Source organism: Cohnella terricola (genome assembly GCF_007786475.1).
In the GTDB taxonomy this organism is placed as follows: Bacteria; Bacillota; Bacilli; order Paenibacillales; family Paenibacillaceae; genus Cohnella; species Cohnella terricola.
Genome location: NZ_VNJJ01000003.1, coordinates 1 through 57,420, shown reverse-complemented (window position 1 = coordinate 57,420; position 57,420 = coordinate 1). Strand labels below are relative to the sequence as shown.

The following is a 57,420-nucleotide window of genomic DNA, read 5'->3' as shown; positions in this document are numbered from 1 at the left end:
GTAGAATTGTCCGGCAATCGCGTCTTCCTGTTCAAGCACGGCGGAAGGCCCCATTTTCCCCCCGCATATTGCGGTTCTGGCGATCGGATAGATGACTTTGCGTTCCTTCACGAGATGGTTCCGCCAATCCTTCATAAAATCGACGAACATGCCATGAACTTTGCGGAAATGGGAATCCCAGCAAGGTTGGTCGTAATTGCCGGGATTCCATCTCATCAGATTGCAAAGCTCGCGTAATCTGAGGTGAAGCGCGTCGTGCTCTTCTTTCCATTGATCGTAGCTTAAATAGAGATCGAGCAATGGAGACCCGGATTGCGGCATTGCAGTTTCCCTCCTTCGCGTTGTCGTTAGTGAGGCACGATTTTGCCGCCGATGCCACGGTGGTCGGTGTTATCCGTTTTGCCATGGCCGGCTCTTATCTTCGTCCAGCCTTTGCGAATCAGAGGCATCAAGTAGTAGTCAAGTCCGAAGCGCCCTGCATTCGCGCCTGCCATGAAAACGAGGAAGCCTAGCGTCAGTAGCCAAGGGTTCGTGCTTACGGTGCCGGCAAAGACGAACATCAGGTTCAGCATAATTCCGAAGAATGCGGCCGTGGCAACCAATCCGCCTACGATGAGCCCGATACCGATCAACGTCTCTCCGACTGGGATCAGAAAATTAATGAGTTTAACGTTCGGTAATGCGAAGTGTTCGATGAAGTACGTGTAGTTCGGGAACAGCACCGCTTGGGTGGCATGGTCCGCAACTGGTTTGGCAATCGCGCCTTTCAGGAACCCCGTAGCGTCGAATCCGCCCGTCAGCTTGTGCCAACCGGCATCCAGCCACAACCAGCCCAAGTACACTCTGACAAAAGTGATTGCGGCTGCCGCCCATACATTTTCTCTAAACCATTTCGTGACCATGATGGTCATCTCCTTCCAGATTTTAGAGCTATTTAGTAATATTTCACTAAAAACCGTAAGCATTGGAACGATCCGTCAGCTCCAACATGATCTCTTCCTCTTCGCGGAATCGGTTGCTGAGTACCGCGTACGCTTGGATGAGATAGGTCGTCATCTTTCGTGCTTCTTCCTGATCGATTGGAGCTGCGGCTTTCTCGAGCAATTGCGTGAAAGCTTGGATGTATTGCTCTGCCAGCTCGTATTCGTGTTCCATTAAGGAGAATAGATCGGGCTCCGCGCCTAGAACGGATGCGGCGCTAGGGAACAGTTCATCGTCTTCCCATTGCGTGTGCGCTGTCCAGTGTTTCAAGAAGTGTTTGACGCTGTCGCCTAATTGGCGGATTTCCCGGTTCAACCGTTTCGCGTCCTGCCCTCTTCGGATGGTGCACGCTTGTTCGTAAATCTCTCTGAGCTCTTCGCTCAGCAGTTCGTGTTCTTGCTTGGCTCTTGCGACGGTGGAGTCGATGATCAACTCGCGAAGGTCACCGCCGGATATGACGCTATCGATTGGGACGTGGGATTTCATCGGGGGTTTCACATCCTCTCTTCTTTTATGGCTCAAGTATAACTCCGAATATGGAGGGATATTGTGAAATAAATCACATTTTAACAAAGTGTTCTAATCTTTATGGCTTGCGGGTGTCTATAGAAGATTGGATGGTCATCAACACTTGAGATTGGATGGTTACAGCGTGCGGAGGATCATTTACATTGGTCTCAACCCAACAAAAGCCGCTCGCTGTATCGAAATACCTAAGCGGTCGGCCATGACATCAGGAGGTGTTCTGTTTGTTTTATATTATTTTCTTATTAGCGATGTTGTTTGGCGGCATGTTCGCGATCTACTTGATGGGCAGAAATCTCATCGCGTTTGAAGGACGCGATTAAGACCGAACGCATTTAACGCTAAACAAGGCTGCCATGCATTTGCATGAGCAGCCTTGTTTAACAATTCTAACGATAGGTTTAACAACTCCGTATTCCGTTGACGACGAATTTGACGATCGCATCGGCTTCAACCTCATCGGGGACGTCCGGTTCCTTGGCGGAGAGTACGAAACGAATCACGAATTGACTGAAAATATACGGAAAGATCAGCTTCAACAGATAACCGTTCGGCCGATCGGGCAGTTCACCCTTCCCTTTGGAGTAATCTAAAGCTTGGTTCAAATATCCGACGATTTCCTTGTTCACGTGCGTGAGCAGCTCCGTCCGCAGTTCTTCCCGATACACAAATTCTTTGACGACGACGCGGAAAATGTCCTTGTTCTCCCGAAAAAATCGCATACGGTTCAAGAATAAGGCGCGTATGAAATCCTCGAAACGGGCGTGTTTGCTCGGATTGATCTCCTCGAAAACCTCCTTCGCCATCATCGGGAGCGATTGTTTCAAAAATGGAACGATAACCGCGATGAGCAAATTCTCTTTCGTCCCGTAATGACGAAATATCGTACCTTCCGCTACGCCTGAGTTTTTGGCGATCTCGCTCGTGGACGTATTGGCGAACCCTTTTTCTGCGAACAAAGCGATGGCGGCATGTAGGATTCGCTGCTGTTTGGCTGTATCTTTTTTCGATAATTTGGCTTCGGACAACATCTGGTCGAGAATATTGTGAGTCGACATTTCCATTTCTTCTCCGTTTCTTTATTTGCGATATCTCTTCAAGGCAAGTACGTTTAACGTGATAAAAATCGCGGCGAAACCGACGAGAACGAGCAGATCGACGAAGATACCGCCAAAGCCCTCTCCTCTGTACATGATTCCCTTCAGAGCATCCGCCGCATAATAGAGCGGCATGATCCGTCCAAGCGCCTGAAGCCAGTCCGCCATGCCATCAAGCGGCAAAATTCCGGCAAAGAACACCTGGGGAACCACGACGATCGGAATGAATTGGACCATCTGGAACTCGGAGGCCGCGAACGTGGACAATAAAATACCGAGCGACAGCGCGACGAGCGCAAGCAACAGGTTGACGAGCAACACGTTCCAGATTGATCCCGCGAGCGTAAGATCCAGCACGTTGATCGCGTAGAGGACGACGATCACAGTCTGAATGACGGCAAAAATGCCGTAACCAGTCAAATACCCGGTCAATACTTCCCTTCGGCGGATCGGCGTCGACATGAGACGTTCCAACGTGCCCGTCGTTCTTTCGCGCAGCAAACCGATCCCCGAAATGAGAAACACAAAGAAAAATACAAAAAAACCGACGAGAATCGGGCTGAGTACATCGAAAAAGGTAGAGTCTACGCTGCCGTACACATAATGTGTCTCCATACCAATCTCGCCTGCGTCCGTAAGCGGAACGTTCATAGCGAGCAGTGATCTCGCGACTGCGGCCTGGCCGATCTTCATCTGCAATGCTTTCGCTTTCGAAGGATCGCCGTTCTCCAGCGCTAACGTTAGCTTCCCGTTCGCGTTCGTCAGAATGCCATCCAGATCGTGCTCCGCGATTGTGTCGGCAGCATCTCCTGCTGATTCGACATTTACGACATCGATGTTTGCTTTTTCTAGCAGTTGCGCAAGCTGTAAGTCGACGTTCACGGCGCCTAAACGAGGATTGCCTGCTTCTCCACCGTTAAAAACATAGTACATCAACGTTAATATGAGCAATGGCGCGACAAATAGAAGAGCAAGCGTTCTTTTGTCCCGGGACATCTGGCGGCAAATTCTTACGATTAACGCTCCCGTCCTCATACTTGGATCCCCCCTGCTTGCAGGAATACTTCTTCCAGATTGCTGGCCCCGTAATGCGCCATCAGTTCCTGTGGCGTTCCGCTCGTGAGTATCCTGCCGTCCCGCACCATGGCGAGAACATCGCATCTTCCCGCTTCGTCCATGACGTGCGTCGTCACGATAATCGTTTTGCCCTCGACTTCCTTTAATCGCTGCAATTCGCTCCAGATGGACAACCGCAGCTGCGGATCGATGCCAACGGTCGGTTCGTCGAGAATAAGAATACGCGGATCTTGGATGAGCGCGATTGCCAGGGATAGACGCCGCTTCATGCCCCCCGAGTACGCAGACACTCTCTTATTCAATACGCCGGACAGATTGACCAGATCGGCCGCGTAGGCGATTCTCCGCTTGCGCTCCGTCTTCCCTAGCTTGAATAGCGCGGCGAAGAAAGACAAGTTCTCCTCACCCGTCAATTCCGCGTATAACGCGTCGGATTGGGCCATGTACCCGATCTCCTGGAGCAGCTCCAGATTCGGCATCGTCTCGTTCAGCACCGTAACGTTACCGCGATCCGCCCGCTCCATGCCCACCAACATTTTCACCAGCGTCGTCTTGCCCGCCCCCGAAGGGCCGATCAAACCGTAGATTTGTCCTTCTCGTATCTGCAGCGACACGTTGTCGAGTACGGCTTTGTGGCCGTAGCTTTTGCTGACCTGGTCGACTTGTACGGCATAATCCATTAGGATAACCTCCGCATAAAAAAGTGAGTGATTACTCATATTTTAAGAAGTAAACAAGCTCTCTGTCAATGACAAAAAAACGGCCCTGCTCTATAGCAGATGCCGTCCTTCGCCTAACTAAAGCTACTTGACTTCGATTGACGTCTTCTCGCCCATTAATTCAATTTGCCATCGCCCAGGTCGGTCGAAGCGCAGCGTCCCGGAATACTCCGTAACCGGTTCCAATGTCGACGACTGAATGAAATCTCCCGTCTTACGGAAAGTTGATCGGCTCGCCTGGCCGGAAGAATCTTTGAGTTGAGCAATCACGTCGAGCGTGTCAGGCTGGTCGTGTCCCGGGACAATCAGCGTCGTTTCGTTATTTCCGGTTAGCGCATCGTCTTCCGATATCATAAAACGGTAGCGCTCCGTATGGATGTATTCCGCCTTAACGGGAACGACGATTGTGCCGTACAGCTTCCCGTTCAGTTCAACGTCGATCCGCCATTTGCCTTTGCTCGGGAACGAGTTAAACGCAGTCACGACGCTAGCGTCGTATCCGTAGTACGGCCCGCCTAGCTTGCTTTCGTTCACCGTGAATGTTTCTCCCGTATCGAGGTTCGTTCCTTTGGCCACCAAAGATGCGCCTCTCAGTTCCGCAGGATCTCCCCAAACGACCCAAAAGATTTTCGATACTGTATCTGTGGACTTAGCGATAAAACCTCTTTGATCAAATGTAAAAGCGATCTTACTTTTGATCCCGATAAGACGGTCGGGATATACGATTCGGCCTTCCTTATCCACAAGATCAAAAATCGGGCTAATCTCGGCGTCCTCTCCCGAATATAGAGGCGGGGTCGCTGCTGAGAACCATCGGCTTATCCCCTCGGTATTCGAGATAACAGGCAACAATAACACCAAGCAAAGAAAAACGGCGCCGACAGCGAGTATGCCTCCCACGATTTTGGCTAGAAGTATTCCATTCCGCCGTTCGGATGACGTGGACATATGACGAAGGGTATACAGAATGTCTTCCTCTTTCCCCGGATCGAGCGGCCTTCGCGGCATGGCCTCAAGCAGATCAAGCACTTCATTTCCTCGTTGTTCTCGATTCACTCCCCTACACCTCCATTCAATTCCTCATAGACGAATCGCGCCTTTCGAATCGCCCGGTGTAAAGTCACGTTAACCCTCGTTACCGACCAACCGAGCACCTCCGCGGCTTCGGCGGCGGACAATTTCTCCATCACCCGCAAAAATAATACGTCCCGGTAAGACCTTTTAAGTTTCATCACGCAGCTATGCGCGTCGGCCAAATCTTGCCGAAGAAATATGATTTCTTCGGGTGTCCGATCCGGAGGACAGTTCTCGCTCCTATAGCGGGATGCATGCAAGCTTCTCCGTTTTCTCTTTCTTTGCTCGTCGATCGCCACTCTGCGAGCAATCGAGAAAAGCCAAGTTTTCGGGCTCGATCTGCCTTCGTACCGACGTATGCCTATAAGCGCTTTCACGAAAACGTCCTGAACGAGATCGTCCACATGGTCCCAACCTGTATAATAGACAAGAAAATGATGTACATCCGAGCCGTACTCCATAAACCACTGCTCGATTCTCGCATGGCCGTCCATCGCTTCACCTCCTTGCGCTTCTAACATTTCTCTATTGATTAGACGCTCAAAGCTGTTTTTCCTTACACTGAATTTCCCAAAATCGCATTTAATAGAAAAATAGCGGCCTCTCGGCCGCTGTACAATTACGATGTTTTCTCGATCGGTTCGGCAAAGCCGGGCTCGTTAAACAATTCCACGAACGCGTCAACGACTCTCGGATCGAAATGGGCGCCGCGCTGTCTCCGGATTTCTTCTAGCGTTTCTTCAGGCGTCCACGCTCTTTTGTAAGGTCGTTCGTGCGTGAGTGCGTCATAGAAATCGGCAAGCGCTACGATTCTGGCTTCGATGGGAATTCCTTCGCCGGATAAGCCGTCGGGATAGCCGGTTCCGTCCCATTTCTCATGATGGGATTGGGCAATGACGCCTGCCAGCCGCAAAATATTGAAGAAACTCCCTCCGAGAATATTCGCTCCGATTGTCGTATGGGTTTTCATCCGTTCGAATTCATGAGGTTCGAAACGTCCGGGTTTTAACAAAATGTCGTCCGGAATGCCGATCTTGCCGATATCGTGAAGAGGTGCTGCCTTGCGAATCGCATCGACTTGTTCCTCGGAGAAGCCCAACTTGCCCGCAATCATTCCCGAAAGCCTGCCAACCCTTTGCGTATGCTGGCCGGTCATATCGTCCCGATACTCCGCGGCGCGCCCGAGCAGGAGCAACATTTCCAACTTAGCTTGCTGCAGTTCCTTCGTACGTTCCCGGACTCTTTCTTCCAACGTGCTGTTATGATGTTGCAACTGCCGGTGCAGCTCCCTCGTTTTCAACAAGTTACGGATACGAAGCACAACTTCAGTCCGGTCGTACGGTTTCGTCAAGAAGTCGTTCACGCCGGCAAGCAATCCTTGTTGCTTCATTTCAGGCGTCGTATCGGCGGTAAGCATCAGCACAGGAAGATAGTGGTCCTTTTCCGTTTGTTCCCGAATCTGCCGAAGCACTTGCAGGCCGTCCATTCCCGGCATATGCAGGTCGAGCAGAACAATGTCCGGGTCAAGCCTCGCAACAAGATCTTTAACTTCCAGCGGATCCAAGGTGTTGTGAACATGGCTGAACCCCGCTCGCCTAAGAATGCGCTCCAACAGACTGACGTTGTACTCTTGGTCGTCTACTATCAATATTTTCGCTTGGGTGTCGTCCATTGAAATTCTCCATTCTATTCGCAATTGGCAAGAGCCGCTTCGATTTTCCCGAGCAATCTGGCCCAGTCTATTGGTTTCGTATCGAAATCGTCGCATCCGGCTTGGTAAGCTTTCCGCTCGTCTTCGGCCATAGCATGCGCCGTCAGCGCGATGATCGGGATGCTCCGGGTTTCAGATGAGGCTTTGAGCAAACGAGTCGCTTCCCATCCATCCAGGACGGGCAAGCTCATATCCATCAGAATCAGATCGGGCATCTCGCTCCCGGCGAGATCGATTCCTTGCCGGCCATCTTCGGCCGTAATGACTTGATACCCCTTGCGCGCAAGCCTCCGAGAGAGCATGTCGCGATTTAATTCGTTATCCTCGACAAGTAGAATTGTCCGCATCAGCCCACCTCCTGCTGTCCGTTCATAAATTGGCGAATTTCCCCGAGCAATTGCTTCGGATCGAACGCCCCTTTCTGCATCACGCTCTTCACGTATCCATGCAGCCTTAAACGGTCCTCGGAATTGATCGTTTTGGCCGTGACGACGACGATCGGGATCGAGCTCCACTCCTCGCGCTTGCGAAGCTCCAATACGAATTCGAATCCGTCCATCTCCGGCATCATCAAATCAAGCAAGATGACTCCGGGCAACTCTCTCTCCAGGCATTCCAAAGCTAATCTTCCGTTAGCCGCTTGGGTCACGGAATATCCCTCTCTATGAAGCAGCTTTGTCATCAGTTCGCTAGTCGTCGCGTCATCCTCAATGACAAGAACACCCGAACCGCTGGTAGCCGGGACGAACTTGTCGATAATGCCGACCAGACGATCCCTTTCCACAGGTTTCTCCAGGAACTCAGAGGCTCCAAGCGTATATCCCAGTTGCTTGTCATTGGTCATCGAGAGGATAACGACCGGAATATCCCGCAGTTCCGGATCTCTCTTCAATGCCGAAAGCACACTCCATCCGTCCATTCCGGGCATCAGAATGTCCAAGCAGATCACCTTGGGCCGCAGCTTCTTCGACAGGAGAAGCCCCTCCTCGCCACTCTCGGCGAAAGCCAGCGTCCACCCTTCATTGGCGAGGTAATCGCTCATCAATTGCCTGTTCAACGGTTCGTCGTCGATGAGCAATATGCTGACCTGGCTAGATCCCTCGGCTTCCTTCGAGAAAGTTGCCTCTACCGGTATATCGGACAACCGATTCATATCGGCGGTTTCCTCGGGGAGCCAGCAGATGAAGCAGCTGCCTACGCCAGGTTCGCTCTCCGCATAAATTTCGCCTCCGAGCAACTCGCAAAAGCGCTGGCTAATCGCCAGTCCGAGTCCAGTTCCTCCATATTTGCGCGTCGTAGACGAGTCGGCTTGGGTGAAAGGCTGGAACAGCTTGCCGACCTGCTCGGGCGTCATACCGATTCCCGAATCCGTGACGCGAAAACCGTAACCGCTCCGCCCTTCTTTCTCCTCCGGATAGGCTTCAAAGCGAATAACCCCGTCTTTCGTGAATTTACCGGCGTTGCTCAGCAGGTTAATTAGAATCTGGCGCAGCTTAGTGACGTCGGTAACCATTTCCCCTTTGCCCCATTCTATCTCTATCCTGTTGCCGTTACTTTCGATTATAGGCTTGACCGTCATGACTACGTCTTGAAGAACACCTTGCAAGTCGCATCTTTCCGGATAAATTTCCATTTTTCCGGCTTCGATCTTGGAGATGTCCAATATGTCATTGATGAGCGAGAGCAAGTGCTTGCCGGATTTGCTGATTTTCTGAAGATCAGCCGCGAAAGTCGGTTCACCGAGCTCTTCGGCTTCCTCCACAAGCATTTCGCTATAGCCGATAATCGCATTAAGAGGCGTCCTTAGTTCATGACTCATGTTCGCAAGAAATTGGCTTTTGACCCTGTTCGCCTTGATTGCTTCGTCGTGAGCCTTTTCCAATTGTGCCGTGCGTTCCTTGACCAGTTGCTCCAGATTATCGTTCAGTAGTTGAAGCTGTTGGTTTTTCAGTTGAATCTCTCTTGATTGCTGCTGAATTTCCGAATCCTTGGACGAGAACCGACGTGAAATGTATATGCCCAGCAGAGACAATCCCAGCGTGAATAATGTTCCTCCCGAGATGAGATAAGCTAGCCAATCCTGATCGAGTCGAAGACCCGTTGCCAGCTCCGACCGCGCTCCAAGATGAAAATGAGCGGCCATCATTCCCGTATAATGCATACCGACGATCGCCGCGCCCATAATGAACCCGCTTCCAAGTTTCTTCCATGTATCGCTCTTGACGTCGCCTTTCTTGAAATAAAAAGCCAGCCATAGCGCTGCAATCGAAGCGGCCAGCGCGATTGCGATGGACAATACGAAAATCGCGGGATCATAGGTGATATCGATTAGCATGGCGGCCATGCCGATATAGTGCATGGAGGAAATACCAAGCGCCAAGAGCAAAGCTCCGCCAATAAGCCTGCCGGGCGTCAATTTGTCCCGCGCGACGATTCTCAGCGCCGCGAATGAAGCCAGAATCGCAGCAAGCACGGATAGGAAGACCAGCGTAAGATCATATGAGACCGGCACGGGCAACCGAAGCGCAAGCATGCCGACGAAATGCATTGACCAAATACCCATTCCCATTGCCGCTGCGCCGAAGACGAGCCATAGCAAACGGCTTTTTCCCGAAGTTTCACTCACCTTACCGGCCAGATCGAGTACCGTGTAAGAAGCGACGACCGCGACGATATAAGAAAAAACGACCAGCATGGAATCGTACGATCCATGGACATGCTCCAACTGCAACCACTTCTTTCCAAATATTATCGAAGAACGCAACTCATCCATACGGATCATTACGCTCCTTCCTTCATTTGTCGGCATTGAGGCATTCCGAATGAAGAGCCGGACGAATGCAGAAAGGCGATGCAGGAAATTTTCCCTGCATCGCCTATTCATGCTTCTGCGCCTATGAAGTTCGCATTGATGGACTAATCTTTCGCTTTGTCGATCTCGATAACCGTCGCTTTATCCGGCAATTCTTCGTCGACGATGCCTTTCGTCGAATTGCGGAATTCCCGCAGCGTGTCCCCGAAAGCCCTGCCAAGCTGCGGCAGCTTCGTCGGTCCGAACACGATGAGCGCGATCGCCAGGATGATGATCAGCCCGGATATGCCGATGTTGTTTAACATCACGTCACCTCCTTTATAATGAAGACATTTTCAAACCTGTCCGGCCGGAACGAGCGTCCTTCTGCGATAATATCGGGTAGAGATCCATGCGCTAATCTCGAATAGTACGATTAAAGGAATCGTCACCGACAGATGGGAAACGAAATCCGGCGGAGAGATCAAAGAGCCAATAACGGCGAGCCCGACGTAAGCGTACTTCCTGACCGGTTTTAACTGCCCCGGTGTCAATAGTCCGATACGTGTCATGAACATCATCGCTAGCGGCATCTCGAACGCGATCCCCATCGGCAGAAGGAAGCTGACGAGGAACGAGACGTAGTGATGAATCCCGTACACTTCCATCGCGCCGATGCCTTGATTCAGTTTGATCATGAACCGGATCATCATCGGAATCGCGACCGTATAGCCGAAGCTGACCCCCAATACGAACAGAAGAAACGACATCGGCACGTATAGCAGCGTGTTTTTCGCTTCCGAGTCGGTCATTCCGGGACGGGCGAACGCCCAGAGATGATAGAGCAGTATCGGCAGCGTGAGAACGAAGCCGATGAGCATGGCGCATTTCATATAGACGACGAGCCCGTCTGAAAGCGAGAAAACACTCCATTCGATCTTGGTCGAACTTGCGTGATCTTTAATATAACCGAGAATTCGAGGCGCGGAGTAAAGCCCCAAGACCAGCGTGGCGATAAACCATGCGGCAACATAGATCAACCGTTTGCGAAGCTCTGTCAAGTGTGCGACCCATTCTCCCTCATTCTCTTCCCTGTTCGTCCCGACGCCGCTCAAACGAGCGATCCGCCTTTCTTCATATATTTCTCTATGCCTTCGGCCGCACGGTAAGCGAGTGCGCCGACTGTAGCCGTCGGGTTATATCCGCTGTTGTGGCAGAAGTTCGATGCTCCGCATATAAACACGTTTTCCGCGTCCCACATTTGCAAATAATTGTTCACGACCGACGTATTCGGATCGCTGCCCATGATCGTGCCTCCCGTGTTATGCGTCGATTGGTAAGGGACGATGTTGTACTGTCTGATCGTATCGTGTATTTCCGTTTTCGTCGCCCCCATCTGATCGGCGATTTCTTTCGTTTTCTGAGCGATGAATTTCACGAGCTCGCGATCCTGATCGAGGAAATCGAACGTCATCCGAATGAGCGGCAATCCAAGCGAATCCTTGTACTCGGGATCCAGATCCAAATAGTGATACCGGTTCGGCATGCTGGCCCCTTGCCCGGATACCGCCAGAATCCGATTCGCGTTATGGATCGTGGCTTGCTTGAAATCTTTGCCCCATTTCGGCGTTCCCGCGAGTACCGGCTGATATTGGATCGGACGCAACCCCGTTTGGGTAAATCGGATATTCGCTCCGTGAATGAACTTGAGGTCGCTGTGATCGAAGTTGTCGCCGTTAAAGTCATCCAGACTGCTTCCAAGCGCGCCCGCGCCCATCGCGAGATTAAACTCCCGGTCTTCGTAGACAGCGACCGAGCTCGCTCCGTTCACTTGATAGGCATAGTTCCGGCCTACCGCCCCCGTATCGGTCGTCGGGTCGTACGGCTTGCCAAGCTTGGAGAGCAGCAACAGCCGTACGTTGGTAAACACGTAACCCGCCAGTATGACGATGTCTGCCGGCTGCACGGATTCTTGTCCCGTCAACGTGTTGACGTATTTGACTCCGGTCGCTTTTTTCCCGTCGTGAAGAATGCCCGTCACGTTCGCATGGGTACGAAGCTCGAATTTGCCCGACTTCTGTGCGACCGGAAGCACCGTCACGACAGGATCAGCCTTGGCGCCATATTCGCAGCCGAAGCGTTCGCAATACCCGCAATACTGGCAGGAGGCCCGTTCGATGCCGTCCGGATTCGTGTAATCCTGGGACAGGTTCGCCGAAGGGATAATATACGGATGGTAGCCGAGCTTGGACGAGGCATCCGTGAACAGCTTCATTCCGGGTGACATCTTCATCGGCGGCGTCGCGTACGGGATCGACATTTTGCCGATATTGTCCGGCAGTTCGGAAGGTCCCGATATTCCGGACATTTGTTCGTATTTCACGAAGTAAGACTCAAGCTCGTCATACGTAATGCCCCAATCGCGAATCGACATCTCCTTCGGTATTTTATTTTTCCCGTATCGCTCGATCGTTTTGCTGTGTATCTCGAAGTCGTAAGGCAAAAACCGGTAATATTGCCCGTTCCAGTGAACGCCCGCGCCCCCGAGGCCATCTCCAAGCAGGAACGAACCGTACGAGCGCATCGGCAGCGCTCGAACCTTCTCCGTATTGCGGAACGTTACCGTCTCTTTGGATAGGTCCTGCATCAGTTCGTAACGGGACGCGTAGCGCAATTCGTCATGAACGTGATAATAATCCTGGGTGCTGCGGCTTTTGCCGCGTTCAAGCCCGACTACGTTGTGGCCGGCCTTAGTTAATTCGGCGGCGATGATGCCGCCGACCCATCCCATCCCAACGATGACGATGGGCACTTTGGGAAGCGTGTTCGCCATAACTCTGCCCTCCTTAACCTAATTGAAGATGGTCGTGCAAGCTGAGAGGCTCCATTTTGATGAACTCTTCCTTATCGATTTGATCGGTATAGCTCATCTGGTTGCCCGGGTAATTTCGCATGCGCCATCCCTCCATGTTTTTATTCCCGCCATAGAGGGGGTCCGAATAGACGCCTTCCATGGTCAAATTCTGCAGCATCGTGAAGAAAGTCGATGCAGGAACGCCTTTCAGGTTCACTTCGTCTTTCTCGAATGCAGTCAGCACCGAATCCTGCTCCTCCGGCGTCATCTTCGCGTAAGTCTTCTTGTACTTTTCGTTGCTGTATTCGTTCAGGGCGTCCAAACCGAGCGCTAGAAGTTCTCTTCGCTTGAACGTAAGCTGATACCCTTGCGACGCTTCCGCTTTGTAGAAAGGCGGCGACATATAATCCCTCGAGTTGAAGCCGTATCCGCCCGCCATCTGATGATCGATAAAGAAAGCGACGCCAAGCTCCTTCGCTCCTGGCCCGAGATCGTCCTGGGGAAAAATCCGCTCCGTCGCTGCCTCCGTCGTCAGAAATTGATCTTGAGAGAAAAACATTAACGCCTGATTGTAATCCCGATCTGCCGGAACGGCCGGAGTGTTCGTCTCGCTCGGCGGCGCGGCAGGCTCCTTCTGCCCGCCCTTCATGTTCGAGCCGATAATTCCACCGATTACGCCGCCTACGACAACGCCGCCGATCGCGGTTCCCGAGTATTTGAGAAATTTTCTGCGCGATTCGTCCTGAGGCTGCTGAGATGGTTGTTTGGCCATTGAACTCTTCCTTTCTTCTTCTCGCATCGGAATGAATCTACGCGAATTATTCCCTGAATCAGGAATTTCATCCATTCACCCTCCAAAGTGGGCATACGGATTCTTTAGTCATGAACATGACGCGCCAACATAAATTTAGAGCAATATCACATCAGGTAAGGAGAGATCCAATGGACCAAGAAGCGATGTTCGAGCATCGGTTTTGGTTGCAAATTCTAGGGGACCATTCACGCTTTATTTTTAACGTGTTGTCTCCGACAGAAAGAACGGACATCGATCATGCCGCGCAATTCATCCATTTATTCGATGGATTGCTCGCCCAATCGCGCGGATTCATGGACGGGGCGATGTTTAGGGAATTGACCGAATCGGCCCAGCAAGCAACTTTGGCTCTGCGCGAGTTCAAGCTGAATCTGTTGGACCGAAAATTGACCGGCAAAGTCGTCATCGGCATGTCGCCGACATTCCTCAACCATATGGTCAATGAATTGGAGGAATATGCCCGAATTCTGGATGCTCTTGCGCTAGGATATCCGGTGCCCCAATACGGTTCCCTGCACCATGATCTGTTGTGGCTATCCGACGCCGTCGGGCATGCAGGCAGTCTGGCCGGCGACTTGGACTTGTCGGAGAGACGTCTCATTAAGAAAAGCAGAAAGTTCGAAGCCCATTTTCAGGCGTTATATTTGAAGGCAATCGAGTTGACCGGTTATTTGCGCACGCTTCGCGAACATTATCCGTCCATCGGCAGATTTCACGAAGACGTCAACTTGGAAATGCGCATTTTCATGGCATTCCTTCAAGAACTCGAAGAGATGGATCTAAGCGATCAGTTGCTTAGCAGACTAAGCCCGCTCGTACCCGATCATATGTACCGCGAAGAATGCTACTACTTGACCAAGCTTGCGAAATGCGGAGAGATCGCGTCGCCCGATTGCGATCCCGCTAAGCCCAGAGTCGTGATCCACACCGAATAGTCATGATCATTAGCAAAAAGAGCCCTTGGGAAGTCTTTCTCCCAAAGGCTCTTCTTCTGTTCGCCACACGTAGTCAATTTACATGAAAACGGTAACCGACCCATTCATGATAACGATAAGGAACGAATTCGGCTTTGAACTCGGAATCCGATCTTTCAAAATGCTCTTTGACGACCTTGTCGACGATCACGAAACCGCTTGTCATGTTCGCGTATTCTACAGCGCTTGCCATCGCGTCTCCGTAATACAAGCTATCGACGGGCATCGTCAAGCCGGTCTGGAAGCCGTAAACCTGGCCCATGCTGATCCCAACGCCGCCTTGAAACCGAAGATGGATGCCTTCCTCTATGAGAGAAGGGTTTACGACATCGTCGATCGCGCGAATGATCTGCAGTCCGCAGATGCAACTGCGGCTTGCCGCATCCGGTTCGGACATCGGAAAGATCGCCGTATAAAATTGATGATTCGCTTCGATGAGCGTTCCTCCCCATCCGGAGACGATCTGCGCGATGACGGCAAGGAGACGGGTGACACCGATTTGCGCGCTGGACAGATCTTTCGCTCCATCACGCCCACCTTCGGCTTCGACTTTCAAATGCAGTACGGCGTACTGCTCCTCCGTAGGATTCGGATCGGACTTCCCGGTTTTCTGCTGAACGATTTGCTTTGTTTTCTCCATGAGGTTCTCGTAAGTGGTTCTGACGGAATCCGACTGTTGCATCGATCGCACCTCCCTGGAATGATAATCAATGAATACGAAAAAGACCCTTAAGATGTCGGAATGGCTCACATCGACAATTCAAGGGCCTTTATTAAACGCAAAAGACCCTTGGTTAGGGTCCGATAGTCAGAAATTAGAATCGCTTATGCTCAGACCCATCTCTGCTGACGAGGTTAGCTGACGGACTCGGGTAGATGGTACCCTACGTTCTATCGAACGATTCGCCCCACATGAACGGTTCCCCCGCTTTCCGTCCTCAAGAGGCGGAAACTAAGCGTATTAATAATAGTATGCCGATAACGCCCTAATGTCAAACGGTTATTCGCGATTCGCCAACATAATAAACATATATGTTGACTATGTTAAAGGGAACGGATACGATTAGAAGATCACCCGCATTGCAAGCGGCGCTAGAAAGGTGTTTTCCGATGAAAAACGATTACCGCATTCTACTCTTCTATAAATATGTTCCGATCCCGGACCCGGAAGCTCTAACCGCGGAGCATTTGCAATTCTGCAAAGAGTTGGGCATTCTCGGACGTATTCTGATCGCCGAGGAAGGAATCAACGGCACGCTATCCGGAACGATCGAACAAACCGATGCCTACATGGCGGCCATGCATGCCCATCCTCTCTTCTCCGATCTGCTGTTCAAGATCGAAGAATCCGATAGCCACGCGTTCAAGAAAATATTTGTGCGGCACAAGAAAGAGCTTGTTACACTTCGTTACGACAAGAAGCTGAATCCGAACGTAGACGGGGGCGCCAGATTAACGCCAGCTCAGTTCTACGAGAAAATGCAGTGGGACGACGTGCTCATTCTTGACGGAAGAAGCAATTACGAATACGATCTAGGCCATTTCCGTGGCGCGATCAAACCTGATCTAGAGACGTTCCGCGAATTTCCCGAGTGGATTCGCGAGAACTTGGCCGAGCATAAAGATAAGCCGATTCTCACCTACTGTACAGGCGGCATCCGCTGCGAGATGCTGACCGCCGTGCTGAAAAACGAAGGATTCGATGACGTCTACCAGCTAGACGGCGGGATCGTCACCTATGGACAAGATCCAGAGGTGCAAGGCCGGGGCTTCGACGGCAATTGTTACGTGTTCGATGAACGGGTCTCGGTGAGGATCAACCGGACCGACGAGCATGTGCTTGTCGGGGAATGCCATCATTGCGGCCAAAAAACCGACCGATACATCAATTGCACGGACGATACGTGCCACCTTCAGTATTTATGCTGCGAAGAGTGCGAGCAAGAACATCACGGATACTGTTCGGAAGAATGTGCGACCCATGATATGGCCGCTGCCGGATCGTCCACATAAAAATACCAGGGAAGTGATGTCATGAAAGACGATCTGGATTTGTCGACCCGTAACAGGATTATGCAATTGCTGAAAACCTCTGGGCAACTGACGGCCAAAGAACTCACCGACCAACTCGGGATAACGGGAATGGCCGTCAGAAGGCATATTGCCAACCTGGAACGGGACAATCTGATCGAATCGACAACGGTTCGTCTTCCGATGGGGCGTCCCGCCGCGGTCTACCGGCTAACGGACACGGCCGATGACTTCTTCCCGAAGAACTATCACGCCGTCGCGCTCGATCTGTTAGCCGAGTTAGAAAGCGAATCCGGAGAAGAGATGGTAAATCATCTATTCGATCTTCGCAGATCGACGCTCGAGAACCGGTACGTCGGCAAGATGACCGGCAATAACCTGGAGCACAAAGTCGCCGCGCTTTCCGAAATTCAGAACGAGAACGGTTATATGGCGAGTTGGGAAAAATCCGGCGACGACGGCTTCATTCTTACCGAATACAACTGCCCGATCTCCCAAGTAGCCAATAAGTACAATCACGCCTGCTCCTGCGAGCTCCAATTGTTCGAATCTTTGCTGAATGCGGAAGTCAGCCGAACGGACTGTTTAGCCAATGGAGACAATAAATGCGTCTATCGGATTCATCCGCTATAATACAATGCACCTTGCTCCCTTCTAGCGGGAACAAGGTGCATTTGCTTATATGTTCAGACTTATCAGCTGTGAGCGCTTCGTTTCGAGCGCCTTGCGCATCGCAAGCTTGCCGAAGCTAGCTCTCAACACGCTGTCCGATTTTCCGGCCAACTCCCGATCCCGCCCCGCCTCAAGTAACGCGGCTTTCGCCGCATGAACGGCGAGCTCTTCGTCTTGCAAAATAAAGTAAGCGATGGAATACCCGTACTCTTCATACCTTCTCAAGGTTTGTACGACATGCTTCAATCGCTCGCTCCCATTAGGTTTGCTATTGAACATAAAGACCACGTACCCACAGGTTTTTTTTGCGCTCATTGGCAGTCGCTTCCGGGCCTTCCGAGATGACCTTCCCCTTATAAAGAACGTTGCCGTTAGTGGCGTCGACGACAACTGCCATGCTTTCTCCGTCACGAAAACCGTTATTGTTCCGAGCGAGCAGATGGATTTTATTTTGCGCGAGCATGGCAATATCACCGATTAATTCTCCGCCCAATTGTTCGGCGCTCAAATCCTCTATCAGCGTCATGGTTTCTCCGGATACCAGATCGTACTCGTATACCGACAATGAAACGCCTTTATTGACCAAGTAGGTCAATGTTTCTCCGTTTAATATAAAGTTGGTAGGAGCTAGTATCCCGTTTTGGTTCTCGACGATTTCCGGAATCGGAATCAGCTTGCCCGTACGGTACGAATACGCCGCCAGTTCGGCGGACAGGGCCTCTGAAGTGTAGCCGCCATTGCTTCTTTTCAGCACCTTCTCTTTTCGGGTATAAAGCACGGCATATTCGGACGGCGCCGATCGAATTTGGTTGGATAGGACATAAAGTTTGAATTCGATATCTTTACCGTTTTTCGTCTCGGACTCTAGCTTTACGGTTCTAACGATTTCTCCGTCCGTGATGTTGACGACGAGATCAAGGAAGTTGTCGTTTTGTCTTCCTAAGATATGCAGCTCATTATCGATCCGCTGCACGTCCTCTACGCTGATCCATACTCCATTTTCGTTCTCAATTACTTTCTCGTAATGAGTGATTTTACCCGTCGATTCTTCCAGAAGATCCAGCTTTAATCTCCATTCGTTTTTGGAATCCTCCGTACGATATACGTAAATATCGGCGTAGATTAGCCATTCCGCATCTTTATAAAAGCTGTTTACGTTGCCTTTGGCTCTCATGAAATTGCGATGTTCTTTCTTCAAAGCGACCATATCCTCGAATCGACTTGTGAAATAACGGGAGGAGTTGAAATTCCGCTCATAGAACGATTTTTCAAACCCGTATTTCGTACCCTTCGCGGTTATCGTTAACGATTTCGAGCCAATTCCGCCTACGTAACTGCCGTCCAACGAGATCTTCTCGCCAAGAGCTGGATCCCCTTCGATCGTCGCTAACTTGTATTCGGGCAGCCCGTTTGACGAACCGAACATATAATAGAATGCGATTGCGACAACGGCGAAAACGCCCAGAACAATAGATAATAGATAACGTTTCACTCCCGCTTTCCCCCTTTACACCGTTATTTTTTTCGCGAGCAATCGGAACCCGAGCCATACCGATACGGAGATCACTAAGATGCATATGAGACATTCGATTCCGAATACTTCCTCGGGATACAAATAAGCATTCGAACGGTCGATGCCAAACGTGTAGATCGGGAAAACGACCGCCAGCAAACAAGCTGCGACATAAAAGGCTGCGTATACGATTCCTATTAATCGGAAGCTTCTCTCGATCAGGATCGCCGTAAAAGCGACGATAACCGCCATTATTCCGATCCCGTAAGCATACATAAATTGTTCGAATGATCGAGGCAGCAGTGTTGCGAGTACTCTGTTTGCTTCGATGGCTTCGGCGATATAGGAATGTTCCGTCAGCTCGGCTGGCACCGTAAACGCGAAGATCCATTTCTCCAAAGAAAGGAGCACTAGCTGAAAGCCCACGAGAGCGAATATAAACGTAATCAGAGCGGTCAGCTTCGCCAGGTAAATGTGTCTTCTGGCTGTCGGCAGCATCAGTAGACGATAAATGAAGGTGCTGCGTCCGAACCAATCCCTGTACCAGATCAAGAACGCGTATAAGATCAGTGCCGCTATGCAAAGAACCACCGGTATGGCAAACCATCCTTGGGTTCCGAACAACGCTCTGGCGAACGACATGGCATTCGAATCGGGCCATTGGCCGAACTTGTCGAAGTGGGAATAGCGGTATTGGACTTCGCTGTTCAGGTACAAGACCAACCCGACGATCTGGCAGACGGCCGTCAATCCCATAAGGATGGCGAGCATATATCGAAAACGGTAAATTTCCATATGTACGAGCTTCAAATACCTGTTCAAGGCAAATACACCTCTCTCATGACGTCGATAACCGACTTGCCTTCTTCGCTTCGAACCTGCTCGCAGTCGAAATCCATGCCGATCTTTCCGTCCCTCATAATGACCGCTCTATCGATCAAATGTTCCATCTCCCCGATCTCATGCGTAGTCAGCAGAACGCCGCGCTCTTCGATCAATTCGCTGGAGAAGACTTCGGCGATCATCTCCCGGCTGAACATGTCGATCCCGGAGAACGGCTCGTCCATCAACACGTATTCCGAATTGGGCGCCAATCCGAGCACGAGATTAAATTTCGCCGCGGTTCCTTTCGATAAGTTACCGATTCTCTCTTTGGTGTCCAGCTTGAAAAATCGTATGAGTTCCTCCGCCCTCTGCGGGTTCCAACTGTCATAGAAATCCGCCATGAACCGCAGTCCCTCGGACAGCTTCATGCCGAGCGGCATTGTAAGATGATCCGGCACGAATGCGACTTTCTCGTAAACTGACTTGCCGAGTGGTTGTCCGTCAATCAGAATCTGCCCGCTCTTGACGGGAGTAAGCCCCATGATCGCTTTCAGAATCGTCGATTTGCCGGCTCCGTTCATGCCGATCAGGCAAGTGATTTGCCCTTTCTCCGCCGTGAACGATACGTCTTGTAGAACGTAGCGCATGCGATAACGCTTGCGTATGTTGCGCACTTCAATCATGCTTGTCTCCCCCTCCCTCAGAAACGGTGCGTCCTGATACGTCGTCCTGCGCTTCAATGTATTTGATCTTCACTAACTCGACCAGTTCTTCCACGGGTACGTTTATTTTACTGACCGATGCGACGAATGCTTCGACCGCTTCTCCAAGCAGCTCCGAACGGATCGTCCGCAATACGTTATCGTCCATCGTAATTCGACTTGGCGAGTTTCCTTCCGTTACGATCAATTTCCGTTCCTCCATCTCCTTGTAAGCTCTCTGCGCCGTATTCGGATTTATTTTCAGTTTGGCGCCTAGTTCCCTTCGCGATGGAATGACCTGTCCCGCGTCCAGACGGCCGGTGACGATCAGCTCCTTGAAATGCCGTACCACCTGCAGATAAACCGGATCGCGGCTATTGAAAACGATATCCTCCCAGCCTGCACCTGTGTTCATTCCGCTACCTCGCAATCATTCAAGTGTATGTATTAAGTGGTTCATACACCACATGTGTATTATGGGCTTCATACGCTTGTCGTGTCAAGTCGTTTTATTTAAAGGATATTTGGGCTCCGTTTCTTCGCCACTAACGCGGAATTACTTGTTTTTTCCAGTAACTCCCCCGGTTTCCTGCCACTGTCGCACAATTGTTCGATTTTTTCGAGTATTGCTTCCCATCTACAGGGATAGATTTGATCGATTTCTCCTGGATAAGCAAACAAGCCGCGGCGACGCGGCTTGTTTTTCAGCACTATGAATCGTTCCCTGCATAGATCAGCACCGCATCCCGCAGAAATTCCGCCGTTCCAGGCTGGTCCTTGTCATAATACGCTCTAAATCGCTCGTCAGCCACATACATCTGAGCGAGTCCCGCGTGCGCCTCTTTGCTGTAACTGTCCCAGTAAAAACTGAGCCAGCGGCGATGAAGTTCAACCGCCTTACGAGCAATCTCGCCTGCCGGATCGCCCGTTGCGAATGCTTCCGCTAACGCGACGTGAATATCCGCGGTCAACCGCTCAAGCTCGGCGTGCTGCTCCTCCGTCATATTCCGGACTTTCGCGTTCGTCGCTTCAACCTCTTCGTCCCCGTACTTCTCGCGAATTTCCTTTCCGTACTTTTCCTCATTGTCGTCAATCAGCTTTTGCTTGAAACCTTCAAATTTCTGCTTGTCGCTCATTTCGGCTATCCCCTCTCTTTGCGCTAAGGTGAGATCGATATTGGCGATGAGCGCGTCCAATTGTTTTCTTCGCTCCAGCAGGTTATCGCGGTGATCTCGGAGCGCCCGGTCCGCATCAAAAGATGGCGACGTGATGATGCTCTTAATGTCATCCAAACTTACGCCCAGCTCGCGATAGAACAAAATTTGCTGCAATTGATTGACTTCTCGCGTACCGTAAATCCGATAACCAGATGAATTAATTCTTGCCGGCTTAAGAATGCCGATCTCATCATAGTATCTAAGTGTACGCGTGCTTACGCCCGCCAGCTGACCCAGCTTCTGAACCGTGTACTCCATGATCGATCCCCTCGCAAACCAAGCGTACTCCTTTACGCAACGTGAATGTCAAGCATTTGCATAAAGTGTTATCCATTTCCATAAAACGGATGAATTGCAATTAAAGAGATAAAACATAATTTTCGGGTATAAAAATAATTTTAATTTGCTAAGCACTCGTGTATAATCTACAATCAATAAGTATAAAAATGCATGGTTTCTTAGGAATAATGCAAATATTATAAAGGAGTGTTATGAGAGAGTGACTACTATTACGCCAGAACAAACATCGGCCGCTCAACAATACGTTCAATCGGTATACGAGGCCGTTATAAAACGCAACCCGCACGAGAACGAATTCCATCAAGCAATCAAAGAGATTTTGGACTCCCTCACTCCTGTATTCGCGAAACATCCTAAGTATATGAAACAAAGCATCCTGGAACGCATCGTAGAACCTGAACGCGTCGTGTACTTCCGGGTGCCTTGGGTGGACGACAGTGGCAAGACGCATGTGAACCGCGGTTACCGCGTACAATTCAACAGCGCCATCGGTCCTTACAAAGGCGGTCTTCGCTTCCACCCTTCGGTTAATGCCAGCATCATCAAATTCCTCGGTTTTGAGCAAATCTTCAAAAACTCCTTGACCGGCCTTCCCATCGGCGGCGGTAAAGGCGGTTCCGACTTCGATCCCAAAGGCAAATCGGACAACGAGATTATGCGTTTTACGCAAAGCTTCATGACCGAGCTCTACAAATATATCGGACCGGACGAAGACGTTCCAGCGGGAGATATCGGCGTTGGCGCCCGTGAAATCGGCTACATGTTCGGACAATACAAACGTATTAGAGGCGGACACGAAGCCGGCGTTCTTACGGGCAAAGGCATCATCTACGGCGGAAGCCTTACGCGCACGGAAGCAACGGGATACGGCTGCGTCTATTTCGTAAACGAAATGCTGGAATCTAAAGGCTTGAGCTTCAAAGACAGCACGGTCGTCGTCTCGGGATCCGGCAACGTCTCGATCTACGCGATCGACAAAGCGACTCAACTCGGCGCCAAAGTCGTTGCCTGCAGCGATTCCAACGGGTATGTATACGATCCTAAAGGCATCAACCTGCAAACGGTGAAACGCCTGAAAGAAGTTGAACGCAAACGCATCAGCGAGTATGTGAACGAGCACCCGCACGCTGAATATTTCGAAGGCTGCTCCGGCATCTGGTCGATCCCTTGCGATATCGCTCTTCCTTGCGCAACGCAAAACGAGATCGACGAAGAATCCGCGAAACTTCTCGTTGCTAACGGTGTTAAAGCGGTTGGCGAAGGCGCGAACATGCCGTCCACGCTCGAAGCGATCGAAGTGTTCCTGAACAACGGCGTTCTGTTCGGACCTGCGAAAGCAGCCAACGCCGGCGGAGTAGCGGTATCTGCACTCGAAATGAGCCAGAACAGCATGAGACTGTCCTGGACGTTCGAAGAGGTAGACGCGAAGCTCCACAGCATCATGAAAAATATCTACCAAAACAGCGTAAGAGCTGCCGAAGCTTATGGCCATTCCGGCAACCTTGTCGTCGGCGCCAACATCGCGGGCTTCCTCCGCGTAGCCGATGCCATGCTGGCTCAAGGCGTTGTATAATAGGTTTGTTAAAGGAAAAAGCCCGTCGACGACGGGCTTTTTTCTATACGATCTTAATCTTCGAAGGATTGTTCACCTTGTACAAGATCTCTTTGTTGAATTTCTTGTCCACGACTTTCCCCTCGAACTCAAGAGCTTGGCCAACCTCAAACCCGAAGCCTTTCAGCGTGTTGCTATAGCCGCACCAAGCCTCCCCGATCGCAAGCGGAGAATCGCCGACGATCGCGACCTCTTCCAACAGCAATATTTCGTCGTCCCGATCGGAGAACGGATTAGGCTTCGTCGTGAATTCTTTCACTTTAGCCGTAAATTTCACTTTATCGGCCGGCAGCTCCAGCTTTTCCTTCTTCTCTTTCGGCTTTTTCGCTGCTTTTACGGCTTTCGCTGGTTTTTCTTCCGCCGCATCTTCCGCAACGCCTTTAGTTTCCTGCTCATCCGCGCCTTCTGTCTCGTCTATGACGGCTTCTCTGCCGAACGTGCCGCTTTGCATTTCTTTCAAATACGAAGGGTGAATGCACGTTAGCTGACCGTTATCGAATTCAACGACCAGAACGCTCATGTTCCTGTACTCCTGGTACCCCTTAATCGTAACCGGATATTGCACCGCCGAATTTTTGTACCAGAATTGCGTCTTGGGAACTTTGCCGAACAAGCCCCAACCTCTGCCCTTTTCCGCGTAATCTTCATCGTTGTCGAAGGCGATGTAATCTTCTTGCGGAGGGTAATATTTAATTTTAACGGCTTCCATCGTGGACTCGCTTCCTTTCCGCGTATGGCGGGAAAATGATCTATACAACATCCAAAAACTTGCGGATTCTCTCCAGCGCTTCCTCTAATTGTAACTGCGACGAAGCGTAAGAGCAACGAATAAATCCTTCTCCCCCCGTACCGAAAACGTGCCCGGGAACTGTGACGACTTTCGACTCTTGAAGCAGGCGGTGCGCGAACTGTTCGGAGCTGAGTCCCGTATGCGCGATAGACGGGAACGCGTAGAAAGCGCCCTGCGGCTCATGGCAAGGCAGCCCGATCTGTCTCAACCCTTGAACGAAAGCCCTGCGTCTTTGATTGTAAGACTCTATCATTCGGTCCTTCTCCTCCATTCCGACCTGCAGGGAAGCGAGACCGGCAATCTGTCCCATGATCGGGGCGCACATGACGGTATATTGGTGAATTTTCAGCATCGCGGAGATCAGTTCACGATGACCGCATACGAATCCAACGCGCCATCCCGTCATGGCGAAAGCCTTGGAAAATCCATTGACGAGCAGCGTCCGGTCTCTCATCCCGGGAAGCGATGCAAAGCTCGTATGTTTGTCTCCGTAAGTCAGTTCCGAATAGATTTCATCCGCGATAACGACGAGATTGCGCTCCTCGACCAGCTTCGCGATCGGCAGCCAATCCTCGTAGGTCATAATTCCGCCCGTCGGATTGTTCGGATAACATAACACGAGCACCTTGGATCTATCGGTGAGTTTGGCTTCCAGTGCATCAGCCGTAAGTTTGAATTGGTTTTCTGCGGTCGTTTCCACGCCGACCGGTTTACCGCCGCCGAGGAATACGATCGGTGAATACGAGATATAACACGGTTCGGGAATCAGAATTTCATCGCCTTCCGTGATCAGCGCGCGCAGCGCGAGATCGATCGCTTCGCTGCTTCCGACGGTAACCATGATTTCATTAGCGGGTTCATAAGTGACTCCGTAATTCCCGTCTATATATTCCGCGATCGCTTCTCTAAGCTCGGGCAAGCCAGCGTTGGAGGTATAAGAGGTTCGTCCCTTGTCAAGCGACGAGACGCAAGCGTCGCGGACAATTTGCGGCGTGACGAAATCCGGTTCCCCAACCCCTAGCGAGATGACGTCCTTCATTCCCGACGTATAATCGAAAAACTTGCGGATCCCAGACGGCGGCATAGCACGGACTTGCGGAGACAACAATTCGCTAAGCGACTTTGGAGCTCGGGCAGGCTGCGGCGTCACGGCTTCAGTTTGAACTTGCGGTTCAGGTTGGCTTTTCGGTTGCGGTTGTGTTGGCGTTGGATAAAGACTCATATGATATCCTCCTCATTGTCTTGAAATGCGGACAGTCAAAACTGCGGCTGTTTGATTGATTTTTTAAAACAAAAAAACCCGTCCGCAAGGGACGAGTTTATACCCGTGTTACCACCCTAGTTCCGCTTCAAGCATAGAAACGGCACTCTACAACGTATCCATCAATACGTGTTCCCGTTAACGCTGGAAATGCGGCAGAGCTTACTAAAATTTCAGTCTGCGTCTCGGAGACGGCTTTCCGTTATCGCCCGAACGTTGGCTTTCACCTACCCCAACTCTCTGCGGAACTGACGAGTAACGTACTCTTTCTCTTCATCGACTTTGGCTTGCCTATCAAGTTGAGGTTATTATACTCACAACAAAGCCAGATTGCAACAACATATTTTTCACGACAGTTCACAATCCCGCGCAAGTAGTCTCCCTCCAAGGCACTTTTTTGGCCTTCGCGCCGGCAGATCTTACTCCTCATCCCCTTCATTCTCCGCCACCTATCCCCGACACCCGCCTAACATGCGGATGAACAAAGGCTTACAAGGCAATACTGCACTTATTCCTATCGTAAACGGAGGGTTCGGTCTTTGAGCACGGAGGAGAACGCGCTGTCGATCGTCGCCCTAGGCGGCGCTAATGAAATCGGCAAAAATATGTATGTCATTCAATACGCGGACGATATCGTCGTTATCGATTGCGGTTCCAAATTTCCCGACGAGAGCTTGCTGGGCATCGACGTGATCGTCCCTGAAATTACATATTTGCTTGAAAACAGGAATAAGGTCAGAGCCCTGATCATCACGCACGGACATGAAGATCACATCGGCGGCATTCCGTACATTCTCAAACAGCTAAATATGCCCATCTATGCAACACGCCTGACCTTAGGCTTGATCGAGGTCAAACTGCGGGAGCATAACTTGCTCGGCCAAACGCACCTCAAGACGATAACTCCTGAATCGCTTCTCAGGCTTGGGAAGTTCAAGGTAAGCTTCTTTCGAACGAACCATAGCATCCCCGACTGTCTCGGCATCGCTTTTCATACGCCGGAAGGCACGGTCGTGCATACCGGCGATTTCAAATTCGATCTGACCCCGGTGAACGAGCATTATCCCGACATTCACAAAATGGCAGCGATCGGCCAGAAGGGCGTGCTTGCCCTCCTATCCGAGAGTACCAACGCCGAACGGCCCGGCTTCACCCCGTCCGAACGGCTGGTGGGCGAGCATATCGAGGAAGCTTTCGCCAAAGCGACGCAGAAAATATTCATCTCGACGTTCGCCTCCAACGTGCATCGGCTGCAACAAATCGTCGATGCCGCCCGGAAAGTGAATCGCAAGCTTGCTCTGCTAGGCAGAAGTATGGTCAACGTCGTCGATGTTTCTTCCGAGCTTGGTTATCTTCAACTGCCGGACGATATGCTTATCGATCCTGCCGACGTTCACCGGTTTCCGCCGCACGAGATCGTCGTGCTGTGTACGGGTTCGCAAGGCGAGCCGATGGCTGCCCTCTCCCGGCTTGCCGCTTCCAGCCATCGCCAGGTAGAGGTGCTTCGAGGAGACACCGTAATCCTTGCTGCCACGCCGATTCCCGGCAACGAAAGGAACGTTGCTCGCATCGTCGATAACTTGTACGAACTGGGAGCCAACGTCATCTACGGCTCGGGATCGGTCACGGGAATGCACGTCTCCGGGCATGCCAGTCAGGACGAATTAAAGCTGATGCTTACGCTGATGAAGCCGAAATATTTCATCCCGATCCACGGCGAATACCGCATGTTAAGCCAACATCGTTCGCTCGCGGAATCCGTTGGCGTCGACTTCGACGACATCTTTATCGTTAAGAACGGCGATGTCGTCGACATAAGCGACGGGGTTGCTCGCCAAACCCGAAAAATTCCGACCGGCAATACGCTTGTTGACGGTCTTGGAATCGGCGACGTCGGTAATGTCGTGCTGCGCGACCGCAAGCATATGTCCGAAGACGGCATATTAATCGTTGTCATCACGCTCAGCCGGACGGAAAACAAAATCATTTCCGGTCCCGATACGATCTCGCGAGGGTTCGTCTACGTGCGGGAGTCGGAAGGATTGCTCGAGGAAGTCAACCGGATCGCGACGGCGTCCACGATAAAGCTGCTGGAAGAAAAGGCGAATCAATGGAGCCAATACAAGCAGTCGATCAAAGACGAGGTCGGCAAATTCCTCTGGATGAAGACGAAGCGAAGACCGATGATTCTCCCGATTATTATCCAAATTTAAAGCCGCCGTCCGACTCAATTCGAGTCGGAAACGGCGGCTTGCTCTTGACGAAGGCGCAGAACGCCAGAAAGCTTTCTCCGTGCGATCAGTTCGGGTAACGCGACCCCGATCAGAACGACAAGCACCCCTGTCCATTGAAGCGCGCTGACATGTTCATGAAGCACGGCCGAGGAAAGCAGCACTGCGACGGGCAGCTCCGCCGCTCCCAATATGCCGGCAATGCCTTCGCCGATATGCGGTACTCCGATCGCGAACAATACCGGGGGCAGGAACGCACCGAACAAGCCAAGCGCGAATCCGAACGGCAGCAATCCGCCGAATAGCGTTCCATCGAACAGAAACGTCGGCGGGAACAAGACGAATACAAGAATCATTCCCCCCGTGATCATCCATCCGCTCCGTTTGGCCGGATGGACGCCAGGCACCGCTTTGCCGCTGAGCAAAATAAACAACGAATAACTAATCGCCGAGAGCAAACCGAAGACGACGCCTCTCCAGTCGAATTCAGACATCCCTTGTTCGAGTATACCCGCAGCCATCACCGTTCCGATGAGCAAGACGACCAGCGTGCCTAGCATAATACCGTTTGGCCGCCGGCGCTGGCCGATCGCATGGATCAGTACGCCGATCCAAGTAAATTGGAAAAGCAATAAAATGGCCAGCGAATTCGGAATGTATTTCAGTGATTGATAATACAACAAACCCGTTATGGCGGTCGGCATGCCTGCAAGCATCAAAATAACGCGATGCTTCCATGTCGGTTGTTTATATACCGCCGCTTTGTAACCTTTACGTCCGGCTCTCCATTTTATGAAATAGACGAGCGCCCAAGCCAACACAAAACCCGTCAACATTTGGCTGCCTACGACTTCGCCGAGCGTATATCCTTGGCCGTACGCTTTCTTCACGATTGTCGACAAAATGCCATAGCAGACAGCGCCTAGAAACACCGTAACTCTGTATTTCATTCTCTTTGATGTCCTCCTTCGATTGCTTCCATCCGTCCGAAAAAATAAAAAACTTCCTTGCTGCGAATATGGAACCGTTGACCGACAACAGATCCGATATCCGTAGCAAGGAAGTTAAGGCTTCCCGTAGAAACCCTCGCCCTGATCGCGAGGTTATACGAATGAGTAAGATATTTCGGGTTAAAACATGCAACAGGTTGAATCATACAGCGATTGCCGACGGTTGTCAATGGGCCAACTTGGACCAGCTATTTTCGGACACCCAGTTCTTTCTTGAGCAATTTGGCGTAATAATCCGCTCCGCTTGGTTTCAAATGAACGCCATCCTTGTAGAAAAAGGAAATCTTGCCTTTGCTTGCGGAGAACCAGTCGATCAGCTTAACGTTATCGTAATCTCCGGCAGCCTTCTCGAGCGCCGCGTTTACGGTATCCTGCCATTTGCGCGGGACTCTCGTATTAACGAGCCATATTTCTTTGGCATCGGATAGCGAATCGAGCAATTTGCGCAATTGCTTGGAATTAAACGAACCGTTCGTGCCCAACTCGATAATAATGCAATCGCCAAGCTTGCCGCCGGCTTTGAGCGACTCGACGACATCCGTCGCTTGCGACATTTGCCTGCCGATTTTGCCGTCGACGACGATACCTGGAAGCAATTTCTCCAAAAAGGGCTGCGCATCGAGAATAACGGAATCGCCGATTGCCGTAATCCCCTTCCCCGCCTCGTCTTCAGGTTTAGCTTCTTTCGGAGGTATGGTCCCCTTCTGCCCATTGCCAACGGACGTCTCTTTAATGGGCTTATCTTTTATCGGATCCATTGTACCCTGTGTGTTCGGACGGTTGTGACCCGCTGCATTCTTGGCACCGTCCGACTTGCCGGTCTGCGTTAGTCCGCTGCTAGAACCCGGACGCAACACGCTGTCCTGGACAGCCGTGCCCGTCGAGGCTTTGGCTGTCGTCACGGAATGGCCTGCGCCGTTATTGCAGGATATCGCGAGCAGAACGATCGGACATATGGCTGCAAGCCACACCACCCGTCTCTTTCCCGCAGGGATTGTACGTACTCGTTGCCACACGCGGCTTAACGCGCCCCGGCGAATCGGCTCTTCGATATATTTCCAAGAGAGCGCGGCCAGTATGAAGCTAACAGCCAATTGTATAACAATTCGAAGCACGCTCACGCCTTCGGTGTCGACGGATGGCGTCGATAACGCGATAACAGGATAATGCCAAATGTACAGTCCATACGATCTTACGCCGATCCATCTCAGTGGCTTAACGCCAAGCCATGCGGATAGGCGCGTTCCCGGATGCGCGAGAACGGCGATCACCGCAGCGGAAAGAACGGACAACAGAACTAAACCTCCATAATAGAGAAAACTACCGTATTCATCTACCTGCGCGATCATCCATAAAATCGCGATTAAACAGACCGTTCCGATCAGATCCATCATCGCACGCGATCCGCGCTTTACGCCATCCGCAAGCTTCCGACTCGGCCAGGCAACGGCCAGCGCCGCCCCGATGAGCAGCGCGAACACTCGCGTATCTGTGCCGTAATATACGCGGCTTGGATCAAGCCCCGGCACGTAGAGCAGTCCCATCGCCAATGCCGATAACGCAGCGCCGCCTAGCATGAACAAGATTAACTTCCCTCTGCGAGCGGCAAAACGCATCCCGATCGCGAGGAGCAAAGGCCATAACAAGTAAAACTGTTCTTCGATGGCGAGCGACCACAGATGGCCGATCGGTGACGGCGGTCCGAAGCTCTCGAAATAGGACACCTTGTGAAAAATTAGCCACCAATTGTTAAAGTACAGCACGGCCGAAGCGAAATCGCCCCTGATTGAAGCCAATCGGGACGGATCGAACAGAAGCAACCAAACGGCTGTAAGAGCAAGCATGGAGAACATGGCGGGCAGCAGCCTGCGCGCGCGCCTCGTCCAGAAATGGGCAAGATCGATTTTGCGATTGTCTTGCCACTCCGACATCAACTGATCCGTAATCAAATAACCGGATAGGACGAAAAAGATCCCGACGCCAAGCAGACCTCCCGGCGCCAATTGCAGATTAAAGTGGTACGCGATTACGGCCAACACGGAAATGGCTCTCAAACCGTCAAGACCAGGCATGTAACGCCTGTCGAGGAGCTTGCGTTCGGGCATCGGAGCAGCCTCCTTGATCGTGTTGGAGAGAGTTCTCTGGATGTTTTTCATGCTGTTCATTCCTTCTTCTGTTCAGGTCTGTTTGCCTTGCTTAAGGCTAGACGGATGAACCTGAAGAAAAGTTAGTTGTCCCCTAAAATCCTTTTCAATTCATTTCGTTAAACTTCGATAATTAACCTTATTAATTAACACGCGCAACTAGAACCGGGGAAATGAAAAAATCCGCGTCCAGCGCGGATTTTTCTTCATTACAACTCATCAAACACCTCATTTGGCGCTTAATCGCGCCGTCCATTCTTCCATCATTTGGCGATCGGTTTGACGGCTCTCGGGATACTCGCCATGCCCTTTTTATCGCTTTTAGTTTCCCAGTTCACGAGGAAAATTCCGATACAAACGATGGCTCCCCCGATATAAACGGCCTGGTTCACTTGCTCTCCCAAGAGCGCCCAGCTCGTCAGCACGCCGAAGATCGGCATGAGAAACAAATAGGAGCTCGTTTTGCCGGGGTCCCCTTGACTTAGAAGTTTATACCACAGCGAGAACTGCACGATCGAACATAAGATGATCAAACATAGCAACGCCGTTACCGATTCGAAGTTCACTTGGAACGACGGATGCTCAGTTATCGCGCTTAATGCAAGCAGGACGATACCGCCAGCCAACATCTGGTAAGCTGCCAGCGTGAGCTTGTCGAATCCGCCGCCCCAACGCTTCGTAAGCAGAGTAGCCAAAGCGAAGAACACAGCCCCGGCAAATCCGATCAACGTGCCCGCTTGCATGCCTAACCGAAATCCGAACGCGACCATGACGCCGATGAATCCGACTGCCACGCCAATCCATTGCCGCCCGCGGTAGCGCGTTCCGTTCATCACCGCACCGAATAGAATGACGAGTAGCGGATTGATGGAAATGAGGATCGACGACTCACCGGAGCTGATCCATTGCATGCTGAAATACGCACAGCCCATCACGCCTGCAGTTTGACAAACCCCTATTGCGGCTGCTTGAACCCATTGTTTCTTCCCTTGCGGCCTTGACCGCTGTTTCCGAGAAATCGCCAACGCGAGCAAACCGCCCGCCAGCACGAATCGAATGCCCATCAGCAGAAACGGTGGTGCATAAGCCAATCCCAGCTTTCCGATGGGAAAAGCGATCCCCATCAAAAAAGTCGTAATCAGAACAAGAAAGGCATACCTAAGCAATTTCATCCCTATCCCTCGCTTTGAATCTATGGAATGTTCCCAGTGTACCGAAAGCTTGATTTTATGTATAATGATTGTTATCGATATCAGAAATCACATAAAGTGATACCAAATTTAGAATAGGATGATCTGTCCATGGAAAGCCAGGACATGCGTATATTTCGCGCGGTAGCACGCGAAGGCACGATCACGAAAGCTGCAGAACGGCTCGGTTATGTGCAATCGAACGTGACGGCCCGAATTCGGCAATTGGAGGCGGATCTCGAAACAGCGCTATTCTATCGCCACAATCGGGGAATGACGCTGACATCGAGCGGAAAGATGCTGCTTGGGTACGCGGACAAAATCGTGGGGCTGTTGGAGGAAGCGACGACCGCCCTCTCCTCGGCGACGGAACCGAGCGGACCGCTCGCGATCGGATCTACGCAGACGGCCGCGGCTGTGCGACTTCCCAAGCTGCTTGCGGCCTATCATGAGCGCTTTCCTAACGTTAGATTATCTGTAACGGCAGGCCATACGCAGGCGATGATTGAGAAAGTACTGCGCCACGAACTAGACGGCGCATTTATCGGTTTTACTAATACGCATCCAGAGCTCCGTTCCGTGCCGGCATTCGAAGAGGAATTGACTATCGTAACCCCTCCAGCAGTCGCCGATCTGTCCGAAGCTTTAACGAAACCGATCCTAGTCTTCACCAAAGGCTGTTCCTACCGGGTTATCTTAGAAGAATGGCTAGCTGCATCAGGCAATTCCGATGCGCTGACGATGGAGTTCGGAACGCTCGAAGCGATCGTCGGGGGCGTCTCCGCAGGTCTTGGCATCACGCTAATGCCCGTTTCCGTAGTCAATAAACAATTAATCGAGGGCTCCCTTAAGTCATTTTTTCTTCCCGAGCCATATCGGAAGATGAAGACGGAATTCGTTATGCGAAAGGACTCGTTCGTCGGCAAACCGCTGCTCGCATTTCTGGAACTGCTTCAGAAACGATAAAAAACCGGTCGGGCATACACCCGACCGGTCTTTTCGTTCGCTCAATTAGAAGCCCGCTGCAACTTTGCTTGCGTTCTCCAAACCTTGAGAGATAATGTCTTGAGCTTTATCTTGCATTTGATTATGGCCTTCGACGATGATCGTTTCGACTTGGGTCACGCCGAAGAACGACATCATGTTACGGATATAGTTGTAGGCCATTTCCGCAGCTGCCGCAGGACCTTCGGAATAGACGCCGCCGCGCGCGTTAAGCAGGGCGACTTTCTTCTCGCCGGCGAGGCCGACAGGACCTTGCGCCGTATATTTGAACGTTTTGCCGGCTTCGGCAAGATAGTCCATATACGTATGAAGAACCGCAGGAACCGTAAAGTTCCAAAGCGGGAAACCGAACACGACTTTGTCCGCTTCAAGGAATTGGTTCAAATATTTGTGCTTTGTTGCCACAGCAGCTTGTTCCACCGGAGTCAATTCGATTCCATTAGCCGCTTTGTAGCCGCCATTGATCATATCGGCGTTCAGATAAGGCAGGTTTTCTTGGAACAGATCAAGTTCGACGATCGTGTCTTCCGGATGGCTTTTCTTGTAGCTTTCCAGGAAAGCTTCATACAACTTAACGCTAACCGCTTGATCGCCGCGGTCGTTGGCTTTGACGAATAGTACTTTGCTCATATGTGTTTCCCTCCGCACTTTTTGTATAGTTTATAACTAAAAGTAAGAACACGAACAACTATACTCGGAATTATGAAAGGACACATCGGTAATTAGGCTGAAATCCGCGCAAGAAAAAATCCTCCCAAGACGGAGGACCGGTCTTACGACTGTGGACCTATGTGAAGACACGCCTTGCGCTCACTCAGCGGACTGAAACAGTTGAACGGCAAACAAAGCGGCTTGGGTTCGATCGGAAAGATTAAGCTTGCTCAAAATGCTGCTCACGTGCGTCTTCACCGTCTTCTCGGCAACGACGAGCGTCTGCGCGATTTCCTTGTTGCTGAGCCCTTTGGTCAACTGTTCGAGCACTTCCAATTCTCTTCGCGTCAGCGCCTTAGCCACCTCGATATCCGGAAGCTTCTTAGCCTCGCTGCCGTTCGGTGACAACTGCGATAGGATCGCGTTCGAAATCTCGGGGTGCAATTGGACATTGCCCTTATAAGCGCTCCTGATCGCTTCCACCAATTGGTCCGGCTCAACCTCTTTCAGCATATAACCGATCGCTCCCGTCTGTAAGGCGGGGACGATGTGACTGCTGTCGGAAAAGCTTGTCAGCACGAGCACTTTGACTTCCGGGTGACGCTCCGTGATCAGCTTGCTTGCTTCGATGCCGTCCATGACAGGCATATTCAAATCCATCAATACAATATCCGGCTTCAGGCTGGTTGCCATCTCCACCGCTTCTTGCCCGTTGTGGGCTTCTCCGACGATCTCGAAATCGGGCTGTAAACCAAGGAAAAAAGATATTCCTTTAAGCACGATTTGATGATCGTCCGCCAGCAACAATCTGATCTTCACGTTCCGTTATTCTCCCCTGCTCGCTTTTCTTCGTTGCACTTCTCTTCGATGACGTGAATCGGAATCGTCACTTTGACCGTCGAAGGAATTCCTTTGCCACTTGATATCGTAATCTGTCCGCCGAGAGCTTCCGCTCTTTCGCGCATCGACATCATGCCCATCGTCAGCTTTCCCTTTTTTTTCTCGCTGTTAAACCCATTTCCACGATCCGATATTTCCAGGCTGGCTTCTGTTTCCGTCTTCGTCAGCCGGACATAAGCCGCATTCGTGCCTGCATGCTTTTTCACGTTATTCAGCGCTTCCTGGCCGATCCTCCATAATGCTTCCTCGATCGCCCTGGGCAGCTCCATAACTCCTCGGGCCTGCTCATAGACGGTCAGATTGATCCTTTGGCCGTATTCCTTCAAAGCTGGCAGCAGGCCGTTTTCCAGTCCCGCCGGACGAAGCTGCCAGATGAGCGCCCTCATCTCCTTCAGCACTTCCTGGGACAACGACCCGATCTCTTGCAAGGATTTCCCGACCGCGGCATCCTTGTCCGACAGCATCGCTTCGGCTCCTTTGGCGAGGAAAGAAAGCGAGAATACCTTTTGGATGACCGAATCGTGCATATCGCGCGCCATCCGGTTTCTTTCTTCGACTAAAGCCAGTTCTCTGCGCTGCTCGTATAACCGCAAGTTCTCAAAACTCAGCGTGAAATGATCACCTAACGAATACATAAACTCTTCCGGGTATCCTTCGAACTGCTTGTGACCCGGACTGCTAATCAGTAACACGCCGAACGGACGCCCTCTTGCCCGCAGCGGTATGGCCGCCGCCGAACCGTCCGGGGGCAATCCGAGCGAGACCAATACCACCGCGCACGCCGCCCCGGCATGAGCTTCGATGACGAGTCGATTATCCCGGTAAGCGGCCTGAACAATACCGGCTTCCTCCATCGCGATGTCCTGCCATTTCTCATCCACGCGGTTGTTCTTGTATTGTGCCCGAAGCGACAACTTGTCGTTCTTCATGATGAATAACGATACGTTCGGCCAATTAAAGGTATCTCCGATGATGCGGACCGCTTTGACCGGAAGTTGGCCGATATCCAGAATGGAATTGATTCGCTGAATCGCGTCCCCGAGTTTGGCGTACAGAATCGCATTTCTTTCTTGTGCCTGATAAAAACGGATGCGTTTGATCGCCGTTCCGATCTGCAAGGCGACCGCCTGGAGCAGCGCAAGCTCGTCCTCATTGAACCGCTCCTTGCCGGCTTCGGCGACGTTCAGCAGACCGAACCTTTCATTTCCAGCGTATAGCGGAACGGTCGCATGGTGCGATATATTTGCCGTATCTCCAATCTTATGTTCAACCGCATAGTTGATCCGTTTGCATTCGAGGATGTTAACCGCGTTGTCCAGCTTATCCTGGCGGTAGCTCTCGATGCACGCGCAATCTTCGCCGCAGACTAATGCGTAATTGCCGGCCATGAGCGCGGAAGGCAGATTCTGCGAAGCGGTGCATACGTTGCCTTGCCGGTTGTCCACGAGAAAAATCCAGCCCGTCGTGAACCCGGTTACCTGCAGAAGCTTCTTCAGAACGTCGTTCAGCATCTGATCCATTTCGTTAGCCGAATTCAACATTTCCGCGATTTCCTTAAGCGCTCGCAACTCGTTCGCGCGTATTTCCCTAGTCATTGGCCGCCTCCCGCACGGGATCTATCTTCTTCCGCCGTTCAAGCGAAGTCGTATTCCTGAGTATAACGAAAGAAAAAACCGCTGACAACATTCGAGCATTTTCGAACGAAAAAAGAAGGCGCTCCTCGGTTTTCTGAAGGAGTCCCTTCTTGATTCTGCATTCAGGGCACGATCTGGTGGACGTTACGGTCAGCAATCACTTCTTCCGGCAGTTTTTTCGAAGCGCTCGGCACCTCGCGGGGTTTGTTGTGAATCTCGTCCGAGGAATAGATCATAATCGACGTTTGTCCCGCACCGGAGTATGAACGAATCAGCACCGGGTGATCGTATTGATTTTGAAAAATAAAATCGGGGCCGCCCCAACTAACCGTCGCGTCGCGACCGGGCGGAACGTAAGGAACGTTGCGACTATGGGAATATCGCTCGACAATTTTCAATCCCGCGCGGTCTACTGCATTATACAGCGTCGAAGATATCTGGCAGATCCCTCCACCAATACCTTCCGACACTTCGCCTCTTACGATAACTTTGGCCATTTGGTAACCTTTTCGGACCGTACGTTCGCCTACGATTGCATTAAAAGAGAAGGTTTCTCCCGGAAATACATAGTGGTTATTGATCGCTTTCGAAGCCAGATCGATATTGTGCGAGCGATTCTTATTGCTTGAATTGTAATATGTTGTATAGTGCCCGATCACTTTTTCCTTAATAATGGTCAGCAATTCGCTATCGACCCTCGGATATAAGACACGCCTAGGCACTTCGATCAAAGTAGGTCCGCCCTCGACCATAAAGCCATAAAACTGATCAGCGAAAGCTCGCGAATCGAGCTTGTACCCTGCCGATTCGGGAACGATAGAACCCCAACCGTCAAGCGTGGCGTCGACCGGAGCGCGATAGACCTGTTTCTCCAAACGCTGAATCATTTCTTTTAATCTAACGTCATTAACTACTGGGGTCCCCGGTAACGGAAACTCGTAATCGGTCCGTTTCGCATCGACGATTGTTTGGCCTTCCAACGTTACCGTCAAGTTTCCGGGCCATACATCGAGTGAATTGTCCGGCGTTACAGCCTGCTTCGCGAGCAGAATGACCCCCGCCATCCATTTCCAAATCATGTCGACGCCTCCTATTCGGCGCTTTTCATAGAGTCTGCTCCCCGGATTCGTTCGACGTCGGGCAAACATAAATCGCCTCTTGCGATTCGATATCCGAACGTTGCTCGACGAGCATGCCTAGAGGCACGCTAAATTCTTGGTCTGGCCGGTCAAGCGCGTATATTCTGGCGGTTTCGTTAGCTTCATCAACGTGTTGGATATATACGTTTGCATTTTGATAGGTGACATTGGCCATAACTGGCGAATTGGCGATTTCGGCGGCCCTCTGTGTATTCATCATTTTACCTCCGTCTTTCGGATCGAATATTTCAGGATGCGCCTTCAGACGCACGCTTAATTTACGTTGCGCCAAAAGCTGGACCCTTATCCTACATAAAAATCGGTTTGTCCGTTGAGAATAGATGAAGACTGAATCGGGGAAATACGGGGGATTGGATCATGGATCGATTGTCGCGAAAAATCGGAATAGCCCTGGTCGTATTGGCGCTTGCGAGCGTTTATTCGCTCTGTGCTTTTACCGATTCCGTTACGGCTGCCGGACAATCCGAGTCACCCGCGCTCCTGTTCACCGTTCGTTCGAGTCAATCATCCTCCATGGTTAGCACGCTGCTCATCGAAAGTCCAAGTCTGATTCGACAGTTGCTGCGCGCCAAAGAAGAGCCTTCCGAGGACGGGGTATTGATTCCCGACCTTGAAGTCTCCCTGCGGCATGGCAAACGGGAATCATCCTATCGTTTAGAACGCTCAGGCAAACTATGGAACCCGTTGACCTCGGCAAAGCTCGTGCTCTCCAAACAAACGTCGCGACGGCTGCTGAAATACGCCGATGCGCTACGAAACAAGCATTACGGACAATTGATTCCCTGGGAGCAAGCAAGAAACATCGTAACTCGCAAAAGCGCCTTCACCATCACCGATCTGGAAAGCGGACTTTCTTTTCGCGTTCAACGACGTGCCGGGAGCAGCCATGCGGACGTACAACCGCTTACCAAAGTGGACTCAGCGATCATGAAACGGATTTACGACGGCAAATGGAGCTGGGATCGCAAAGCAATTGTCGTGCAGAAAGACAGCTTACGCATCGCCGCTTCCATGAACGGCATGCCTCACGGCGGAGACGGCATTCCAGACAACGGATTTTCGGGGCACTTCTGCGTCCATTTCCTCGACAGCACTTCGCATCGCTCCGTTATCCCCGATCCGGATCACCAATTGATGGTCTACAAAGCCGCCGGCAATCTGCGCGCGTATTTCGAATCTTCTCCTCCTCTTGCGCTCGCCGAAAGGTTCATCGAAGCGCTAAATCGGAAAGATGAAATCCTGATTCGGCAAATATGGGATGATCCTCCCAACAATAAGTTCAAGGCGTTCATCCAAGCGCTAGGCCCTTATCAATCGATTTCCGTCCCGCAGAAATGGAAGAAGAAGTTCGCTCGCACGCTCCAAGAGGAGTCGAAGACAAGGTTAACGACCGACATCGGTTTACCTATCCGAATTCTTGCCAACGGACGTACTTCTCGCAACGATGAACTCCATCTGGTCTTCAAACGTAATAGCTTCAACGCCGCTTGGAAAATCGAAGATGTTTTCATAATCCCTGCTAAAGAAGATCACTCCAGCTTGATGCCGTAGATTTTGCCTCCTCGCGAAGCGACGACCATATAGTCGTCGTAAACGGCTGGAGAGGCTTCGATATTCGATCCAATATTCAAACTGCCCAGCTTCCGGCCATCTTTCCCCGAAATGACGGAGATCCGGCCAGCGAAGTCCGCTTGAATCAAGTAAGATTTGCCTGTCTCGTTATAGACATCGACTGGTGACGACCAAGCATAATTGTTCATGGGCAAGCGCCAGACTTCTTTCCCCGTCTTTTTGTCCAAAGCTGCCATCACCCCCCCGCTGAACGTGCCGTATCTGGCGATCGTGAAAATCACAAGTCCCGCAATGTCACGTTTACCGATGACCGGTGTAGCCAGCACGCCGCCGTTGACAGGATGGTCACCGAGCAGTGAGAAGCAGGGGTAACTGCTTTGCCAAACAACCTGGCCCGTTAAACCGTTGATCTTCCGAATGATGGCGTCGCCTTTGCTCCCCTGTTTGTCGACTTCAGTTCCCGTATAGAGATAAGGAACTCCTTCCTCCGCTTCGATCACGATCGAAGCGTCCGTATCGTCGAGCGGGGAAAGCGCCCATTGCGTGTCAAACGTAGTCAAATTCAAGGCTTGGACGCTGCCGCCGTTATCCGCGAAAAAAGCCAAATCGCGATAGACGGCTACCGAATTCTCGATACCTTGATAAGCGTTGTCTTTGATTTTATATCGATACTTGCCGATGACTGGCTTAATCGAGATCGTCTTGCGTTCCGGATCGAACTTGGTGTTCAGCTTGACGTGGTAGAATAGTCCGTTCTCCCCGCCGACGAGCAGCGTATCGTCCATTCGGTTAAAAATCGCGGAACTGTCGAACGCCCCCCAGCTCCGATAAGCGAACGGGTCCTTCCCGTTTACGCGCAAGAGCCTCTTCTGGTCGATCAGGCTATATAAGTTAAAGCCGATTGTCCCGTTCTCCGGAATGCCCTCGCCCACATAAAGCAACGGATAACCTCTGGCGTCAACGGACACGCTCCCTTTCACGGGATTGCCGACCTTAATCGGACTACGTGTCTCCTCGCCCGTCTCCAAGTCCATGAAATAGACGTATCCGTCGAGAGACGCATAGATCACTTCCTTGAAATCCGGTTTGGAAAGAAATTTATTATTGACGTTCATTGTCTTGAGTACCTCCGGCGCCCACTTCACAATGGCGGGCTGGCCCGTCCAACCGGCTCCGCCGCCCCAGGAGCTACTCTTCGTCCGCTTCTCCCACGCGATCTTTGGTTGATGCCGTACCATATGAACCAAGCCGTATGACGGGGCGTCGCGTTCGTTCGAGCCGCGGAAAGTCAGTATCCCTTCCACATTCGTATACACTTCAGGAAACATTTGCGGGAGCGAAGGTTTGTTTCTCCACTGATGCGATAGAAGACTGCTGGCATGGACGATCCCTTGAGAAATGAAAACGATTGCCAAAACAAGAATGAATGCTTTGAGTCCCTTGCGCATCTCTATTTATTCCCCCACTGCTTTGAATAAATAGATTGTACATTCGGGGCTTCGAGAAACTTGTCAAACGATCAGTGAGAATTGGGGGATGATTTGTCGTTATCGGGGATATGCGATCGGATTATGATTTGGAAGGATTGCGCGAGGGGCGACTTGGCACGAATACCGCCCGTAGGCGGTATTGGCCAAATCGCAGCCGAAGGCCCATTGAAGCAAGTCTGCTTATGAGCTGTGAGCTTCGGCTTTCCTCTCTCTTCTGCGGGGAAGATCGGGCATTTCGTTGACGGAGATGACCTCGTTCGTTTTCTTCTTCGGTTTATCCCAGTAGCGTTCGCTTCCGGGGAGATCGTCAAACCAAGCCGCATTGTCCGGACAATCGAGCACCATGAATTGTCCGTAGTGTCCATCGCGGGATTGATGGTATTTCAAATAAGCTTTCCCGTTGTCGATGGCGAGGATTTCGATTTTGCCGGACGTATGGCTCATTGAAAGGCGGACCCGCTTGCCAAGCCCGGAAGTGCGCGCTTTGGCCTTCTCCACGATATCGTATACTTTGGCCAGTGGCAGAACGAACTCGCTATTTCCTGCAACCGGACGGTTGACGAAGAAATAATATGGCGTAACGCCCGCCCACGATAGCTTATCGAGCAGTTCTCCTAGCACCTCAGGATCGTCGTTGATTCCTTTAAGCACGGGCGTTTGATTGACGACGATCGCTCCAGCGTCGTGCAACGCTTGAAATCCGCGGATCGCCTCCGGGGTTATTTCCCGTGGATGGTTAATATGGGCCATCACGTAGATTCTTTTATTCGCGTCCGAGAACTCCCGGATCGTGTCCAACAATTCTTCGTCTTCGTAGATTCGCATCGGATTAAAGACAGGTATTTTCGAGCCTAGACGAATGATCTGGACATGCTCGATTTCCCTTAATCTATGCAAAATCGCACGCAGTTTAGGGGTGGCGAGAATGAGGCTGTCGCCTCCGGTAAGCAGCACGTTACTGATTTCCGGGTGATTCGCGATATATTGCAAGCCCGGTTCGACATCGGCAGTGGCTTCATTCACGTCGTTGCGGAATAACCGCTTGCGGAAACAATACCGACAATAGGCTCCGCACACTTCCGAGACGATCAGCAGCGCGGTCGACTTGTATTTATGCTGACAGCCTTTAACGACGTAGTTCGTATCTTCGTCCGAAGCGTCCCATCGCCCGTATTCTGCCAGCTCCCCTTCATTCGGGATAACCAGCTTGCGGATCGGATCGTTGGGATCGTTCCAGTCGATCAGATTCAGGTAGTAGTCGTTAACGCGAAAGACGAACTTGTCAGTGATCTTCTTCAGTTGCTCGCGTTGTTGCTCGGGGATGTGAGCGATTTTTCCGATATCGGTGATATACTTGGGTTGTGGCACTTCGCATTCCTCCTCAAGATATAATCATTCGAATTCGAGAACGAATCCGTTCCAAACCCCTTTCTCCCTCCTTTCCGAAAATAAAATAAAAAGCCCGAGCGCGCAGCAGACCATCCCTGCCGCGAACAAGGGCCTTAGAAAGCAAAAAAGACCCTCAACGGGTCAAAGAATGAGCAGTTTATCTGCACAAGACAATCCGACCCATCCATACGCTGACGAGGTTAGCTGTCGGACTCGGGATAGATGGTTCCCTACATTCGTGTAGAATGATTCGCCCCTGAAGAGTGGTTCCCCCGCTTTCCGGACGTTTCCGGAAACTAAGCTTATTTTTACTATAATTTAATCGATTTCCCGTGTCAACCTTGTGCGGCTCAAATCGCAACTTGGCATGTAGGCATTTTCCTTCGCTTTTCAAGTCGGTTAAAATAGAAAGACGAAGGAGGAAAATCCATGCAAAGCGCTCGCAATTTGTCGGACCGCATCCAGTGGCTGCTCGACCGAAAAGTGTTCCTGATCCTTGCCATCTTTTTGCTCATTAGTCTGAATATCTTCGTCTTGGACAAGATATCGTACGTTTTCCACCCATTTGTCGTCATTCTGGAAACGGTTTTCCTTCCTTTTCTGCTTACGGGAGTCGCCTTCTATTTGCTGAACCCGCTCGTGGATTACATGGAAAGCCGCAACGTGAAGCGAGTCTATTCCATCGTCGCTTTATATTTGCTTATTATTACGATTCTGACGCTAATCTTTATGAAGGTCATTCCGCTACTTAGCGAGCAGATCACGAGCCTGATCGTCCAGTTTCCCGTTTATAGCCAAGATGCGCAGACCAAGTTCGAAGAACTCGTCGGCAACGAGTACTTCAATCAAGTGCAGGACTTGCTCGGGATCGACACGTCCAAACTCGTCGACGATTTCTCGTCGCGCGCGTCCGCGCTATTGAGCAACGCCTGGTCTGGTATCGGCGGCATCGTCGGCCGAATTACGGAAACGGTGCTGGCAATCATTACGGTTCCCTTTATCTTGTTCTATCTGCTCAAGGACCGTAAAAAACTGACTCCCTTCGTGCTCGGCTTCGTTCCGACCAAGCTAAGGGACCGCTCGTTCCGCGTGATGATGGAAATGAACCATCAGATCAGCTCCTACATCCGCGGACAGATCGTCATCAGTTGCTGCATCGGAGTTCTTCTCTATATCGGATATCTCATTATTGGGCTCGATTACTCTCTCGTTCTTGCGGTAATCGCAGCTTGCACGAGCATCGTTCCTTACCTCGGACCGGCGATTGCTATCACGCCCGCGTTGATCGTCGCCATGATGACGTCTCCGGTTATGCTGGTCAAAATGATCATCATCTGGACGATCGTGCAGTTGATCGAGGGAAAATTCATCTCGCCGCAAATTATGGGCAAGACGATGCGCGTTCACCCGATTACGATCATCTTCGTCATCATCACCGCCGGCAACTTGTTCGGATTGATCGGCATTATTCTGGCCGTGCCCGGATATGCCATTCTGAAGGTCATCACGACGCATCTATTCCGTTGGTTCAAGCAGCGGACAGGCTTATATGATGAACCTGTGGCCGAATCCGCGGCTACGGAATAGTGCTCTAGGAGACCGTTAGAGTGCCCGTGGTCGGGGTTTTGGCGGCTGTTACGGTCTGCTAGACCGTTAGAGTGTCTGTGATCGGGGTTTTGGCGGCTGTTACGTTCTGCTAGACCGTTAGAGTACCCGTGGTAGGGGATTTGGCGGCTGTTACGGTCTGCTAGACCGTTAGAGTACCCGTGGTAGGGGTTTTGGCGGCTGTTACGGTCTGGCAGACCGTTAGAGTGTCTGTGGTCGGGGTTTTGGCGGCTGTTACGGTCTGCTAGATCGTTTGAGTGCCTGAGAGAAGAACTGCGGCGGAAGCAGCACCAAATAAACGAAAGATGCTGTTGCTAAGTTAGTTAACAGTGGTATTATCAATACGCACGAGGTGATTTTGAGGAATGTCTTCCTCCAAGTCCATTGGCAGGTAAAGTTGGTCCATGGTATATTGAATATACAAAGAAACCGCTCCTTTAGTTAAATGGTTGCTCGTCACTTCCATTTTACCAAATAACGGTTTCTTTTGTGTTATGATGTGGATTTTGACGAATTGACGATGATTAAAAAGGGGCATGTGTCTCTTGAAGGAGCGAAGCGTTTGCCTCTTGTGGGCGTGAAAACGCCTTGCAACGAGTTTACCAATTCAGATTTTCACGGCGGCAACCCGGGGTCCCCGCAAAGTAATGGAATAAGCTGCAAAGCTTTTCTTCACTTTGTGGGGTGGAGCAGCAACCGTAAAGAGACACATCCCCACAAAATATTAATCGACAAGTAGTATGATGAGGGTGTCCCCTAGTCAATGGTTTTGGGACACCCTCTTTTCGTTACGCATGCTGATATTGCGCTTGATGCAACCGGCTATAGATACCGCCGGAAGAGACTAGGTCCTGGTGTCGGCCTTGTTCCGCGATGCCGCTCTCGTCGACGACGATGATGCGATCCGCATTCTTGATGGTTGCCAGCCTGTGGGCGATGACGAGCGTCGTCCGCCCGACCGCAAGCTCGGACAGCGATTGCTGGATAGCCGCTTCGGTCGCTGTATCGAGCGCCGAAGTCGCCTCGTCCAGAATGAGGATCGGTGGATTTTTCAGGAACATTCTCGCGATCGCCATCCGCTGTTTCTGGCCGCCGGACAGCTTCACGCCGCGTTCCCCGATCACCGTGTCCATCCCATTCGGCATCTGGTTAATCGTCTCTTCGAGAGATGCCCGTCTAGCAGCTTCCCAGATCTGCTCGTCGGTCGCCTTAAGGTCCCCGTATGCGATATTCTCCCGAATCGTTCCCGCGAAGAGAAACACGTCTTGCTGTACGATGCCGATGTTCTTGCGCAGCGACTTAAGCGTCATATCCCTGATATCTATACCATCTACTGTAATCTTACCATCGTTAACGTCATAGAACCTAGGCAGAAGGCTGCAGATCGTCGTTTTCCCGGCGCCAGACGGGCCGACGAATGCGATGGTCTCACCCGCGTGAATCGACAGATCAATTCCCTTTAGAATGCTCCTCCCCGGCTCGTAGCCGAAAGTCACATTGTCGAAGCGGATATCTCCCTGCAGCGACTCGACCTCCACAGCGTCCTTGGCATCGGCGATATCCGGTTCGGTGTCGATAATCTCCGTATATCTCTTAAACCCGGCAATGCCTTTCGGATAACTCTCGATGACGGCGTTAATCTTCTCAATCGGACGGAAAAAGATGTTCGATAGCAGCAGGAACGCCATGAATTCACCGAGCTCTATTTTCCCCGCAATGAAAAACCAGGCCCCGCACACCATGACGAAGATCGTAATGAGCCGCATCAGCATATAGTTGACGGAGATGCTCTTGGCCATCGTCTTGTAAGCCAGCAGCTTCGTCTCGCGGAAATTTCGATTATCCACGGCAAACAGCTTCTTCTCGTGCTCTTCGTTCGCGAACGATTGCACGACGCGGATACCGCCGACATTCTCTTCGATCCGCGCGTTGAAGTTGCCGACGTTACCGAATAGACGGCGATACGTATCCGTCATTTTTCCGCCGAACACGATGATCAGCCACGCCATGATCGGGATGATGATAAAAGTGAGCAATGCCAGCTCCAAATTGATGTAAGCCATCAGCGTAAAAGAACCCGCGAGAGTCATGACGGCGATAAATACGTCCTCCGGCCCGTGGTGGGCCAGCTCTCCGATATCGTTCAAATCGTTCGTGACCCTTCCGACCAGATGCCCTGTCTTATTATTGTCGAAAAACCGGAACGACAGCTTCTGGATATGATCGAACATTTTGCGCCGCATGTCTGTCTCGATATTGATGCCGAGCATATGTCCCCAGTAGGTGACGATGTAGTTCAATACGGTATTCAGCGCGTAAACGCCGAGCAATCCGATACAGGCCAGCACGATCATGCGCCAGTTGCCGCTCGGCAACAGATCGTCAATGAACTTGCTGATCGCCAGCGGAAACGCCAGCTCGAGCAAGCCGGCGATGATCGCGCAGCCGAAGTCGAGCAGAAACAAATTTCTATAAGGACGGTAATACGAGAAAAATCGTCGAAGCATTTCTATGTTTTCCCCTCTCTTACGCCTCTGCATTGTCTAATCTTCTCTTCTGTGTTGATCAACCTCTTGGAGATCGAACAGAAGGATATATTCTTCGATCACGTGTTCTAGCGCCTTCAACTCGCCGGATATGACCGGCTTGATCGCTTCGAATTCAGGTTCGCCCAGTTGCCTCGCCAACGTCGCACGCCTGCCCTGCAATTGCTCAAGGAAAGCCAGGACACGCGCTCTTCTGAATGTCTGGGCGCCGTGCGCCCCGTGATGCGATCCGCAATGCTCCCTGCCTTCTCTTCCAGACCTGCCTTCGGTCCTATGCCTGCCTCCGCCTCGATCATGTTCGTCCCTCATATTACACCTCATCCATGTATACATTCGTATACATTCCTTGTATACAAATGTATACAAGGAAGCAACCCCTGTCAAATAAAAAAAGGCGGTCGGCATAAGCCAACCAACCCTATACTCCGAGTATAAAACAAGATGGTTTCGGGATTCAGCCGACGTCGTATCCTTGGTCTTCGATCGCTTCCTTAATCGATTCGAGGGAAACTTTGCCATCATCGTAAACAATCGCGACAGTACCTTTCGCCAAATCCACCTGCGCGTCGGCTCCAAATCTCCTGACCGCTCCTTCGACCGCGTTGACGCAATGGCCGCAAGACATTCCTTGAACCTTTAACGTGACGTTCGACATTCCCTTTCCCTCCTCGACGCTTCCAAATCTTCCGCCGTAGCGGATAACTAGCTATATTGTATCCGACGTCCTCTGTCTTCGCAATGATCGTCGGATTGCGCTTCAAAACCTAATTAGCGCAGCGGAAGCCGAATCTCCACGCAGGTCCCTTCTCCAAGCTTGCTGCTGATGTTCATAACTCCTTTATGGTTGGCGATAATCCGCTGGCTGACCATAAGACCTAATCCGTTGCCGGAAGGTTTGCTCGTAAAGAAAGGTTCTCCCAACCTCGGAAGCTCGTCCGCGGCGATGCCGCGGCCTTGGTCGATGACACGAATCACAACTACCGATGCCTCCGAATCGTGCCGCAATTCGATCGTTATCGTTCCGCTGATATCCTGCATCGCTTCCAGAGCATTCTTAATGATGTTGATGAATACCTGTTTCATCTGGTTCGCATCGCAATCAAGCAACGGCAGGTCTTTGTCGAAATGAGTCACGAAAGACACGTTCAAAAGGCGTGCTTGAGAATATAGCAACGCGATCATGTCCTGCAGCAGATTGTCTAAATTCGTCGGCTGCGGCTTTCCGGCTTGAGGTTTAGCAAGAACGAGGAATTCGCCTACGATCAAGTTGATCCGATCGAGCTCCGACAGCATGATCTCTATAAAAGGCTCGGATAATGATCCTTGTTTTTGCGATAGCTGTACGAAGCCCCTTAAAGTCGTCAGCGGATTGCGGATCTCGTGTGCGACACCCGCCGCCAGTTGCCCGATTACGGACAACTTCTCGGTGCGGCGAATCGCCTCCTCCGCCTGCTTGCGGGCGGTAATGTTGCGGGAGATTTCCGCGATCGCCATAACTTTCTCGTTCTCGTCCCTAATCGGCGATACCGTGATGCTGACGTCAATAAGGGACCCGTCTTTACGAACGCGTACGGTTTCATAATCCGTAACCGATTCTCCCCGCTCGATGCGACGGCGTATTTCTTCATATTCGGACCGCAGATGATCGGGAATCTTATCCAGCTTCCGGTTTAACGCTTCCTCTACCCGCCAGCCGTACATCGTTTCGAAGGCATTGTTCGCTTGGATAACCGTTCCCTCAAGGTCCGTAACATGAATGGCATCCGACGTTTGATTGACGAATGATTCTAAATATTCCTTCGTGCTTCTAAGCTCCTCTGCCGAATCCCGCAGCCTGCTCATATAGTTCTGAAGATTATCCGCCATAGCGTTCACGCGCGAAGACAGCCATCCCAGTTCGTCCTTGCTGCGTACGACGATCTTACTGTCGAATCGTCCCTTCGCGATTCCGTTGACGTTGTCCAGAATGTGACGCAACGGTCTGATTAGAACTCCCGCGATCACGTAACTGGCCATCCAAGCGATCAAGATCAAAGTGAGCGAGATTGAAGAATGCAGTATTAATTGCCGATTAAGCGCCTCTTTCACCACCGCATAATCGAATACGACTCCAACCACATAAGGAGCCTCGTCATTGAGAGGAATAAAGCTCTTGATGATACTGGTCCCTTGTAATCGAGCTTTGGAGGTCATCACCTGGCCCGTCTCGTTCGCACGGTTGACCAGAGCTCTGTCGTTCTCTTCATCCGGATACGTATTTTCCCCGAAAGGAACGCCGCGGACGTCCAGATTGTAAACGGCTTTGCCTTTCTTCATTTTGATGATGGGCGGTTTGCCAAAAAACTCCGGATCGAAACCGGCGATACCGAGGATATCAGAGTTATCCTTCATTAAGCTGCGAACGAGCGCAGCCGTTCCGACCTTGCTCTCATAATTAAGGAACGCTTCCGCACTTATGTACGGGTTAATGATGTAATCGGTCGAACCGTCGTAATAATATCCCCACTTGTTCACGTGATCGGGATCTGAGGACGCGTATTGAGCGGGGCCCGACCAATAGTTAGGCAGCTTTTGCCCTTGCGGAATCGAGACATAACGTTCGTTGAGCAGTTGGTTAAATGCCGTAAACCAGTAATCCATCGTGCTCGACCCCATATTAAGCTCGTTCGGGTCGGATGATTTGAGCACGACGATATCGTTATCCGTTCTTTTCCATAGAGAAATATGATCGACGCCAAACTTTCGGCTAAGTTCGACCAATTGTTCGTTGCTCACCCGATCGATACTTGGATCAAGTTCTTTCAATGCGGAAACCGCGACCGTTCGAAGCCTTTCTCCGATCATATTCTCCAGAAACGCCTTGGACTTCTCAGCCGTTCCCAAGCTTGTTCCGATGTGCCTGGCGATCGTAATCATCTCTTGGTTGAGGTTCTCCTCAAGCTTGTTTTTGGAAGAAAAGTAAAATATCGAAATGTTGAGCGTCAGGATAATCGTCACGATGACTGATATTAGCAGCGAAAGCTTGGCTTTGATAGACATGACCTTGCCTCCGGTGTCTAGGTTGATATGTATAAATTTTGACGTCCTACGACAAATTCCTCTTTATTTCTACAAGAATTATATGATTCTTATGACATTTGTCATATGTATGTACTGACACTTGTGACTAACGGCCGCCCCTGAGCATGACATACAATGAGATTATGACTTGAATTCCAAAGGGGGAACTCCGACCGATGAATACCGCCCAACTGAAAAAAGATGTTTCTCCTTACGAAAAATCGAATGTGATAACGAGCGTTTTGCAGCTGCTAAATACAATTCCGCCTTTTATACTCCTGTGGGCTGCGGCTTATCTTAGCTTGTCCGTCTCCTACTGGCTGGCACTGCCGTTCATCTTAGCCGCGGCAGGATTCGTGATCCGAACTTTTATCATTTTTCACGACTGCTGCCATCAATCCTTTTTCAAAAGTCGCAGAGCGAATGAAATCGTTGGAACGATAACCGGAATTCTGACTTTGTTTCCTTATCATCAATGGAAACATAGCCATTCCATTCATCATTCCACGAGCAGCAACCTGGACAAACGAGGCGTCGGGGATATGTGGCTGTTAACAGTAGACGAATATATTGCGGCTTCCCGATGGAAAAGATTGTACTACCGGATATACCGCAACCCTCTTGTCATGTTCGGGATCGGCCCTTTCGCCATTTTCCTCATCGAATACCGATTCAACAGGAAAGGCGCCAGGTCAGCCGAGCGGCGCAATACTTGGATCACGAACGTCGGAATTGCCGTTCTTTACGGCACGCTGATCTGGATGATCGGATGGAAGGATTTCCTTCTCGTTCAAGCGCCGGTATTCTGGATTTCCGGGATTGCAGGCATCTGGCTGTTCTACGTTCAACATCAATTCGAAGATTCCTACTTCGAGAACGAAGAAGAATGGAGTTACGTTAAAGCCGCCGTGGAAGGCAGTTCCTACTACAAGCTTCCGAGACTATTGCAATGGATGACAGGCAATATCGGGTTCCATCATGTTCATCATTTGAGTCCGAGGGTACCTAACTACTTGCTCGAAAAAGCGCATGAGTCCGTAACTCCTCTGCAGCGCGCGACGACAATCACGCTCTCGACAAGCTTCGGCGCGCTTCGCTTCAAATTATGGGACGAGCAAAACCGAACTTTCGTAACTTTTGGACACATCAAAGGACTTATCGCCCAATCGAAGACGGCCAAGATCGAAGCTAAGACGCGGAAAAAGGATGAAGTCGCCTAACTCTCCTTAACCGGCAACATTGTGCTAAAATAGGCTACAAGATACCTTGTAGGAGCATGATCATGTACAAAAGGCTAAAAAAAGTCCAGCTTTTCCCGAAAACAAACGGTATCAGCCCTTATGTCTGGCTCATGTTTTACATTTTGCCGTTTTACTTTATTTTCCGTTCTTCGTCGAATATTGAGGTCGTTACCGGCATCCTGATGATTATTCTGTTCTTCTTCTGCTACCGGCTTACCTTGAACGCCAAAGGTTGGCCGGTTTATGTTGGAACGAGCGTCCAGATTTTGATCTCCATCGCGATGACGCTTTTGTTCAGTTACGCTTATTTCGCTTTTTTCCTGGCTTTCTTCATAGGCAATATCCAGAACAAGGCCGGATTTATTACGCTCTACACGGTTCATATCGTAAGCAGCTTTATCGCCGTGAATCTGGGGTTTATTTTGCAAGATAAGTTTTTTATTACGCAAACCCCGTTTATCCTGATCAGCCTTCTCGCCGTCATCCTGCTGCCTCTCGGAAGCTATAATCGCAATAAACAAGGAGTGCTTCAGGAGCAGCTTAAAGACGCCAATATGCGAATTTCCGAGTTGGTCAAACTCGAGGAGCGTCAACGCATCGCCCGCGATCTTCACGATACGTTAGGTCAGAAGCTGTCGCTCATCGGGCTGAAGAGCGATCTGGCGAACAAGCTAGTTACCAAGAACCCGGATCGCGCCCGCTCGGAGATCAAAGACGTCCAGTCGACGGCCAGAGCCGCATTGCAGGAAATCCGGATGCTCGTCTCGCAAATGCGGGGTACGAGGCTGGAAGACGAGATTCTGCGCATTAAACAAATACTCAAAGCCGCGCAGATCGAATACGAGATGAAAGATACCCCGATGCTGGCAGGCGTCTCTCTCTTGACCGAAAACGTGCTCAGCATGATCTTGAAAGAGGCCGTTAACAACGTGGTGAAACACAGCGGCGCCACCCTCTGTTCTTTAACGATAAAACAGACGGAGACCGAAGTGATTATGGAAGTTCAGGATAACGGAACGAGCCGTCCTGAACAATTGAATTTCAGACAAGGGCACGGATTGCAAGGCATGAAAGAACGTCTGGAATTCGTCAACGGCACGCTGGAGATTTCCTTGCGTGAAGGCACCAAGCTCATCGCGCGCATTCCGCACATCGTAAAGCTCCCAAAGGAGGATTAAATCATGATCCGCATCGTGATCGCCGAAGACCAAAGAATGCTGCTCGGAGCGCTTGGCTCCCTGCTCGATCTGGAAGATGACATGAAAGTCGTAGGTAAAGCTTCGGACGGCGCGCAAGCGGTCGAACTCGTCCGGATGCTAAAACCGGATATTTGCGTTATGGATATCGAAATGCCGGGCAAAAGCGGCCTCGAAGCCGCCGAAGAACTCAAGGATCTTTCATGCAAAGTCATTATACTGACCACGTTCGCGCGCACGGGGTATTTCGAACGCGCGATTAAAGCCGGCGTAGGCGGTTACTTGCTCAAGGACAGTCCGAGCGAAGAACTGGCGAGCACGATCCGCAGCGTGCTTGCAGGACGCCGCGTATATGCACCTGAATTGGTCGACGACGCTTATCGCGAAGAGAACGATAACCCGCTGACAGACCGGGAGAAAGAAGTACTCGGCTTGATCGCCGACGGAAAGAATACGAAGGAAATCGCTACGGAACTTTATTTGACGACCGGAACGATCCGCAATTACATCTCAATTATTCTCGATAAGCTCAACGTCAGCAATCGAGTCGAAGCGATCAAACGTTTTAACGAGAAAGGTTGGTTTAAATAACGTTCAGCTTTCTGAAGTCTTTCTTCATAATGTTCTTTACGAGTTTCGGCCATTGGGAATTCGCAGGACAGTATTTCCCGGCGATTTTCTCGATTGTCGTATATCCTTTATCCACGTAGTTGTTCGAAAGAAGCTGACCGAACTTTCGCACGCTGTCCCCTTTCGTTTCAAAGCTGTATGCCTTATCGTGAGGGTTCGCGCCCGAAGCGTTTAACCCGAACAGATTATTTTTCTTCTTGGCCAATGTACTGCTGCCGTTGCCGCTCTCCAGCTTCATGACGGCAATCGTGAACAAGGCGTTGATTCCGTAATCCTCTTCCACTTCCAATACCGTTTTTTCCAAACCGTGACCCGCGAGCGCAGTCCCTTCGAATATGACCGCGATATTTTCCTCCGACAGCCCTGATAACGTCTCGACCGTCGATGTAGGCTGCACGGGCTCTGCGGGTTTGTCCGAACCTTCCTCGGCTTTTCTCTCCTCCTCGTCTTCCTTGCCCCCCTGAATCGGATCTGCTTGATTGGCTCCTTCGCCGGGAACGGCTTGCACATCGACTAATTTGGCATAATCTCCGTGCACGTAACCGCCGCCCTTAATCCTCAACCAACCGTTATCTGTCTTGGCTACGATCTCCAATCGGGTACCTTTCTCGACGACGTTAATGATTTTGGATTTCGGGTAACCGTTCGCTCTTACGTTAAGATAATAGGCGGTCACTTCGTATGTTTGAATCGGTTTTGCCGATACGGATGACGAGATATGTACTTCGGTTTCTTTGTTTTTCGGGATGTCTACGGTCTGCGAAACACTTGAGATCGGCACTGCCGGAATCGGGGGTGGTGACGCGGGATCTTGAGGGACTTGGTCCGTATGAAGATCTTTGGGCTGGATCGATAAAGCTTCGGTTAGGGACGAATAAAGGGTCCCGAGAGACCATATGAGCGCTGTCGCTAATAGGCAAATCATTAGATTCCGAATCGTTATCCTACGCATTCGACTACACCTCTTTCATCAATTTGGTGAAGGCTATTCGTGGTTAATGGCTTGATTGTACATATATGCGAGTAAAAAGCTTGTCATTCTATATGCGAATAAAAAATGTTAATTTGTCGGATTAAGATTTTTTCATTTTCCATCATCGGTTGACCGTATGAGGATATCCTTCCCCTTCATTTCACGCTACATATAAATCAGGGATCGGAGCATATTAACTTCGTTACAAAACTTTGCCAACTATTTAGGTGATCTTGAATTGACCGTGAAAGGGAAAATCAATTTTTTTCAGGCTTGCACGATTCTGATGCTGATGAACGGGCTGACCAACCACGTTACCGTAAATCCGATGCTGCTTGATGCGGCCGGCAGGGATGCTTGGATTTCGGTGATTGCCACGGCCGTATTGTTCATCCCTTGGTGCTTGCTGCTTGCCATGTTCATGAACCGGTCCGGCCAGCAAGAATTAAGACCTTGGCTTGCTGAACGGACTCATCCGATCTTTGCCTGGCTGCTCACTCTTCCGATATGCGCGAACTTTTATTTAATCGGGGCAATGACGGTCGTCCATACTTCGAGTTGGACGATTACCAACTACTTGCCCAACACTCCGAAGTTCGTTCTGGCTTTGGTGCTAACCGTCTTTTGCTCGCTCTACGCCCTCTGGGGCCTTCGCGTCATCGCGATCATGTCGGGCATACTTCTGCCGCTCGTGATCGTTCTCGGGATATTCGTCAGCGTTTCGAATTATCCCGAGAAAAATTTCAATCTTCTCAAGCCTTATATGGAACACGGCTTGTCTCCCATTCTGGAAGGGATGGTCTACGCCGGTGGGGGATTCGTCGAGCTGATCGCCCTGATTGCGATGCAACATCGACTGAAGTCGAAGGTCCGCCCGTGGGGGATCGCGATTTATGGGATCATTATGATCTATATCATGCTCGGACCGCTTATAGGTGCCATTACGGAGTTCGGTCCCGCGGAAGCGGCCAAACAGATGGTGTCTCCGTACGAACAGTGGCGTCTCGTTAAATTGGGCTCATATGTCGAACACGTCGATTTTTTCTCCATATACCAGTGGCAGGCGGGAGCTTGCGTCCGGATTGGCGTTTCCATCTTTCTGTTTCTGGAAATGCTGCCTATCCGAGAGGTCGGGTTAAGAAAAAAGCTGATCATGCTCGTCGCCTTGAGCTACGTGATGCTAGCGTTATTTCCGATGAACGAATACAGCTTCTATCTATGGATGTACCATTACTATTTCCCGATCTCCCTGACTGTCCTCTTGACGTTTTCGCTCGCTTGGATCGCGATATCGTTATTCTCCAAACGGCCAAAGGAGGCGCAACATGACCGAGCAAACGCAAGCAGGCAAGGAACCTTGGAATGAATCCAGACTACGCGCCTTGTTCGCGAATTCCTCGGACGTGCAGCTGCAACCGTGCAAATTCGACGATCAAAAAAGCTCCGAAGTCGTACTGGTGTTCGCGGAAGGGATGTGCGACTCCGTTCAGATCGGTCAGGTCGTACTTCCTGAATTGGGCCGGTTTTTCCGCCAGAATGGCGGTTTTAAGCTCGAATCCGGCATGATTACGGGGACTCTTCCGCTCATTCCGATAAGCGAGACCGAAGATGCCGAAGTAATTGCCGAGTATTTGTTTCAAGGCGACCTGCTCATGCTGTTCTCCGCGAGCGGACGCCTGTTCAAGATGAATATTTGCAATCGTCCGCAGCGAACGCCGGAGGAATCCAATACCGAAATATCTATTAAAGGGCCGAAGGACGGATTCACGGAGGATCTCGTCGTAAACGTCGGGCTTATCCGCAAGCGGATTCGCAGCTCGACACTCAATTACGAAGCCTTCACGCTCGGCCGCAGAACGAAAACGAAAGTCGGTTTGCTGTACTTCGAAGACATTCTATCTCCCAAAATCCTGGAAGAAGTGCGCAAGAGGTTGAAGAAGATCGACCTGGATGGCATCTACAGCATCAATCAGTTGGAAGAAATGTTGGCGGATAACAAATATACGGTTTTTCCCGTCTTCGATACGAGCGGCCGCCCGGACTTCATCGTCTCCAGCCTGCTTGCAGGCAGGTTTATCCTGATCGTGGATGGCATCCCGATGGTGCTGATCGGCCCGGCTACGTTATCCTTGATTATGAAATCGCCCGAGGACGTTCATTTCAACTACACTTACGTATCCTTCGCTCGAATCATCCGGTATGTCAGTCTTTTTCTGTCCATAACGCTTCCGGGCATATGGGTCTCGCTTGTCGCCTTTCATCAGGATCAGATTCCGTTCCGTTTGATGGCGACGATCGCCGGGGCGCGCCTTGGCCTTCCCTTGTCCGCGCAGATGGAATTGCTCATTCTTCTGTTGCTGCTCGAGATTTTCCGCGAGGCTGGCGTCCGGCTGCCGAGCACCATCGGTCAGACGCTGACGGTCGTCGGCGGCTTGATCATCGGAGACGCGTCTATCCGCGCCGGCCTCGTCTCGCCTTCCGTCGTCGTAGTTGGGGCGATTACCGCGGTTACATCTGTCACGCTGGTCAACCAGTCTTTAAGCACCGTCATCAGCCTGATCCGGCTCGCCATCTTTGTCGTATCGTCTTTTTTGGGGATGTTCGGGCTTATTCTCAGCTTAGTTTTGCTCATCGGGTATTTGGCCAGGCTGCACTCCTTCGGCGTTTCTTACCTTGCCCCTCTGTCCCCTCTTAATGTTAAGGATCTCGCAGTTTCTTACCTGCGAGTGCCTTGGGACCGAATCCGATCTCGTCCCGGAACCATCGACCCGGTGGACCCCGACCATCAGGAAGGGCAGTCGCCATGATACGTCTCGCCTATTCTTTGTTCGGTTTGCTGCTGCTTCTCCTCTTATCCGGATGCTGGAACTCCAAGGACATTCAGAATATGGACTACGCCACCGCGGTCGGTATCGATTACTTGAACGGCCAATATATTACGTATATTCAATTGCTGAACTTCGCCAACGTCGGGCGGAACGAGAATGTGGAGATCGGCAAGAACGTTCCGATCTGGGTCGGCAAAGGCGTAGGCAGGACGATTAGCGAATCGTTGACCTCGATTTACGCCACTTCGCAAATGCGAATATTCTGGGGACATGTAAAAGCAGTCGTTTTCTCGGAGAGCGTACTCAAAAAAGGGATCGAAGATGCTTACAACTCGTTTTACCGGTTCGGGGAAGTCCGCTATAACATTTACGTATATGGTACGAAAGAGAATCTGCACGACATTTTTATCCAAAAATCGGTGTTTAACCTGTCTCCGCTCGATACAATCATGATTTCGCCCGAGGAGACTTATTCGCAACGCTCGTTTATCGTACCGCTGAAGGGCAATCGAATCATCGCACAGATTTCGGAGCCTGGCGAGCCCGCCATTATGCCGTCGATTTCGATCGCGAAGGACGTTTGGAGCGAAGAAAAAAAAGGCAAATCCATGCTCAAGATCAACGGCGCGTTTTTCTTCAAAGGGCAGAAAATGGCGGCCTGGCTATCCGAGCAAGAATTGTCCGGAACACGGTGGACGCAGAGACAGTTGCGGCGATCGCTCGTTCAAATCCCCTCGGGAGGCCCCGTGGTCGCGAACCTTGTCTTGATTAACCCCCAATATGATGTAAAATCCGATGTGAAAGACGGCAAAGCCGTATTCGATATCCGCTTGAAACTTGACGCCACTCTCGACGAATTGTTGAAGAACGTCCCGATCCGCTTTTTAGAAGAACAGGCTGAGAACCACGTGCGGGACGAGATTATGGAGAGCTTCCGCATGGGTTTAAACAAACAAGTCGATGTTCTGAAGCTTGAAGAGACGCTGTATCGCAATCATCCCCGCAAGTGGCATGCTTTGCGCGACAACCAACCTTTTATTCTAAATGGCGCTTCTATTCGAAGTATCACCGTGAAAGTTCATTTAAGGAACACAGGCAAATACAAAGGCAGAGTAGGATAAACGTAAGGGAAAGGATGATCTCGGCGCTGCGAGAGTTGTGCAAATTTTCGAGTAACTCCCCTGGATTGACCCAGTGCAGGCGCGAGTTGTTCGATTTTTTCGAGCAACTCCCCCGGTTTGCCCCACTGTGGTGTGAGTTGTTCGATTTTTTCGAGTTACTCTCCCGGATTGGCCCAGTGCAGAGTAGAGTCCATATAATTGTGTAAAATGGCTGTTGGTAAACATTAAATAAAGCCATGTTGAAAGTTCTCTCTTAGAATGAGGTTGTCGAGACAACATTCATCGGAGGAATATCAACATGACTC

The 57,420-nt window shown here is 51.0% G+C and carries 53 protein-coding genes, 3 riboswitches and 1 other annotated feature (1 of these 57 only partly in view); of the genes, 14 read left to right on the top strand and 39 right to left on the bottom strand.

Annotated elements, in window-relative coordinates; all coding sequences use genetic code 11:
* The 15 genes from FPZ45_RS05880 to FPZ45_RS05810 form a co-directional block, all read right to left on the bottom strand.
* Positions 1-321: the 5' portion of a hemerythrin domain-containing protein gene (locus tag FPZ45_RS05880; RefSeq protein WP_144699405.1), read on the bottom strand. 165 nt of this gene lie to the left of the window's left edge; the window shows 321 of its 486 coding nt (coding positions 1-321); it begins with the start codon at positions 319-321; its stop codon lies off the left edge, out of view.
* Positions 322-347: 26 nt separating this feature from the next.
* Positions 348-902: a DoxX family membrane protein gene (locus tag FPZ45_RS05875; RefSeq protein WP_144699403.1), complete on the bottom strand. Its 555-nt coding sequence runs from the start codon at positions 900-902 to the stop codon at positions 348-350.
* 46 nt (positions 903-948) lie between these two features.
* The gene (locus FPZ45_RS05870) at positions 949-1,467 is read right to left on the bottom strand and encodes a hemerythrin domain-containing protein (protein ID WP_144699401.1); all 519 of its coding nucleotides are present in this window, start codon (positions 1,465-1,467) and stop codon (positions 949-951) included.
* Positions 1,468-1,907: 440 nt separating this feature from the next.
* The gene (locus FPZ45_RS05865) at positions 1,908-2,564 is read right to left on the bottom strand and encodes a TetR/AcrR family transcriptional regulator (protein ID WP_186438245.1); all 657 of its coding nucleotides are present in this window, start codon (positions 2,562-2,564) and stop codon (positions 1,908-1,910) included.
* A gap of 21 nt (positions 2,565-2,585) precedes the next feature.
* Positions 2,586-3,638 (bottom strand): ABC transporter permease, encoded by a 1,053-nt coding sequence (locus tag FPZ45_RS05860; protein WP_144699397.1) that lies wholly within the window; start codon positions 3,636-3,638, stop codon positions 2,586-2,588.
* The gene (locus FPZ45_RS05855; protein ID WP_144699395.1) at positions 3,635-4,360 is read right to left on the bottom strand and encodes an ABC transporter ATP-binding protein; all 726 of its coding nucleotides are present in this window, start codon (positions 4,358-4,360) and stop codon (positions 3,635-3,637) included. The genes FPZ45_RS05860 and FPZ45_RS05855 overlap by 4 nt, the downstream gene beginning before the upstream one ends.
* Before the next feature lie 123 nt (positions 4,361-4,483).
* Positions 4,484-5,455 carry a hypothetical protein gene (locus FPZ45_RS05850; protein WP_144699393.1) on the bottom strand — a complete coding sequence of 324 codons (972 nt, stop codon included), beginning with the start codon at positions 5,453-5,455 and terminating at the stop codon, positions 4,484-4,486.
* Positions 5,452-5,967, bottom strand: a complete 516-nt coding sequence (locus FPZ45_RS05845; protein WP_144699391.1) for an RNA polymerase sigma factor — start codon at positions 5,965-5,967, stop codon at positions 5,452-5,454. The genes FPZ45_RS05850 and FPZ45_RS05845 overlap by 4 nt, the downstream gene beginning before the upstream one ends.
* A gap of 125 nt (positions 5,968-6,092) precedes the next feature.
* Positions 6,093-7,145: an HD domain-containing phosphohydrolase gene (locus FPZ45_RS05840; RefSeq protein WP_144699389.1), complete on the bottom strand. Its 1,053-nt coding sequence runs from the start codon at positions 7,143-7,145 to the stop codon at positions 6,093-6,095.
* Between the two features lie 14 nt (positions 7,146-7,159).
* A complete protein-coding gene (locus tag FPZ45_RS05835) occupies positions 7,160-7,531 on the bottom strand; it encodes a response regulator (protein WP_144699387.1) in 372 nt (123 codons plus the stop codon).
* Positions 7,531-9,966, bottom strand: coding sequence for an MHYT domain-containing protein (locus FPZ45_RS05830; protein ID WP_186438244.1), 2,436 nt, complete (start codon positions 9,964-9,966; stop codon positions 7,531-7,533). The genes FPZ45_RS05835 and FPZ45_RS05830 overlap by 1 nt, the downstream gene beginning before the upstream one ends.
* A 134-nt stretch (positions 9,967-10,100) precedes the next feature.
* Positions 10,101-10,301: a twin-arginine translocase TatA/TatE family subunit gene (gene tatA / locus FPZ45_RS05825; RefSeq protein ID WP_144699383.1), complete on the bottom strand. Its 201-nt coding sequence runs from the start codon at positions 10,299-10,301 to the stop codon at positions 10,101-10,103.
* Positions 10,302-10,331: 30 nt separating this feature from the next.
* Complete coding sequence (gene tatC, locus FPZ45_RS05820; RefSeq protein ID WP_144699381.1) at positions 10,332-11,090, bottom strand: twin-arginine translocase subunit TatC; 759 nt, start codon at positions 11,088-11,090, stop codon at positions 10,332-10,334.
* Positions 11,087-12,808 carry a GMC family oxidoreductase gene (locus FPZ45_RS05815; protein WP_144699379.1) on the bottom strand — a complete coding sequence of 574 codons (1,722 nt, stop codon included), beginning with the start codon at positions 12,806-12,808 and terminating at the stop codon, positions 11,087-11,089. Before FPZ45_RS05815 ends, tatC begins: the two co-directional genes overlap by 4 nt.
* Before the next feature lie 13 nt (positions 12,809-12,821).
* Positions 12,822-13,601: a gluconate 2-dehydrogenase subunit 3 family protein gene (locus FPZ45_RS05810; RefSeq protein WP_186438243.1), complete on the bottom strand. Its 780-nt coding sequence runs from the start codon at positions 13,599-13,601 to the stop codon at positions 12,822-12,824.
* 170 nt (positions 13,602-13,771) lie between these two features.
* Between FPZ45_RS05810 and FPZ45_RS05805 the strand changes: the two genes are divergently transcribed.
* Positions 13,772-14,578 carry a DUF2935 domain-containing protein gene (locus FPZ45_RS05805; RefSeq protein ID WP_144699377.1) on the top strand — a complete coding sequence of 269 codons (807 nt, stop codon included), beginning with the start codon at positions 13,772-13,774 and terminating at the stop codon, positions 14,576-14,578.
* Positions 14,579-14,651: 73 nt separating this feature from the next.
* On the opposite strand, the gene FPZ45_RS05800 is transcribed toward FPZ45_RS05805, so the two are convergent.
* Positions 14,652-15,299, bottom strand: coding sequence for a nucleotidyl cyclase domain-containing protein (locus tag FPZ45_RS05800; protein WP_144699375.1), 648 nt, complete (start codon positions 15,297-15,299; stop codon positions 14,652-14,654).
* A gap of 147 nt (positions 15,300-15,446) precedes the next feature.
* A riboswitch (cyclic di-AMP (ydaO/yuaA leader) is annotated at positions 15,447-15,586 on the bottom strand.
* Between the two features lie 141 nt (positions 15,587-15,727).
* Here FPZ45_RS05800 and trhO point away from each other — a divergent pair.
* On the top strand, positions 15,728-16,630 hold the full coding sequence (gene trhO, locus FPZ45_RS05795; protein WP_144699373.1) for an oxygen-dependent tRNA uridine(34) hydroxylase TrhO: 903 nt from the start codon (positions 15,728-15,730) through the stop codon (positions 16,628-16,630).
* A 21-nt stretch (positions 16,631-16,651) separates the two neighbouring features.
* A complete protein-coding gene (locus FPZ45_RS05790) occupies positions 16,652-17,281 on the top strand; it encodes a helix-turn-helix transcriptional regulator (protein WP_144699372.1) in 630 nt (209 codons plus the stop codon).
* A gap of 45 nt (positions 17,282-17,326) precedes the next feature.
* On the opposite strand, the gene FPZ45_RS05785 is transcribed toward FPZ45_RS05790, so the two are convergent.
* The 6 genes from FPZ45_RS05785 to FPZ45_RS05760 form a co-directional block, all read right to left on the bottom strand.
* Positions 17,327-17,566, bottom strand: coding sequence for a hypothetical protein (locus FPZ45_RS05785; RefSeq protein ID WP_144699370.1), 240 nt, complete (start codon positions 17,564-17,566; stop codon positions 17,327-17,329).
* Positions 17,567-17,588: 22 nt separating this feature from the next.
* The gene (locus tag FPZ45_RS05780; protein ID WP_144699368.1) at positions 17,589-18,812 is read right to left on the bottom strand and encodes a hypothetical protein; all 1,224 of its coding nucleotides are present in this window, start codon (positions 18,810-18,812) and stop codon (positions 17,589-17,591) included.
* Positions 18,813-18,827: 15 nt separating this feature from the next.
* Positions 18,828-19,655 carry a hypothetical protein gene (locus tag FPZ45_RS05775; RefSeq protein ID WP_144699366.1) on the bottom strand — a complete coding sequence of 276 codons (828 nt, stop codon included), beginning with the start codon at positions 19,653-19,655 and terminating at the stop codon, positions 18,828-18,830.
* Positions 19,652-20,341, bottom strand: coding sequence for an ABC transporter ATP-binding protein (locus FPZ45_RS05770; protein ID WP_144699364.1), 690 nt, complete (start codon positions 20,339-20,341; stop codon positions 19,652-19,654). Before FPZ45_RS05770 ends, FPZ45_RS05775 begins: the two co-directional genes overlap by 4 nt.
* Positions 20,334-20,774, bottom strand: a complete 441-nt coding sequence (locus tag FPZ45_RS05765) for a GntR family transcriptional regulator (protein ID WP_144699362.1) — start codon at positions 20,772-20,774, stop codon at positions 20,334-20,336. Before FPZ45_RS05765 ends, FPZ45_RS05770 begins: the two co-directional genes overlap by 8 nt.
* 295 nt (positions 20,775-21,069) lie before the next feature.
* Positions 21,070-21,834: a MerR family transcriptional regulator gene (locus tag FPZ45_RS05760; protein ID WP_144699360.1), complete on the bottom strand. Its 765-nt coding sequence runs from the start codon at positions 21,832-21,834 to the stop codon at positions 21,070-21,072.
* A gap of 241 nt (positions 21,835-22,075) precedes the next feature.
* Here FPZ45_RS05760 and gdhA point away from each other — a divergent pair, with 241 nt between their 5' ends.
* Entirely contained in the window at positions 22,076-23,449 is a 1,374-nt protein-coding gene (gdhA, locus tag FPZ45_RS05755) for an NADP-specific glutamate dehydrogenase (RefSeq protein WP_144699358.1), read from the top strand.
* Positions 23,450-23,492: 43 nt separating this feature from the next.
* On the opposite strand, the gene FPZ45_RS05750 is transcribed toward gdhA, so the two are convergent.
* Entirely contained in the window at positions 23,493-24,197 is a 705-nt protein-coding gene (locus tag FPZ45_RS05750) for a hypothetical protein (RefSeq protein ID WP_144699356.1), read from the bottom strand.
* 40 nt (positions 24,198-24,237) lie between these two features.
* Positions 24,238-25,362: an aminotransferase class I/II-fold pyridoxal phosphate-dependent enzyme gene (locus FPZ45_RS05745; protein WP_246120364.1), complete on the bottom strand. Its 1,125-nt coding sequence runs from the start codon at positions 25,360-25,362 to the stop codon at positions 24,238-24,240.
* 222 nt (positions 25,363-25,584) lie between these two features.
* Positions 25,585-25,825 (bottom strand) — a binding site (T-box leader).
* 253 nt (positions 25,826-26,078) lie between these two features.
* On the opposite strand from FPZ45_RS05745, the gene FPZ45_RS05740 reads away from it, so the two are divergent.
* The gene (locus FPZ45_RS05740; protein ID WP_144699351.1) at positions 26,079-27,752 is read left to right on the top strand and encodes a ribonuclease J; all 1,674 of its coding nucleotides are present in this window, start codon (positions 26,079-26,081) and stop codon (positions 27,750-27,752) included.
* Between the two features lie 14 nt (positions 27,753-27,766).
* Here FPZ45_RS05740 and FPZ45_RS05735 read toward each other — a convergent pair whose 3' ends face one another.
* The 3 genes from FPZ45_RS05735 to FPZ45_RS05725 form a co-directional block, all read right to left on the bottom strand.
* A complete protein-coding gene (locus tag FPZ45_RS05735) occupies positions 27,767-28,720 on the bottom strand; it encodes an EamA family transporter (RefSeq protein ID WP_144699349.1) in 954 nt (317 codons plus the stop codon).
* A gap of 83 nt (positions 28,721-28,803) precedes the next feature.
* Positions 28,804-28,901, bottom strand: a riboswitch (purine riboswitch).
* Positions 28,902-28,968: 67 nt separating this feature from the next.
* A complete protein-coding gene (locus tag FPZ45_RS05730; protein WP_246120339.1) occupies positions 28,969-30,936 on the bottom strand; it encodes an acyltransferase family protein in 1,968 nt (655 codons plus the stop codon).
* Positions 30,937-31,187: 251 nt separating this feature from the next.
* A complete protein-coding gene (locus FPZ45_RS05725) occupies positions 31,188-32,096 on the bottom strand; it encodes a DMT family transporter (RefSeq protein ID WP_144699347.1) in 909 nt (302 codons plus the stop codon).
* A gap of 129 nt (positions 32,097-32,225) precedes the next feature.
* Between FPZ45_RS05725 and FPZ45_RS05720 the strand changes: the two genes are divergently transcribed.
* On the top strand, positions 32,226-33,080 hold the full coding sequence (locus FPZ45_RS05720) for a LysR family transcriptional regulator (protein ID WP_144699345.1): 855 nt from the start codon (positions 32,226-32,228) through the stop codon (positions 33,078-33,080).
* Positions 33,081-33,125: 45 nt separating this feature from the next.
* Here the strand turns inward: FPZ45_RS05720 and FPZ45_RS05715 are convergent, their stop codons facing one another.
* From FPZ45_RS05715 to FPZ45_RS25995, 5 genes are all read right to left on the bottom strand, one after another.
* Positions 33,126-33,749 carry an FMN-dependent NADH-azoreductase gene (locus tag FPZ45_RS05715; protein ID WP_144699343.1) on the bottom strand — a complete coding sequence of 208 codons (624 nt, stop codon included), beginning with the start codon at positions 33,747-33,749 and terminating at the stop codon, positions 33,126-33,128.
* A 180-nt stretch (positions 33,750-33,929) separates the two neighbouring features.
* Positions 33,930-34,589, bottom strand: coding sequence for a response regulator (locus FPZ45_RS05710; protein WP_144699341.1), 660 nt, complete (start codon positions 34,587-34,589; stop codon positions 33,930-33,932).
* Positions 34,586-36,265 (bottom strand): GAF domain-containing sensor histidine kinase, encoded by a 1,680-nt coding sequence (locus FPZ45_RS05705; protein WP_144699339.1) that lies wholly within the window; start codon positions 36,263-36,265, stop codon positions 34,586-34,588. The genes FPZ45_RS05710 and FPZ45_RS05705 overlap by 4 nt, the downstream gene beginning before the upstream one ends.
* A 161-nt stretch (positions 36,266-36,426) precedes the next feature.
* Positions 36,427-37,383 (bottom strand): VanW family protein, encoded by a 957-nt coding sequence (locus FPZ45_RS05700; RefSeq protein WP_144699337.1) that lies wholly within the window; start codon positions 37,381-37,383, stop codon positions 36,427-36,429.
* A gap of 25 nt (positions 37,384-37,408) precedes the next feature.
* Positions 37,409-37,735 carry an H-type small acid-soluble spore protein gene (locus tag FPZ45_RS25995; RefSeq protein WP_425456958.1) on the bottom strand — a complete coding sequence of 109 codons (327 nt, stop codon included), beginning with the start codon at positions 37,733-37,735 and terminating at the stop codon, positions 37,409-37,411.
* Positions 37,736-37,821: 86 nt separating this feature from the next.
* Between FPZ45_RS25995 and FPZ45_RS05690 the strand changes: the two genes are divergently transcribed.
* Complete coding sequence (locus tag FPZ45_RS05690) at positions 37,822-39,015, top strand: hypothetical protein (RefSeq protein ID WP_144699335.1); 1,194 nt, start codon at positions 37,822-37,824, stop codon at positions 39,013-39,015.
* On the opposite strand, the gene FPZ45_RS05685 is transcribed toward FPZ45_RS05690, so the two are convergent.
* Together FPZ45_RS05685 and FPZ45_RS05680 are read right to left on the bottom strand one after the other, a co-directional pair.
* A complete protein-coding gene (locus FPZ45_RS05685) occupies positions 38,994-40,484 on the bottom strand; it encodes an outer membrane protein assembly factor BamB family protein (RefSeq protein ID WP_144699333.1) in 1,491 nt (496 codons plus the stop codon). The two genes, FPZ45_RS05690 and FPZ45_RS05685, sit on opposite strands and share 22 nt — an antisense overlap.
* Positions 40,485-40,706: 222 nt before the next feature.
* Positions 40,707-41,894: a KamA family radical SAM protein gene (locus FPZ45_RS05680; RefSeq protein WP_144699331.1), complete on the bottom strand. Its 1,188-nt coding sequence runs from the start codon at positions 41,892-41,894 to the stop codon at positions 40,707-40,709.
* A gap of 195 nt (positions 41,895-42,089) precedes the next feature.
* Positions 42,090-42,228: riboswitch (cyclic di-AMP (ydaO/yuaA leader) on the bottom strand.
* Between the two features lie 116 nt (positions 42,229-42,344).
* Between FPZ45_RS05680 and FPZ45_RS05675 the strand changes: the two genes are divergently transcribed.
* Positions 42,345-43,502, top strand: coding sequence for an AI-2E family transporter (locus FPZ45_RS05675; RefSeq protein WP_144699329.1), 1,158 nt, complete (start codon positions 42,345-42,347; stop codon positions 43,500-43,502).
* An 806-nt stretch (positions 43,503-44,308) separates the two neighbouring features.
* Here FPZ45_RS05675 and FPZ45_RS05670 read toward each other — a convergent pair.
* From FPZ45_RS05670 to FPZ45_RS05655, 4 genes are all read right to left on the bottom strand, one after another.
* Positions 44,309-46,027: an ABC transporter ATP-binding protein gene (locus FPZ45_RS05670; protein WP_144699327.1), complete on the bottom strand. Its 1,719-nt coding sequence runs from the start codon at positions 46,025-46,027 to the stop codon at positions 44,309-44,311.
* 36 nt (positions 46,028-46,063) lie between these two features.
* The gene (locus FPZ45_RS05665) at positions 46,064-46,375 is read right to left on the bottom strand and encodes a hypothetical protein (protein WP_144699325.1); all 312 of its coding nucleotides are present in this window, start codon (positions 46,373-46,375) and stop codon (positions 46,064-46,066) included.
* A 145-nt stretch (positions 46,376-46,520) separates the two neighbouring features.
* Positions 46,521-46,721, bottom strand: coding sequence for a copper ion binding protein (locus FPZ45_RS05660; RefSeq protein WP_144699323.1), 201 nt, complete (start codon positions 46,719-46,721; stop codon positions 46,521-46,523).
* Positions 46,722-46,834: 113 nt separating this feature from the next.
* A complete protein-coding gene (locus FPZ45_RS05655; RefSeq protein ID WP_186438242.1) occupies positions 46,835-49,105 on the bottom strand; it encodes a PAS domain S-box protein in 2,271 nt (756 codons plus the stop codon).
* Between the two features lie 197 nt (positions 49,106-49,302).
* Here FPZ45_RS05655 and desA point away from each other — a divergent pair, with 197 nt between their 5' ends.
* The 3 genes from desA to FPZ45_RS05640 all read left to right on the top strand — a co-directional run bounded on the left by desA (position 49,303) and on the right by FPZ45_RS05640 (position 52,154).
* Positions 49,303-50,346: a Delta(5) desaturase DesA gene (gene desA / locus FPZ45_RS05650; RefSeq protein ID WP_144699321.1), complete on the top strand. Its 1,044-nt coding sequence runs from the start codon at positions 49,303-49,305 to the stop codon at positions 50,344-50,346.
* Between the two features lie 62 nt (positions 50,347-50,408).
* A complete protein-coding gene (locus FPZ45_RS05645; protein ID WP_144699319.1) occupies positions 50,409-51,545 on the top strand; it encodes a sensor histidine kinase in 1,137 nt (378 codons plus the stop codon).
* Positions 51,546-51,548: 3 nt separating this feature from the next.
* The gene (locus tag FPZ45_RS05640; RefSeq protein ID WP_144699317.1) at positions 51,549-52,154 is read left to right on the top strand and encodes a response regulator transcription factor; all 606 of its coding nucleotides are present in this window, start codon (positions 51,549-51,551) and stop codon (positions 52,152-52,154) included.
* Here the strand turns inward: FPZ45_RS05640 and FPZ45_RS05635 are convergent.
* Positions 52,147-53,145 (bottom strand): glucosaminidase domain-containing protein, encoded by a 999-nt coding sequence (locus FPZ45_RS05635; protein WP_144699315.1) that lies wholly within the window; start codon positions 53,143-53,145, stop codon positions 52,147-52,149. The two genes, FPZ45_RS05640 and FPZ45_RS05635, sit on opposite strands and share 8 nt — an antisense overlap.
* A gap of 265 nt (positions 53,146-53,410) precedes the next feature.
* On the opposite strand from FPZ45_RS05635, the gene FPZ45_RS05630 reads away from it, so the two are divergent.
* From FPZ45_RS05630 to FPZ45_RS05620, 3 genes are read left to right on the top strand one after another with little or no spacing between them, the layout of a single operon-like run.
* Positions 53,411-54,532 (top strand): endospore germination permease, encoded by a 1,122-nt coding sequence (locus tag FPZ45_RS05630; RefSeq protein WP_246120363.1) that lies wholly within the window; start codon positions 53,411-53,413, stop codon positions 54,530-54,532.
* Complete coding sequence (locus FPZ45_RS05625; RefSeq protein ID WP_144699313.1) at positions 54,492-55,973, top strand: spore germination protein; 1,482 nt, start codon at positions 54,492-54,494, stop codon at positions 55,971-55,973. Before FPZ45_RS05630 ends, FPZ45_RS05625 begins: the two co-directional genes overlap by 41 nt.
* Positions 55,970-57,115 carry a Ger(x)C family spore germination protein gene (locus FPZ45_RS05620; RefSeq protein ID WP_144699311.1) on the top strand — a complete coding sequence of 382 codons (1,146 nt, stop codon included), beginning with the start codon at positions 55,970-55,972 and terminating at the stop codon, positions 57,113-57,115. The genes FPZ45_RS05625 and FPZ45_RS05620 overlap by 4 nt, the downstream gene beginning before the upstream one ends.
* Positions 57,116-57,420 lie beyond the last annotated feature (305 nt).

What these genes read in the sequence shown, in the direction of transcription:
- FPZ45_RS05875 (WP_144699403.1), bottom strand. Translation starts at nt 902, where the DNA reads ATGGTCACGAAATGGTTTAGAGAAAATGTATGGGCGGCAGCCGCAATC.
- FPZ45_RS05870 (WP_144699401.1), bottom strand. Translation starts at nt 1,467, where the DNA reads ATGAAATCCCACGTCCCAATCGATAGCGTCATATCCGGCGGTGACCTT.
- FPZ45_RS05865 (WP_186438245.1), bottom strand. Translation starts at nt 2,564, where the DNA reads ATGTCGACTCACAATATTCTCGACCAGATGTTGTCCGAAGCCAAATTA.
- FPZ45_RS05860 (WP_144699397.1), bottom strand. Translation starts at nt 3,638, where the DNA reads ATGAGGACGGGAGCGTTAATCGTAAGAATTTGCCGCCAGATGTCCCGG.
- FPZ45_RS05855 (WP_144699395.1), bottom strand. Translation starts at nt 4,360, where the DNA reads ATGGATTATGCCGTACAAGTCGACCAGGTCAGCAAAAGCTACGGCCAC.
- FPZ45_RS05845 (WP_144699391.1), bottom strand. Translation starts at nt 5,967, where the DNA reads ATGGACGGCCATGCGAGAATCGAGCAGTGGTTTATGGAGTACGGCTCG.
- FPZ45_RS05840 (WP_144699389.1), bottom strand. Translation starts at nt 7,145, where the DNA reads ATGGACGACACCCAAGCGAAAATATTGATAGTAGACGACCAAGAGTAC.
- FPZ45_RS05835 (WP_144699387.1), bottom strand. Translation starts at nt 7,531, where the DNA reads ATGCGGACAATTCTACTTGTCGAGGATAACGAATTAAATCGCGACATG.
- FPZ45_RS05830 (WP_186438244.1), bottom strand. Translation starts at nt 9,966, where the DNA reads ATGATCCGTATGGATGAGTTGCGTTCTTCGATAATATTTGGAAAGAAG.
- tatA (WP_144699383.1), bottom strand. Translation starts at nt 10,301, where the DNA reads ATGTTAAACAACATCGGCATATCCGGGCTGATCATCATCCTGGCGATC.
- FPZ45_RS05815 (WP_144699379.1), bottom strand. Translation starts at nt 12,808, where the DNA reads ATGGCGAACACGCTTCCCAAAGTGCCCATCGTCATCGTTGGGATGGGA.
- FPZ45_RS05810 (WP_186438243.1), bottom strand. Translation starts at nt 13,601, where the DNA reads ATGGCCAAACAACCATCTCAGCAGCCTCAGGACGAATCGCGCAGAAAA.
- FPZ45_RS05805 (WP_144699377.1), top strand. Translation starts at nt 13,772, where the DNA reads ATGGACCAAGAAGCGATGTTCGAGCATCGGTTTTGGTTGCAAATTCTA.
- FPZ45_RS05800 (WP_144699375.1), bottom strand. Translation starts at nt 15,299, where the DNA reads ATGCAACAGTCGGATTCCGTCAGAACCACTTACGAGAACCTCATGGAG.
- trhO (WP_144699373.1), top strand. Translation starts at nt 15,728, where the DNA reads ATGAAAAACGATTACCGCATTCTACTCTTCTATAAATATGTTCCGATC.
- FPZ45_RS05790 (WP_144699372.1), top strand. Translation starts at nt 16,652, where the DNA reads ATGAAAGACGATCTGGATTTGTCGACCCGTAACAGGATTATGCAATTG.
- FPZ45_RS05770 (WP_144699364.1), bottom strand. Translation starts at nt 20,341, where the DNA reads ATGATTGAAGTGCGCAACATACGCAAGCGTTATCGCATGCGCTACGTT.
- FPZ45_RS05765 (WP_144699362.1), bottom strand. Translation starts at nt 20,774, where the DNA reads ATGAACACAGGTGCAGGCTGGGAGGATATCGTTTTCAATAGCCGCGAT.
- FPZ45_RS05760 (WP_144699360.1), bottom strand. Translation starts at nt 21,834, where the DNA reads ATGGAGTACACGGTTCAGAAGCTGGGTCAGCTGGCGGGCGTAAGCACG.
- FPZ45_RS05750 (WP_144699356.1), bottom strand. Translation starts at nt 24,197, where the DNA reads ATGGAAGCCGTTAAAATTAAATATTACCCTCCGCAAGAAGATTACATC.
- FPZ45_RS05745 (WP_246120364.1), bottom strand. Translation starts at nt 25,362, where the DNA reads ATGCCGCCGTCTGGGATCCGCAAGTTTTTCGATTATACGTCGGGAATG.
- FPZ45_RS05735 (WP_144699349.1), bottom strand. Translation starts at nt 28,720, where the DNA reads ATGAAATACAGAGTTACGGTGTTTCTAGGCGCTGTCTGCTATGGCATT.
- FPZ45_RS05730 (WP_246120339.1), bottom strand. Translation starts at nt 30,936, where the DNA reads ATGAAAAACATCCAGAGAACTCTCTCCAACACGATCAAGGAGGCTGCT.
- FPZ45_RS05725 (WP_144699347.1), bottom strand. Translation starts at nt 32,096, where the DNA reads ATGAAATTGCTTAGGTATGCCTTTCTTGTTCTGATTACGACTTTTTTG.
- FPZ45_RS05720 (WP_144699345.1), top strand. Translation starts at nt 32,226, where the DNA reads ATGGAAAGCCAGGACATGCGTATATTTCGCGCGGTAGCACGCGAAGGC.
- FPZ45_RS05715 (WP_144699343.1), bottom strand. Translation starts at nt 33,749, where the DNA reads ATGAGCAAAGTACTATTCGTCAAAGCCAACGACCGCGGCGATCAAGCG.
- FPZ45_RS05705 (WP_144699339.1), bottom strand. Translation starts at nt 36,265, where the DNA reads ATGACTAGGGAAATACGCGCGAACGAGTTGCGAGCGCTTAAGGAAATC.
- FPZ45_RS05700 (WP_144699337.1), bottom strand. Translation starts at nt 37,383, where the DNA reads ATGATTTGGAAATGGATGGCGGGGGTCATTCTGCTCGCGAAGCAGGCT.
- FPZ45_RS05690 (WP_144699335.1), top strand. Translation starts at nt 37,822, where the DNA reads ATGGATCGATTGTCGCGAAAAATCGGAATAGCCCTGGTCGTATTGGCG.
- FPZ45_RS05685 (WP_144699333.1), bottom strand. Translation starts at nt 40,484, where the DNA reads ATGCGCAAGGGACTCAAAGCATTCATTCTTGTTTTGGCAATCGTTTTC.
- FPZ45_RS05675 (WP_144699329.1), top strand. Translation starts at nt 42,345, where the DNA reads ATGCAAAGCGCTCGCAATTTGTCGGACCGCATCCAGTGGCTGCTCGAC.
- FPZ45_RS05670 (WP_144699327.1), bottom strand. Translation starts at nt 46,027, where the DNA reads ATGCTTCGACGATTTTTCTCGTATTACCGTCCTTATAGAAATTTGTTT.
- FPZ45_RS05665 (WP_144699325.1), bottom strand. Translation starts at nt 46,375, where the DNA reads ATGAGGGACGAACATGATCGAGGCGGAGGCAGGCATAGGACCGAAGGC.
- FPZ45_RS05660 (WP_144699323.1), bottom strand. Translation starts at nt 46,721, where the DNA reads ATGTCGAACGTCACGTTAAAGGTTCAAGGAATGTCTTGCGGCCATTGC.
- FPZ45_RS05655 (WP_186438242.1), bottom strand. Translation starts at nt 49,105, where the DNA reads ATGTCTATCAAAGCCAAGCTTTCGCTGCTAATATCAGTCATCGTGACG.
- desA (WP_144699321.1), top strand. Translation starts at nt 49,303, where the DNA reads ATGAATACCGCCCAACTGAAAAAAGATGTTTCTCCTTACGAAAAATCG.
- FPZ45_RS05645 (WP_144699319.1), top strand. Translation starts at nt 50,409, where the DNA reads ATGTACAAAAGGCTAAAAAAAGTCCAGCTTTTCCCGAAAACAAACGGT.
- FPZ45_RS05640 (WP_144699317.1), top strand. Translation starts at nt 51,549, where the DNA reads ATGATCCGCATCGTGATCGCCGAAGACCAAAGAATGCTGCTCGGAGCG.
- FPZ45_RS05635 (WP_144699315.1), bottom strand. Translation starts at nt 53,145, where the DNA reads ATGCGTAGGATAACGATTCGGAATCTAATGATTTGCCTATTAGCGACA.
- FPZ45_RS05625 (WP_144699313.1), top strand. Translation starts at nt 54,492, where the DNA reads ATGACCGAGCAAACGCAAGCAGGCAAGGAACCTTGGAATGAATCCAGA.
- FPZ45_RS05620 (WP_144699311.1), top strand. Translation starts at nt 55,970, where the DNA reads ATGATACGTCTCGCCTATTCTTTGTTCGGTTTGCTGCTGCTTCTCCTC.